Genomic DNA, 54,967 nt, shown 5'->3' with positions numbered 1-54,967 from the left:
AGCTTCGCATCCGTCCATTCGGGAAAAGCGCCGTTCGAGACGGTAACGATGTCCTATGGCGAGCAAACGCTTTGGCCGGACCATTGTGTTCAGGGCAGTACCGGCGCCGACTTTCACCCATCGCTGAAATGGACACGCGCCGAACTGGTGATCCGCAAGGGCTTTCGCACCGGCATCGACAGCTATTCCGCCTTCTTCGAGAATGATCGCCGGACGCCGACCGGGCTGACTGGCTACCTCAGGGATCGCGGTATCGGCAGCGTTACCTTGTGCGGCCTGGCGACCGATTTCTGCGTCGCCTTTTCCGCGCTCGACGCCGTGGCCCAGGGGTTTTCAACCTCCGTCGTGCTTGATGCCTCCAGGGGTATCGATCTCAACGGTTCGCTCTCCGCCATGATCACGCGCATGCGGCAAGCCGGCGTGCGTATGCTTTAGCCATGCAGCAATTCAAAGTGCTACAGCGACCTTTGCGCGTCTCATAAGACGCGCTGCGCTGTAAGAGGAGCAATTCCTAAGATGACCAAGACCGATATCGCCAGGCGCGTCTACAATCATGCCTGGAAGCTCGACCCGATCGTGCGCAGCCTGCTCGACACGGATTTCTACAAGCTTTTGATGCTGCAGATGATCTGGCAGCTCTATCCGGATGTAGACGCGACCTTCTCGCTGATCAACCGGACCAAGACCGTGCGCCTGGCCGACGAGATCGACGAAAATGAACTGCGCGAGCAACTCGATCATGCGCGCGAGTTGCGGTTCTCCAAGAAGGAGATGATCTGGCTTGCCGGTAACTCGTTCTACGGTCGCAAGCAGATTTTCTCGCCGGAGTTCCTCGCCTGGCTCGCAAAATTCCGCCTGCCGGATTACGAGCTGTCGCGACGCGACGGCCAGTTCGAGCTGACCTTCCGTGGGCGCTGGGCCGAGACCACCATGTGGGAGATCCCGGCGCTGGCGATCATCAACGAGCTGCGCTCGCGCTCGGCCATGAAAGGGCTCGGCCCCTTCACGCTCGATGTGCTCTATGCCCGTGCCAAGGCGAAGATGTGGTCGAAGGTCGAGCGCCTCAGGCAGTATCCCAACCTGCGGATTTCGGATTTCGGCACGCGAAGGCGCCACAGCTTCCTGTGGCAGCGCTGGTGCGTCGAGGCATTGAAGGAAGGCATCGGTGCATCCTTCTCCGGCTCCAGCAACGTGCTTCTGGCGATGGATACGGACCTGGAGGCGCTCGGCACCAACGCGCATGAATTGCCGATGGTGGCAGCTGCACTTGCCCGCACCGATGCCGAACTCGCCGCCGCACCCTATAAGGTGCTGCAGGACTGGAATCAGCTCTACGGCGGCAATCTCTTGATCGTGCTTCCCGATGCCTTCGGCACGGCCGCGTTCCTGCGCGATGCGCCGGCATGGGTGGCGGACTGGACCGGCTTTCGTCCGGACAGCGCCCCGCCGATCGAAGGCGGCGAGAAAATTCTCGCCTGGTGGAAGAAGATGGGGCGCGACCCGCGTGAAAAACTGCTCATCTTCTCCGATGGTCTCGATGTCGAAACGATCATCGAAACCTACAGGCATTTCGAGGGACGCGTGCGCATGAGCTTTGGTTGGGGAACGAACCTCACCAATGACTTTGCCGATTGCGCGCCGACGGAGATCAAGGGCCTCAATCCGATATCGATCGTCTGCAAGGTCAGCGACGCTGATGGCCGGCCGGCGGTCAAGCTGTCGGACAACCCCCGCAAGGCGACCGGCGACGCGGCCGAGGTGCAGCGCTATCTGAAGTTCTTCGGGAGCGAGGATTTCGTCGAGCAGGCCGTCAAGGTCTGACGGCGGTCGTTTGGACAAAAAGAAACCGGCGCGAGCCGGTTTCAAAAGGGGATTTAAGCGTTGCGATTGTCCATCATCGCGATGTCAAATCTAGGGACAGAATCTTAAGGTTGCGTTAAGGCGCATCTTTCGATGTCTGCAACTACAAATTAAATCTTCCGCTTGAGCGTTTCGATCGAGCGATCTCCTCAGGTTTCCTGAGCGACCCATCAGAACACGAACATGTAAAGCAGAACGATGACGATCAGGGGTACGCCCATGAGCCAGAGAACGATGCCTTTCATTTCAAGACCTCCACGTCGTTGCCGTTGAATTGGTAACGCAGGCTGGCGGGAAACGTTCCCTGTCTCAAGCAGGTCACGCAAGAGTGCCCAGCGGTTGGCGATAACCGCTGAGAGGCAACTGGACTTTAAATTGCGACGAGCTGATCTTGGAGATCGCGCCCGCATTTTGGGATTGAAGCGTTGCCGCGCGGAATATCAAACAGGGTCGTCTGACGACGCCGTAACATCGAGAAATCGCTTCATAATTCCACCTCGATGCGTCGCCGGTTTGAGGTGGAATTATCCAGTCGCCGGTGACAACAGGGCAATAAAAAAGGCCGGGCGAACCCGACCTTCCCATTCGCTGCACTGCCGCTGCCCGCAAATCTGCGTCCGGCGACGACGCGCGAAAATGACTTGGCCTAATTACTTGGCCTGCAGGTTGTCTGCAGAAGACTTGCCGGTCTTGCGGTCGCGCGTCAGCTCGTAGCTGATCTGCTGACCTTCGTTGAGGCCGGAAAGGCCTGCGCGCTGAACGGCCGAAATGTGAACGAACACGTCCGGGCTGCCGTCGTCAGGCTGGATGAAGCCGAAACCCTTGGTGCTGTTGAACCACTTTACTGTGCCTGTAGCCATGACGATTCCCTTTCAATCGCTCGTAATAGACATTTCCGGAAAAAACCTCCGGATCAGGATAACCGATTTTGAAGAGGGAAGTCCGTCTCTCACGCGCTTAGGGCGCCGACACAAAGTTCGTCAGCAATATCGATTTCCGCCAAATAGGAGCTGAATGTGACGATTGCAAGGCTTTGTTCGCCCATGTCTGGACGGGTTGAGCGGCTATGCACATGTGCGTGTTCATCGCGGTGCAACGGTGGCGAATAGCGCCATGGTTTTGAGGCAAAATAGAAGGAAAACTGGTGCTGCTAGAGAGATTTGAACTCTCGGCCTCTCCCTTACCAAGGGAGTGCTCTACCCCTGAGCTATAGCAGCATCTCGCGGCCGGTTCGTTGACAAGCCGCATCAAGCGAGGCGCCTATTGCCATAGCTGGACGGGGAGCGCAAGCCGCATTTCGAAGTTTTCGCTGTTGTTCCGTGAGAAAATCGGTTTCGGCTTCCGAAGCCCCTGCTTTTGCGCTAAAGCATCGCCCATGCAAACAGACGACAAGAAAAGCGCCAAGGGCGAGGTTTCGCCGCAGGAGCAGCAGGCGACTGCGCCGACGCGCAAGAAGAAAGATACGACCGAGTCGGATCTGAGAAAGGCGCGCCTTGCCAAGACCCTGCGCGACAATCTCCAGCGCCGTAAACAGCAGATGCGCGCGCGCCGTTCCGGCGCCCCCGACGAAGCGATTGGTCTGCCTGCCGCAAAAACGGACGAATCCGAAGATTAGTACGACGAGGGAGGGGCTGCCGTTCGGCATTCCCCCACGCATGCAGGCGTCTGCCTTGCGTTCAAGGCACTTCTAATTTCGCGGCGTCTCCACTAAAGAGGCGCCTTCAGACACACTTCATTTTTTTGGAAAGGCGGGCCAAGCCCGTTCGAGAGGCCTCATGGATCGCATCAGGATTGTAGGCGGGAATGAACTTCACGGGGTCATCCCGATCTCCGGCGCGAAGAATGCGGCCCTGCCGCTGATGATCGCATCGCTTTTGACCGATGACACGCTGACGCTGGAAAACGTTCCGCATCTGGCCGACGTCGAGCAGCTGATCCGCATCCTCGGCAACCATGGCGTCGATATCTCGGTCAACGGCCGGCGCGAGCGCCAGGGCGAAAGCTACGCCCGCACGATCCATTTCACCTGCCGCAACATCGTCGACACCACCGCGCCTTATGAGCTGGTGTCGAAGATGCGCGCAAGCTTCTGGGTCATTGGCCCGCTGCTCGCACGCGAAGGCAAGGCCCGCGTGTCGCTGCCGGGCGGTTGCGCCATCGGCACGCGCCCGGTCGATCTGTTCATCGAGGGTCTTCAGGCGCTGAGCGCCAACATCGAGATCGACAGCGGCTACGTTAACGCGACGGCGCCGGCAGGTGGCCTGATCGGTGCCCGCTACACCTTCCCGAAGGTTTCCGTCGGTGCCACCCACGTGCTGATGATGGCGGCGACGCTCGCCAACGGCACCACCGTGCTCGGCAACGCCGCGCGCGAGCCCGAAGTCGTCGACCTAGCCAATTGCCTGAACGCCATGGGCGCCAAGATCACCGGCCAGGGCACGGCGACGATCACCATCGAGGGCGTGCGCTCGCTGTCCGGCGCGCGTCACCGCGTGCTGCCCGACCGTATCGAGACCGGCACCTACGCCATGGCCGTTGCCATGACCGGCGGCGACGTCATCCTCGAAGACACGGATATGGCGCTGCTTGACACCGCACTCGAGGCGATCCGCCGGGCCGGCGCTGAAATCACGCCGACCAACAGCGGCATCCGCGTCGTGCGCAATGGCGCCGGCATCAAGCCGGTCGATATCGTCACCGATCCGTTCCCCGGATTCCCGACCGACCTGCAGGCGCAGTTCATGGGTCTGATGACCAAGTCGAACGGCGTTTCGCACATCACCGAGACGATCTTCGAAAACCGTTTCATGCACGTGCAGGAACTGGCGCGCCTCGGCGCCAAGATCTCGCTGTCGGGCCAGACGGCCAAGATCGAGGGCGTCAGCCGGCTGAAGGGCGCCCCCGTGATGGCGACCGACCTGCGCGCCTCGGTGTCGCTGGTCATCGCCGGTCTTGCGGCGGAAGGCGAAACCATGGTGTCGCGCGTCTACCATCTCGACCGCGGTTTCGAGCGGCTGGAAGAAAAGCTCACCCGTTGCGGCGCTCACGTCGAGCGTGTCAGCGACTGATTTTAGCCGTCGCGCCTGATGCCGTTGCGGTTTCAGGCGCGACGTCCTATGTCCATTTCAATTGTGGCACGCAAAATGTGCGACGAAAGCGAAAGGAATGGATCGCATGGATGGTCTGAAGCTGCTGGCGCTCGATGAAGAGGACCTGGCCGTCGTCTCCGCCCACGTCCAGGATGCCGTGTTCAAGGTTTCCGGACTGGAATACGACGCACGCCGCAAGCAGTTTTCGCTCATCGTCAACCGGTTCGTCTGGGAGATGGCCGACGGCAAGCGGCGTTCGTTCGAGCGCCGGCGCGCCGTGCTCCTGTTCAAGCGGGTGAGCGCCGTGCGCTCGCTTGGCTTCGACCGCCGCAACGGCGAGGCCGTGCTCGATCTGCTGGCGGTGACGTTCACGGTCGCCGGCGAGGGGCCGGAAGGCGCCGTCGAACTGGTGCTTGCCGGCGAAGCTTCGATCGCCCTTGATGTGGAATGCATCGAGGTGCAGCTTGCGGATACCGGCGGAGCATGGGAAACCGCTTTCAAGCCCCGGCATCCCGAAGGCGTTTGAAACCCGCGACACAGGCATACCACAAGGACATTTTGCGTTGGCAATCAGGCTGAACTATCTCGACGGTAACTTCGAACAGCAGTTCGCGGCATTCCTGACCACCAAGCGCGAAGTTTCCGAGGACGTCAACGCCGCGGTCAAGGCGATCATCGACGATGTTCGCCTGCGCGGCGACGAGGCGGTGGCGGAATATTCCGCCCGCTTCGACGGCATCGACTTTGCAACGACCCCGATGGCCGTCAGCGCCGAGGAAATCGATGCGGCGATCCAGGCCGTTGAGCCGGAAGTGCTGGGCGCGCTCAAGGTTGCCGCCGTCCGCATCGAGGCGCACCACGCCCGCCAGCGGCCGAAGGACGATATCTACGAGGATACGATGGGCGTCGGCCTCGGCTCGCGCTGGACGGCGGTCGACGCCGTCGGGCTTTACGTGCCTGGCGGCACGGCGAGCTACCCAAGCTCGGTGCTGATGAACGCGCTGCCGGCCAAGGTCGCCGGCGTCGAGCGCATCGTCATGGTCGTGCCGGCAAACGGCGGCAAGATCAACCCGGCGGTGCTGGCAGCTGCGCGTCTGGCCGGTGTCGAGGAAATCTACCGTATTGGCGGCGCGCAGGCGATCGCCGCCCTTGCTTATGGCACCGCGACCGTCGCGCCGGTGGCAAAGGTCGTCGGCCCGGGCAATGCCTATGTCGCCGCCGCCAAGCGCCAGGTTTTCGGCACCGTCGGCATCGACATGATTGCTGGCCCGTCCGAGGTGCTCGTCATCGCCGACCGCGAAAACAATCCGGACTGGATCGCCGCCGACCTCCTGGCGCAGGCCGAGCACGATGTCGGCGCCCAGTCGATCCTGATCACGGATGACGCGGCCTTCGGCGAGGCGGTCGAAGCGGCGGTCGAACGTCAGCTGAAAACCCTGCCGCGCGCAGAGACCGCATCGGCGAGCTGGCGCGATTTCGGCGCGATCATCCTGGTGCCGGACCTCGAAAAGGCCATACCGCTTGCAAACCGCATTGCCGCCGAGCATCTGGAGCTGGCGCTTGCCGATCCCGAGCCGATGGTCGCCAAGATCCGCAATGCCGGCGCCATCTTTGTCGGACGCCACACGCCCGAAGTCATCGGTGACTATGTCGGTGGCTCGAACCACGTACTGCCGACGGCGCGCTCGGCGCGGTTCTCCTCCGGTCTCGGCGTTCTCGACTACATGAAGCGCACGTCGATCCTGCGCCTCGACGCGGAGCAGCTTCGCATCCTCGGCCCTGCAGCAATCGCGCTGGCGCGGTCGGAAGGCCTTGAGGCTCATGCGCGCTCCGTCGCCATTCGCCTCAATCTCGGGGATGCGGGATGAAGGCAGACCGCAACCAGCGCCTCTGCGACGTCGTATTGGACGAGACGATCGGCCGTTCGACGCCCGACGTGGAGCATGAGCGCGCGGTTGCGATCTTCGACCTTCTCGAAGAAAACCTGTTCGAACCGGTCGGCCACCCGGGCGGCCCCTACAAGCTCAACCTTTCTCTCATGGACGCCAAGCTGGTCTTTGCGATCTCCACCGAGAAAGGATCTGACGTCGCCACCCATATTCTCTCGCTGACGCCGTTTCGCCGGATCGTGAAGGACTACTTCATGATCTGCGAGAGCTATTACGAAGCGATCCGCTCGGCGACGCCGAGTCAGATCGAAGCGATCGACATGGGTCGCCGCGGCATCCACAACGAGGGCTCGCAGACGCTGATGGACCGCCTGTCGGGCAAGATCCGGCTAGATTTCGACACCGCCCGCCGCCTGTTCACGCTCGTCTGCGTGCTCTACTGGCGCGGATGACGGCGGAGACCGGGATGACGGCAACCGCGACGCCTCAACCGACAAGGCCCCGTTCCGTTCTCTTCATGTGCGGCATGAACGCAATCCGCTCGCCGATGGCCGAGGCACTCGCCAAGGCCGCCCTGCCGGCGGGAACCTATGTCACCTCCGCCGGCGTGCGCCACGGTGAGCGCGATCCCTTCGTCGATGTCGTGCTCGACGAGATCGGCCTGTCGATCGGGCGGCATCAGCCGCGCACCCTGGACGAGCTCGAGGACGACTATTTCGACCTCATCGTCACGCTGGCGCCCGAGGCCCATCACATGGCGCTGGAATTGACTCGCTCCATGGCCGTCGACGTGGTCTATTGGCCGACACCTGACCCGACGGTTGCCACCGGCACGCGCGAACAGATTGTCGATGCCTATCGCGCCGTTCGCGATCACCTTGCCACTCTGATTAATCGCCGTCTGGTAGTAGCGCCCGCGGGCGAAAAAGCTTAATACCAACCTGCGCTGATATTGACCTATTGCGTGCGACCGTATGCGGTCCTCCGGCAAGGAGCATATCTGAGAGCGATGCCTGGGCATCGGTCGAGGATTGCGACGCTGCCGGCGGCCGACAGACGGCCCACCCGAAGGGCCGGGCGCTTTTGGTCTCCGACAGCGTCGACAATCCTCACCGGACTGCTCGGGTCCGGTTGCGGTTTTCTCCTTGCCGGAAACCAAAATCGCTCCGGCGCAATCGATCAATATCAGCGCAGGTTGGTATAAGGCAGTACAAAAGCTGAAAAGCCGGCGCAAAGCGGTTCACAAATCCTCGTCGATTGTGTAGTTTCCGGCGAATTTTTCGGGATGCGTGTCGTATCCCCGAACAAACACAGAAAGAACAGTCCTACATGGCGAAAGAAGAAGTCCTCGAATTCCCGGGCGTGGTCACGGAATTGCTTCCCAATGCGACCTTCCGCGTGAAGCTCGAAAATGAACATGAAATTATTGCCCACACCGCAGGCCGCATGCGCAAGAACCGTATCCGCGTTCTGGCCGGCGACAAGGTGCTCGTCGAAATGACGCCCTATGACCTGACCAAGGGTCGCATCACCTACCGCTTCAAGTAAACCGCCCGACAGGTGGCTTCATCATATTTCTGGGGTGACGGCGCGTTCCGATGACAACGGCTCAAAAACTGATACTGGCGTCCGGCTCGCCGCGTCGCGTCGAGCTTTTGGCCCAGGCAGGTATCGAGCCTGCGCGCCTGATGCCGATGGATCTCGACGAAACGCCGAAGCGCTCCGAGCATCCGCGCTCGCTGGCGCGTCGTCTCTCGGCTGAAAAGGCCAAGGCGGCGCTGGCTGCGATCAAGGGTGAAGCCGGTTGGGATGGCAGCTATATTCTGGCGGCCGACACCGTCGTCTGCGTCGGTCGGCGCATCCTGCCGAAGCCGGAACTCGTCAGCGAAGCCTCGAGCGCCCTGCATCTTTTGTCGGGCCGCAGCCACCGCGTCTATACCGGTGTTTGCCTGATCACACCCGACAAGACGTTGCGCCAGAAGGTGGTCGACACCAAGGTCCGCTTCAAGCGCCTTTCCGGTTTTGACATCGAGAGCTATCTTGCCTCCGGCCAATGGCGCGGCAAGGCAGGCGCCTATGGCATCCAGGGCATTGCCGGCAGCTTTGTGGTCAAGCTCGTCGGCTCCTACAGCAACGTCGTCGGCCTGCCGCTCTACGAGACGGTCGGCCTGCTGGTCGGTGAAGGCTACGACGTTCACAATCGCTGGCTGGAAGGCTGAAGGCAGTGACTGACGAAGACAAGAAAAGCGGCTCGAACGTAGCACCTCTGCGCGCCCCGCGTCCTTGCCCCGAATGCGGCCGCCCATCGCACCGCGAGCACTATCCCTTCTGCTCGGACCGCTGCCGCAATGTCGACCTCAACCGCTGGCTCTCGGGCTCCTACGCCATTCCCGTCGCAGACGACGAGGCGAAAGCGGACGACGACGATCGCTGACCGCGATCTGCCTGAATATCCACGGTTTTTTGGCTTTTTCCACTAACTTTGAAATTCCTGCCAAAAAACTTTCATTTGGTGCTGGACACCGCCGAACAAGATGTTATAACCCCGCTCGCTTCCGGGGCACAGACAACGCCCCGAGGGCTCCGAGAGGAGCCGCTGCCCGCAACGGCAGGATGCCCGGATAGCTCAGTTGGTAGAGCAGCGGATTGAAAATCCGCGTGTCGGTGGTTCAAATCCGCCTCCGGGCACCATTCATAATTGCATGGTTTCCTTTGATTTTTAGCCTCTTGATTTAGTCGGTCGCTTGCCGCGTCTAGGCAGGTCTTTTCAGCGTTCTGGAAGTTTCCGTTCTTCCTTCTGCTCACTTCCTTTTTGAAGTCAGCAATGGTGCGTGTCGCAGATGGTAGCCACGTCGAACCTCGCCGCCTCCTCCAACCGAATGTGGCGGGTCTCTAGGGCACGGTCACACTGGCAGGAGCATATCGGGGCAGGGGTGGCTGCTTCCCCTTGCCGATGCAAAGCCGGAGCCGAAGAAGCCGTAATCTTAGCGCTGACGCCCTTACAAGGGCTAGGGCGCGGTCTGTGACTGCGCTCTGATGCAAGCTGCTTCCGATACCCTGCCGCCACCTTATTCAGCCAAGCGGCGATTTTTTCACCTGGCTCTGTCGCCGCCATCCCGCCATGCGGCTGGTATTCCGCATGGGCCCGAAGGGCGCCGCGCCACCTATCCACCCAACACCGCAGACAATGAGATTAACCAATTGTTAACCATGTCGGCGCAACCTGAAACACTGTTGGCAGATTGTGCACCGATCTGGTGGGATCGTGTCAGTCAGGCGTTTCGAGCTTGGAATATACCGGGCATGCCGCGCCCCAAAAGCAGACGAATTCGTTCATTCCTGAGGGAGTAGAGGCAAGGGTGTACGAAATGGCAGATCACATGATGAAGATGCTGATGAGCATCATGGCAGCGCTGTCGCTTGGCTCGCTGCTGTTTCTGATGGCCGTTCTCTAAAGCGCGTCGCGATTTCCAGGATCCGCTTGTCGCGCTTCAAGCTCTTGTTCTTTCGCATGTCATCGCGAAAGCGCTGCACATTTTTGCGCGACATTTCTGGTGACGGCGAAAAGCTCGGGCGTTTGCGCGCACCCGCGGTCCGGTCTGTCAGGGATAGAGGTAGAACTCGTCCCAGTTCTCGCGCGGCACGAGATCGCCGATCTTATATTCGAAGGACAGGATGCCCAGGTGCTCCGCGTCGGTGCGGCACTTGAATTTTAGCTTGTACCATTCCCCCTTGCTGCGGAAAACCGCGCCCGGCGCCTTCATCTTGTCTTCCTTCATGACCGGTTCGGCGAAGGTGTAGGCGATCACCTTGTCGGGCTTGAAGGTCGTCTTGTCGGCGTTGATGCGCTCCATCGCCTCGGTGTCGCAGCGCTGTTCCAGGCGGGTCTGCGGGTCAAGCTTTTCGAACTGGCGCACCAGGGACTGATCCATCGCCAGCGCCGGGGAAAATGTGGCGGCGAAGATGAGCGGGTACGCGACTATCTTCATGCTCGACGGACTCCTGATTCTGGAAAGGGCCGCGCCCGGCAAATCACTGCCGGAGTGCGCCTGCGGTTTCAGTTAAGCTTTGTGGCCATTCCAAGGCACGGATTACGTTTCCGAAACGTCGATCCATTCGGCGCCGGTCAATTCGACGATACGCTGCGGATTGATGTGAACGGCGGCATTGGTGGCGCCAGCGGCAGGAACGACGATGTCGTAGGCTTTCAGCGACAGGTCGCAATAGATGCTGTGGGGCTTGGCAAGGCCGAACGGGCAGACGCCGCCGACTGGATGACCGGTCTCCGCCTCGACCTCGTCGAAGCCGAGCATGCGGGCCTTGGTGCCGAAGCGGGCTTTGTATTTCTTGTTGTCGAGCCGCGCGTCACCGCGCGTGACGATGAGGATCACGTCGTCGCCGACGCGGAGCGCCAATGTCTTGGCGATCTGTGCCGGTTCGACGCCATGGCCCTCGGCGGCAAGTGCCACTGTTGCCGTGCTCTGCTCGAGTTCGATGACGTCGATGTCGGGGGCGTGCTGCGAGAAGAACTGTTTGACGGATGTAAGGCTCATGGTGGGTCTTCAGGCTCTGGAAATGGCTTCATGAAAAAAAGTCGAGCGGACGAACGCTTGGAGAGGCGTCGAGCGCCAAGGGTGCTGCCGCCGGCAGGAATGCCTCAATCGTCGTTGGAGGCGTCAAGGTCTTCCGGGCGTCTGCCTTCCTGCTGCGGCGGCAGGTAGCCATGGGTCGTGAACCAGTTTTCGAGGATCGCCGCGATCGCCTGCTCGCGTGTGAGCTTGCCGGGATGGTCGGCCATGAACGCCTTCAGCGCCGTTTCGATATTGTCGGAGTTCGGCTCGCTCATGGTGATTTCCTTCCGTTGGACTGGCACGGCCCGCCGGGTCGGCGAGCCATGCGGTATGGTCGCGTGGCGGTGGTTCGTCACGCCTGTTTGACGATGCGGATCAGCACCAGCAGGATCACTGCGCCGATCGTCGCGTGCAGGATCGCCGAAAGCACGCCCGATCCAAGGCTGATACCGATGGCGGGAAAGAGGAAGCCGGCGATGAAGGCGCCGATGATGCCCACGACCATGTTGCCGATCAGGCCGAAGCCGAACCCCTTGACGATCAAGCCGGCAAGCCAGCCGGCGATCGCTCCGACAATCAGGAATACGAGAATGCTTTCGATACCCATGAATGGTTCCCTTTCCGTTGGACCTAGAAGGGAAAGATAGACCAGGATTTCAAATCAGATAGGGGGCAATTTCATCGCGCGATGATTTTTTGCAGGAATGCGAAGCATTTGTGCGGGACAATCCGGCGCCGTCCGTCAAACAGGGCGCACAAAAGGCCGCGGTCACGCTCGCTTTATGATCCGCCTACGAGATCGGAGCCGATCCGCGAGACGATATCAATCGTGCGTGAAAATGCCGGGCAGCAATCGCTGCCCGGCATTTAGATTGTGGGATGGGGGAGTGGATCTCAGACGATGCCGCCGCCACCGCCGGCAACGGCCGGCCGCTCGCCGGCCACCTTGGCGCGATAGCCGCTCGCCCGATAGGTCGCAACCGGCGCAATCGCCCCGCCGCTTTCGAAGCGCGCCATCGCCAGGATCGGCTCGACGTCGGTGCGAAACGCGGTCTTCAGCGTTTCCGCCGCCATCAGTGCATCATTGTCCTGCTGGAAGCTGTCGAGCGCTGTGCGGTCGACGATGAGGGCCTGTGCATAGGCGCGGCAGACCTCCATCGCGCTCGTCATCAGGCTTTCGATCGGATCGGTGACATTGTGGCTCTGGTCGAGCATATGGGCCGGATCGAAGCCTTTGGCACCCCGCGTCTCGGCATCGACGAGTTCATTGAAGACGAGGAACAGGCGATAGGGGTCGATCGAGCCGGTATCGAGGTCGTCGTCGCCATATTTCGAATCGTTGAAGTGGAAACCACCGAGTTTCCTGAACTGGATCAGCCGGGCGACGATCATCTCGATGTTGACGTTCGGCGCGTGGTGGCCAAGGTCGACCAGGCAGAAGGCCTTGGGTCCAAGTTCCTGGGCGATCAGGTAGTTGGTGCCCCAGTCCTGCACCACGGTCGAATAGAAGGCCGGCTCGAACATCTTGTGTTCGGTGAAGACGCGCCAGTCCTCGGGCAGTGCGGCATAGACCGCTTTCATCGCATCGAGATAACGCTCGAACGATCTGGTGAAGTTGCTCTGGCCGGGAAAGTTGGAGCCGTCTCCGACCCAGACCGTCAGTGCCTTCGAGCCGAGCTGTCGGCCGATGTCGATGCATTCGAGATTGTGCTCGACCGCTTGGGCGCGCGTGGCCGCGTCGCTGTGCGACAACGATCCGAACTTGTAGGAATGTGCCTGTCCGGGCGCATCCGAGAAGGTGTTCGAGTTCATCGCGTCGAAGCCGAGGCCGAGGGCGGCACCTTTCTGCTTCAGTTCCTGGAGATCGCTGACCTTGTCCCACGGGATGTGCAGCGAGACGTTGGGCGTTGCCCGTGTCAGCTGCTGGATGACGGCGCAATCCTCCAGCTTGTCGAAGATATTGCGCGGCTCGCCCTTGCCGGGGAAGCGGGCAAAGCGGGTGCCGCCGGTGCCGACCCCCCAGGAGGGGACTGCGACGCCATAGGCCGCAACCTTGCGCTTGATGGCGTCGACGTCGATGCCGCGGCGCGCCAGCCTTTCGCCAAGGCTTTCATAGTCCTGGCGAAGTGCCGCCTCGCGGCGCTCGTTCTCTGCGTCAAGGATGGTCTTGCCGATCATGGTGGTGCTCATCAAAATCTCCGGATCAGCGGGTGAACGACTGGGCATTGCCCGCGTCGACATTGACGATGTTGCCGGTCGATTTCGCCGACATGTCCGAGGCGAGGAAGTAGATCGCCTCGGCGATATCCTCCGGGAAGACGCTGAGCTTCAGCATCGAGCGTTCGCGGTAGTGCGCCTCGAGGTCGTCGACATCCATCTTGTAGGCGGCGGCGCGCTGCTCTTTCCACTCGCCGGTCCAGATTTTCGAGCCGCGCAGCACGGCGTCCGGGTTGACGACGTTGACGCGGATCTGGGCGGACGCGCCCTCGAGCGCCAGGCAACGGGCGAGGTGGATCTCGGCTGCCTTTGCGGTGCAGTAGGCCGATGCGCCGGGCGACGCGGCAAGACCATTTTTGGAAGCAACGAAGACGACGTTGCCGCCGGCCTTCTGGTTGCGGAAGACCCGGAAGGCCTCGCGCGAGACGAGGAAGTAGCCCGTCGCAAGGATGTCCATGTTCTTGTTCCAGAGCGCCAGCGTCGTATCCTCGACCGCGGCGGAGGAGGCAAGGCCGGCATTCGACACCAGGATGTCGAGACCGCCGAAGGCTAAAAGCGTATCGCCGAAGCCACCTTCTACCGCCGCCTCGCTGGTCACGTTCATGCTGAGCGAACGCACGAAATCCTTGCCGTGGCGGGCCGCAAGCTCGCTTTCGGCGCTAGCAAGCGCCGTTTCGTCGATATCGGCGATGACGACGCAGGCACCTTCCTGCATCAGCCGGTGTGCCGTTGCCTTGCCGATGCCGCCGGCGCCGCCAGTCACCAGCGCGATGCGTCCCGCAAGGCTTTTTGGCTTCGGCATGCGCTGAAGCTTGGCTTCCTCGAGCAGCCAGTATTCGATGTCGAAGGCTTCCTGTTCCGGCAGGCCGACATAGGTCGAGACGCCGGATGCGCCGCGCATGACATTGATGGCGTTGACGTAGAATTCGCCGGAGATGCGCGCCGTCGCCTTGTCCTTGGCAAAGGTGATCATGCCGACGCCGGGCACCAAGTAGACGACCGCGTTCGGATCGCGCATGGCGGGGCTGTCTGCATGTTTGCAGCGCTCGTAGTAGGCGGCGTAATCGGCGCGATAGGCAGCGATTGCGTCGGCAAGCCCGGCAAGGGTCTTTTCGATGTCTGCAGCGGCAGGATCGAAATCGACGACAAGCGGGCAGATCTTGGTTCTGAGGAAATGATCCGGGCAGCTGGTGCCGAGCGATGCCAGCGGCTTGAGATCCTTGGCGGTCACGAAGTCGAGCACCGCCTGGCTGTCGTCGAAATGTCCGACCTTGCGCTCGTCGGCGCTGATCAGGCCGCGGATGACCGGCATCAACCGTTTGGCAATCGCCACCCGGTCGCTCGCATCGAGCGTCGGCTTGGCCACGCCGCCGAAGGCCGGCCTGGTGTTTTCCGTCTCGAACCAGGCGATCGCCTTGTTGATGATTTCGACGGTGGTCTCGTAAGCTTCTCTGGCCGTGTCGCCCCAGGTGAAGAGGCCATGGCTTTCAAGCACGACGCCGCGGGCGGACGGATTCTCCAGGCAGAACTTTTCCAGCCAGAGGCCGAGTTCGTAGCCCGGGCGCTTCCAGGGCAGCCAGCCGATGTCGTTGCCGAAGATTTTTGCCGTCAATTCCCTGCTGTTTTTGGAGGCCGCTATCGCGATGATCGCATCGGGATGCATGTGATCGACGTGCTTTTTCGGAACATAGGCGTGCAGCGGCGTGTCGATCGAGGCGGCGCGCGGGTTGAGGTTGAACGTGCAATGCGGAAGATAGCCGACCATCTCGTCTTCGAAGGCGACGCCGCGATAGATGCCTTTCAGGGCATTCAGCTTGTCCATGCAAAGCGTGGCGAAGCCGTCCATCTTGATCGTGCCGACGTCGCCGCCAGAGCCCTTGACCCAGAGGACTTCGACCGTGCCGCCGCCGAGCGGGTCCTTCTCCATCACCTTGGCCGAGGTATTGCCGCCGCCGTAGTTGGTGATGCGCTTGTCGGAGCCGAGCAGGTTCGAACGATAGAGAAGACGTTCGGCCTCGCTCATGCCGGCCGCCTTCGTCTCATCCCATAGATTGGCAAGCCGCGCGCCCTGTTGCTTGTCGAGCATCTCGAAAATCCTCCCGGTCCGTTGCCACGCGGCTTGGCGGCCGCGTGGAGATGTGGTTGGCATCAGATCACATGGCCCGAGAGTCATTGTCAATCAAAAACGATCAAATTCGCGCATGTCGCACTGCACAATGAAAAAATATGATTGATTGTGATTGACAATGTTTGGTCGTGATGGAAGCATGCAAATTATCGGAGGAGCGAATGCACGAGAAAGAAAGACATCGGATCATTCTGTCGGCGGTTCAGGAAAAGCCCGTGGTCACGGTGCCGGAACTGGTCGATCTGACCGACAGTTCCGAGGCGACGATCCGGCGCGATATCGCGGCGCTCCACGTGCAGAAGCGGTTGCGGCGCGTGCGCGGCGGGGCGGAAGCGATCAATCCGCCGCAGTTCGTCGGGCTGGCCGGGCGACCCTTCAAGGTCAATGAAAGCCTGCATGCGCGGGAGAAGCAGGCGATCGCCAAGGAGGCGGTGGCGCTGTGCGAAGATGGCGAGCCGATCATCATCAATGGCGGCACGACGACCTTCCAGATGGTGCACTTTCTCACCAATCGCCGGATGCAGGTCTTCACCAACTCGTTTCCGATCGCCGAGCATCTGCTCAAGCACTCGAAAAACACGGTGATGCTGTCGGGCGGCACGATCTACCGCGAGCAGAACATCATCCTCAGTCCGTTCGACAATGACGTGACGCGCAATTTCTATGCGCGCCGCATGTTCATGGGCGCCCAGGGGCTTGGTCCGCTCGGTCTGATGGAGGCGGATCCGCTGCTGATCCAGGCCGAGCAGAAACTGATCGATCAGGCCGACGAGCTCGTCGTGCTCGTCGACTCGTCGAAATTTCACAAGCGCTCCAGCCTCATCCTGTGCGGATTGAAGCGGATCGCCACTGTGATCACGGATTCGGGCATCGAGGACAGGCATGCTGCGATGCTCGAAAATGCCGGCGTGCGATTGGTGATCGCCAACGCCAGGTCCGGCGCTGACGCGGAGAATGCATCCTCGACCGCTTGAGACGGCCGAGGGGAGGGGAAGGATCGGCACCGGTCGGAAAAGACCGGGCCGGTTGCGAATTCGAGAAGGTTAGTACCGGACGATGCGGTCATCCCGATCGCGTTCCGGTCCATGGGAGGAGTGGAAATGAAGATCCTGAAATCATTGATGGTCACGGCCGCCGTGTCGTTGGCGCTGATGGCCAATGCCGCACATGCGGAAAACAAGAAGATCGCCCTGGTCGTCAAGGCGCTCGGCATCGGCTTCTTCGAGGCTGCCAACAAGGGCGCGCAGGAAGCCGCAAAGGAACTGGGCGACGTCGAGGTGATCTACACCGGTCCAACGACGACGACCGCTGAAGGCCAGATCGAGGTGATCAACTCGCTGATCGCCCAGAAGGTCGATGCCATCGCTGTTTCCGCCAACGACACCGATGCTCTCGTTCCGGCGCTGAAGAAGGCGATGGATCGTGGCATCAAGGTGATCTCCTGGGATTCCGGGGTCGCCAAGGACGGCCGCCAGATGCACCTCAACCCGTCGTCAAATCCATTGATCGGCAACATGATCATCAAGCTCGCCGCCGACAACCTGCCGGATGGCGGCGATGTCGCCGTGCTCTCGGCTTCGGCGACAGCCACGAACCAGAACACCTGGATCGAGGAAATGAAGAAGGTTCAGGGCAACTACAAGGGCATCAATGTCGTCGCGACCGTCTACGGCGATGACCTTGCCGACAAGTCTTACCGCGAAACGCAAGGGCTCATTCAGTCCTATCCCAACCTGAAGGCGATCATCGCGCCGACCTCGGTCGGTATCGTTGCTGCGGCACAGGCCGTCACCGATGCCGGCAAGATCGGCCAGATCAATGTCACGGGCCTCGGCCTTCCCTCGGAGATGGCCGGTCACGTGAAGTCGGGCGCATCCAAGTCCTTCGCGATCTGGAACCCGATCGATCTCGGCTATTCCGCAACGATGATCGCCTATGATCTCGTCAACGGTGCCGAAGCCAAGCCCGGCGCGGAATTGAAGATGGGCCGCATGGGCGCTGTGAAGCTCGACGACAACAACGAAGGCGCCATGGCCGACCCGTTCGTCTACGACGCCTCGAACGTCGAAGAGTTCGCAAAGATCTTCTGATCGACGAGGGGCGGTTACCTCTCACCCGGCCTGCCGGCCACCTTCTCCCCGTTTGACGGGGAGAAGGGAAACATGCGGCGATGCTCCGCTCCTAATGGGCGTCGGCGTAAGCGGCGACACGCCAACGGGTCCCCTCTCCCCGCGAGCGAGGAGAGGGTTAGGGTGAGGGGCAATTTTGCAGACGTGGCGCCTTGGATGTCAGGCCCACAAATCAGGCGGATGGAATGTGTTGCAGGATACGATCAAATCGCGGATGAAGCCCGCCATTGCGCTTGAAGGCATCTCCAAGTCCTTTCCCGGCGTCAAGGCATTGTCCGACGTTTCGCTGTCGCTCTATCCGGGCTCCGTGACGGCACTCGTCGGTGAGAACGGTGCGGGCAAGTCGACCCTCGTCAAGATATTGACGGGCATCTATCAGCCTGATGGAGGCAGCATCCGCGTTGCGGATGCGGAAACCGCCTTCCCGACCGCGCTTTCTGCTGCAAGGGCAGGCGTAACCGCCATCCATCAGGAAACGGTTCTGTTCGACGAACTGTCCGTCGCTGAAAACATCTTCCTCGGCCATGCCCCGCGCAACCGTTTCGGCCTGATCGACTGGAATAAGCTCAATGCGGATGCACGTGCGCTCTTGCATCGCGCCGGCGCTGATTTCGATCCGACGATCCGGCTGCGCGATCTCGGCATTGCCAAGAAACATCTGGTGGCGATCGCCCGGGCTCTGTCGGTCGATGCCCGCGTCGTGATCATGGACGAACCGACGGCGGCGCTGTCGCACAAGGAAATTCACGAACTCTACGCGCTCGTCGAACGGCTGAAGGCCGACGGCAAGGCGATCCTCTTCATTAGCCACAAATTCGATGAGATCTTCCGCATCGCCGATCGCTACACCGTGTTTCGCGACGGAACGATGGTCGGCGAGGGGCTGATCGCCGATGTCAGTCAGGACGATCTCGTGCGCATGATGGTCGGCCGCGCCGTCGGCTCCGTCTATCCGAAGAAGGACGTAGCCATCGGCGACCCCGTTCTGACAGTCTCCGGCTACCGTCACCCGACCGAGTTCGAGGACATTAACTTTGAACTGAGACGTGGCGAAATTCTTGGCTTCTATGGGCTGATCGGCGCGGGCCGCTCCGAATTCATGCAGTCGCTGATCGGCATCACCCGCCCGTCGGCAGGTGCCATCAGGCTGGATGGCGAAATCCTGGTGATCCGCAATCCGTCCGAGGCGATCAGGAGCGGTATCGTCTATGTGCCAGAGGAGCGTGGGCGTCAGGGCGCGATCATCGGCTTGCCGATCTTCCAGAACGTGACGCTGCCGTCGCTGTCGCGCACCTCGCGCTCCGGCTTCCTCAAACTTGCCAACGAGTTCGCGCTTGCGCGGGAATATACGTCTAGGCTCGATCTGCGGGCCGCCTCCCTCGATCAGGACGTCGGCACGCTTTCGGGCGGCAACCAGCAGAAGGTGGTCATCGCCAAATGGCTGGCGACCAAGCCGAAGGTGATCATTCTTGATGAACCGACCAAGGGCATCGACATCGGCTCCAAGGCCGCGGTGCACGCCTTCATGAGTGAGCTTGCCGCACAGGGCCTCAGCGTCATCATGGTCTCATCGGAAATCCCCGAAATCATGGGCATGTCGGATCGCGTCATCGTCATGCGCGAGGGCCGCATTGTCGGCCGCTTCGAGCGGGAAGAATTGACGGCGGAAAAGCTGGTGCGTGCCGCCGCCGGCATTGCGGAGGCCGCATGATGGCCAAGCTCCTGAAAAACCGTGAACTGCTGCTTGTCGGCGCGATCCTGGTGCTGGTCGTCCTGATCGCCTGGCGCTTCCCGCCCTTCATTGCGCCGACCAATCTGGCACGCGTCTACAACGACACCTCGATCCTCATCATCCTGGCGCTCGGCCAGATGGCCGTGATCCTGACGCGCTGCATCGATCTGTCCATGGCGGCAAACCTGGCGCTTTCCGGCATGGTCGCGGCAATGCTGAACGCCGCGTTCCCCGGCCTGCCGATCCCCGTCATCCTCCTGTCGGCCATAGCGCTCGGCGCGGTGCTCGGGATGATCAATGGGGCGCTGGTCTGGAAACTCGACATCCCGCCGATCGTTGTCACTCTCGGCACGCTGACGATCTATCGCGGCCTGATCTTCCTCTTGACCAACGGCAAGTGGATCAATGCCCACCAGATGAGCGATGCCTTCAAGAGCTTTCCGCGCACTGATCTTGCCGGCATTCCCGTGCTGTCCTGGCTCTCGGTCGTCACGGTCGCGGCGATCTTCCTGGTGATAAGCCGCACGCCGCTCGGGCGGGCCTTCTTCGCCGTCGGCGGCAATCCGCATGCGGCTGTCTATACCGGCATCGACGTCGGCCGGACGCGCTTCTTTGCCTATTGCCTCTCGGGGACGCTTGCCGGGCTGTCCGGCTATCTCTGGGTGTCGCGCTATGCCGTTGCCTATGTCGATATTGCCGCCGGCTTCGAACTCGACATCATCGCCGCCTGCGTCATCGGAGGCATCTCGATCGCCGGTGGCATCGGTTCGGTGCCGGGAGCGGTGCTCGGCGCGCTGTTCCTCGGTGTGATCAAGAACGCTCTGCCGGTCATCAACATCTCGCCCTTTGCCCAGATGGCGATTTCCGGCATGGTCATCATAACGGCCGTTGCCGTCAATGCGCGTGCCGAACGGCGCAAGGGACGCGTCATCCTCAAAAAGGCGGAGGCTGTCTGATGGCAGAAACGCATCTCTCCCCCCGCAACATTCCCGATCGCCTCGAAGGGCGCGGCGCGCGCCTGCTGAAGAGTTGGGAAAGCCTGCTGTTCGTCGTCGCCTGCCTCATCTTCATCGGCAATTCGCTGGCCTCACCCTATTTCCTCGACCCGTGGAACCTGTCCGACGCCACCTTCAACTTCACCGAAAAGGCGATGATCGCCTTCGCCATGGCGCTGGTGATCATTTCAGGCGAGATCGATCTCTCGGTCGCCTCGATCATCGCGCTCGCCTCGACGGCGATGGGTTATGCCGTCCAGCTCGGCTTCGACACGCCGGCGCTGGTGGTTGTCGGACTTTCGGTCGGGCTCGCCTGCGGCGTCGTCAACGGCCTGCTGATCACCGGTCTCGGCCTGCCGTCGATTGTCGTCACTATCGGTACGATGAGCCTGTTTCGTGGCCTCTCCTTCATCATCCTTGGCGATCAGGCCTTCACCGGCTATCCCGGAAGCTTCTCCTGGTTCGGGCAGGGCTATGTCTGGTGGGTGTTCTCGTTCGAGTTCACGCTCTTTGTCGTCCTGGCCGTGATCTATGGCGTCGTGCTGCACAAGACCAATTTCGGCCGCGCCGTCTACGCGATCGGCAACAACCAGACGGCCGCGCTGTTCTCCGGTATCCGCGTCGGCCGCGTGAAGTTCACGCTGTTTCTGCTCACCGGCCTGATGGCGGGGCTTGCCTCGATCTGCCTGACCTCGCGCCTCGGCTCCACCCGACCGTCGATCGCGCTTGGTTGGGAGCTGGAAGTCGTGACCATGGTGGTGCTTGGCGGCGTCAGCATTCTCGGTGGCTCCGGTACCATACCGGGGGTCGTGCTTGCGGCCCTGATCATGGGCATGGTCACCTTCGGCTTCGGGCTCCTGAACGTGCCGGGCATCGTCATGTCGATCTTCATCGGTTTGCTGTTGATCTCGGTGATCGCCCTGCCCATCCTGTGGCGACGCGCCCGCCGCCGTCTTGCCCACTGAGGTTTCCATGGAAAAATACGCCTTCCGTATGCGGCTCAATCCGGGAATGGCCGCCGAATATACCGCACGTCACGATGCCATCTGGCCGGAGCTGGTGACCCTGTTGAAGGAGGCCGGTATTTCGGACTACTCCATCCATCTCGACGAGGAGAACGATCTGCTCTTCGGCGTCCTCTGGCGAGCGGACGACCACGGCATGGCCGATCTGCCCTCCCATCCGGTGATGCGGAAGTGGTGGGCTTATATGGCCGACATCATGGAAACCCGCGAGGATAACGATCCGGTCGCCGTACCGCTCAAAACCGTTTTTCACATGAGCTGACCCGATGCGGATCGTGGGCGTCATTGACATCGGCAAGACCAATGCCAAGGTCGCAGCGGTTGATCTCGATCGCTTCGAAGAGGTTGCCGTGCGCAAGACCGCAAACCGTGTCGTCGCGGGCGAGCCCTATCCGCATTTCGATGTCGAGCGTCTCTGGGCCTTCGTGCTCGATAGCCTGACGGCGCTCCAGGCCGAGCATCCCTTGCAAGCGATCTCGATCACCACCCACGGCGCAACCGCGGTTGTCCTCGACGAGGCCGGCGACCTTGCCTTGCCGGTGCTGGACTATGAATTCGGCGGGCCGGATACCCTGTCGGAAGCCTATGAGGCCGTTCGTCCGCCTTTTGCCGAAACCGGCTCCGCGCGCCTGCCTATGGGCCTGAATGTCGGCGCGCAGCTGTTCTGGCAGCAGCAGACCTTTCCCGACGCCTTCGCCAGGATCGCAACGATCCTGACCTATGCGCAATACTGGACCTTCCGGCTGACCGGCGTGCGCGTCAACGAACTGACCTCGCTCGGTTGCCACACCGACCTCTGGAACCCGACGGAAGGCGCCTTCTCGACGCTGGTGGAAGGCCAGGGCTGGCGGCACCTGTTTGCGCCCGTCCGCAAGGCAGACGATATCGTCGGCAAGCTGCTGCCCGAGCTTTGCCTCGCCACCGGCATTCCCGCGGGTACGCCTATCTACTGCGGCATCCACGATTCCAACGCGTCGTTGCTGCCGCATCTGCTGACCCGAACGACGCCGTTTTCCGTGGTGTCGACCGGCACCTGGGTCGTGATGCTGGCGGTTGGCGCCGCCAAAGTGACGCTCGATGAACATCGCGACACACTGATCAACGTCAACGCTCTCGGCGACCCGGTTCCCTCGGCGCGTTTCATGGGCGGTCGTGCCTTCTCGCTGCTGCTCGGCGACGGCACGACGCCCACCGCGTTTGAAGACGAGGAGGCCGTCATTGCGGCAGGGCACATGCTGTTGCCTTCGCTTCCCGAAGGCTCCGGACCTTTCCCATCCGCCAAGGCGCGCTGGACGGTGGACGAGGAGAAGCTGACGCCGGCCGGCAGGGTCGCCGCCGTTTCTTTCCATCTGGCATTGATGACGGCGACATGCCTCGATCTCATCGGGGCGCGAGGGGATATCGTGGTCGAGGGACCGTTCGCTGCAAACGCCGCCTATTTGCGCATGCTTCAGGCGGCAACGGGGCGCCCGGTCCTTGCCGACAGCCACAACGTGACCGGCACCAGCCTCGGGGCTGCAAGTCTTGTCGACGGCCGCCACGTGCGGACCGGCGTGCAGGCCTTCGCCGGCCCCGTGCCTGAGAGCTTTGTGCACTATGCAGAAAACTGGCGGTCGCTAACGAAAAGCCATGTGCAACAGGCCAATGGCAACCAGTAACGGTGAAATATAGGAGAGTAACGGTGCCGCATGAAGTGCGCGGTTGACGACGATGGCGTTCGTTTTTTCGCTTAGAAAACCGAGCTGCGGTTCGTCGAGCGGTTATGCTCGAGATTGAGCACGATGGATACGGCCATCATTGTCAGGATTGCTGTGAGAGCGGCGCCAATTCCAAGAACAATCATTGTTCGTTTCCCGTCAGCGCATCGTCATGATGTCGCTTTGCTTGCTGCAAAGGTTTCTTCCGCGCGATCTGCGCCCACTTCACGTTCGCTTCGATACGCGAGCGCAAGTAGAAGTACAATTCTAAACTCTTGTGAGTGAAAACCTGTTGAAATTCGGGGTCAATAGTGCGGCATTGCTGCGCCGCAAAAACAGCGCCAGGAAACACCCGGCGAATTTTAGTGATTCCGGTTACAGGCCATCGACCGTTAACCTTCAAGCAAGGAATTAACCATAAACATTGTCCCACACGTCGGAATGGGAAAATTCACAGTCTCCTCAAGGCATGATGCCGCCCCGCCGTACCGGTTCCGGTCCGGTATCGATTCTTCACCGAATTTACTTGCGGGATGGACGATAGCAGACGCCCAAGCGGCGGGGGCTGATCTCATTGATGTGGCGTGCACGTCCGGTGGACCGTGGACCGTCCGGATACTCCCCAGGCAAATTCCAAGCATGCAAAGCCGGGGATTTAGCGTTGAGGCAGGAAGCATCGTCAGAACAGGCAAGGAAGGGCCAGGCAGGCAGTCTGCTGGAGCGCTTGCGCTTTGCCGGGCTCGACGACGAGAGTTGTTCCCGCGTCCGCGACACCAGGCAGAAACTTTCCCCTCGCATCGACGCAGCCCTTCGCGATCTCTTCCAGCGCCTGCAGAGCTATCCCGACGCAGCCCGCCATTTCGACAACGACCGGCAGCTCGATCGCCTGCAGGACATCCAGTCTTCGCACTGGAACGTGCTGACCGATGCCCGCTTTGACGGCCTCTATGCCGAGCGCGTCAAGGTGCTTGCCGACACATCGAACCGCATGGGCCTCGATCCGCGCTGGCAGATGGCAAGCCACGCCGTCGTGCTGGAACACTTGTTGGTCGGCCTCATCGAAGAGGCCTGGCCGAAGTCCTTCCTGCCGATGGGCAGGGGACGTCGCAAGGAACTGTGCGATCTGGTTGCGGCACTAGTCCGTACCGTTTTCGTCGACACCGAGATCGGCGTCTCGCTCCGCTTCAACGCCCTTCGCCAGCAGCATCAGCGCCAGCTCGCCGACCAGCACAGTGCCGACGAGCAGGCGGTAACGACCCTATTCGGCGACTTCGCCAAAGGCTTGAACGACGGCGACCTGGGCGTGCGCCTGTCCGAGAGCGCGCCGGATGCCTACCAGCCGATCGTCGCCAGCTTGAACGCGGCACTCGACACGATCCAGCAGAGCCTGCAGTCCGCCGATCAGCGCGGTCAGGCGGCGGAGACTTTCATTGGCCGTCTGCGCGACGGAGCGGCCGGTTTTTCCGACAAGGCGGCGGCTGAAGCCGATGCCCTCTCGGGTCAGCTCGCAGCGCTTGCCGACATGACCGAACGCATGGCGACGGGCTCGAGCCGCATCAGCGCCACCGAGATCAAAGCCACCGAGACAAGGGTTGCTGTCGAGCGCAGCGGCGAGATTGCCGGCCAGGCAATCTCCGCCATGGCCGACATCGAAGCGTCGGCCGAAAAGATCGGCCAGATCATCGGCGTCATCGACGAGATCGCCTTCCAGACCAACCTGTTGGCGCTGAATGCCGGCATCGAGGCTGCAAGGGCAGGCGACAGCGGCCGCGGCTTTGCCGTCGTCGCCCAGGAAGTGCGCGCGCTGGCGCAGCGCTCCGGCGAAGCGGCACGTGAAATCAAGCAGCTGGTGACGGGCACCAAGGCGCAGGTCGAGACCGGCGTCGAGATCGTCGGTCGCACTCAGGATGCGATCAGCAGCATCGTCCAGCAGGTCACATCGATCAATGCCGCCGTCTCCGGTATCGCCCGTGAGGCGGAACAACAGGTCGGCGATCTCAAGGGCGTTGCCTCTGACATCGGTGCGATTTCGCAGGCCGTGCAGGCAAGTGCCGCGATGGCGGGCGAGACGGTCCGGTCTTCCGACGACCTGCACAATGTCATCGTCGAGCTCGGCGAGACGATCCGCAGGTTCCGCGTTGAACGCCGCCACGCGGCCTCACCAACACCGGCCGCCAGCCAGGGACGCGGCCTCGTGGCTCCTGCGGCGATGGCCGACGATGAAATGGCGGCGCCATTGTTCGACGACGGTCCGCAACGTCAGTTCGCCGGTTGGCAACGCTGATCTCAAGGGCACTCAAGAGTTAGCAGTCGAGGAAAACAGGAATGGCCAGCAAAAAGACCGCTCAGAAGACGCTCAGCCTCGCTCCGGTGTTGGACCTGAACGAAGCGACAGCGCTGCATGAGAAGCTTTTGGGCCTGAAGGGCAGCGATCTCACGATCGACGCCTCGGCGGTCGAGCGGGTTGGAACGCTCTGCGTCCAGGTGCTGATGGCCGGCGCCAAGACTTGGGAAGAGGATCATTTGTCTTTCACCTTCAGCAAGGTGTCGGACGCTTTCGAGAAAACGACACAGCTAATCGGGGTCGATATCGATCACCTGATGGCAAAGGAGATTTGAAGAATGAAAAAGCGAGTTCTGACAGTCGACGACTCCCGGACGATCCGAAACATGCTTCTGGTCACGCTGAACAATGCCGGTTTCGAAACGATCCAGGCAGAGGACGGCGTCGAGGGCCTCGAGGTTCTCGAAGAAGCCAATCCGGATGTCATCGTCACCGACATCAACATGCCGCGTCTCGACGGCTTCGGCTTCATTGAAGGCGTGCGCAAGAACGACCGTTACCGCGCTATCCCGATCCTGGTCCTGACCACGGAAAGCGACGCCGAAAAGAAGAACCGCGCCCGTCAGGCCGGAGCTACCGGCTGGATCGTCAAGCCGTTCGACCCGACCAAACTGATTGATGCAATCGAGCGCGTAACGGCCTGAAGTCCGAGGATAGCCTCCAATGGATATGAACGAAATCAAAGAGATCTTCTTCCAGGAATGCGAGGAACAACTCGCCGAACTGGAATCGGGTCTGCTGAAGCTCAATGACGGCGACCGCGATCCGGAAACGGTCAATGCGGTGTTTCGCGCGGTGCACTCGATCAAGGGTGGCGCCGGCGCTTTCGGGCTCGACGACCTCGTCTCCTTCGCCCACGTGTTCGAGACGACACTTGATTGCGTTCGTTCCAACAGGCTCGACCCCGGTCCTGAGGTTCTGAAGGTGATGCTGAAGTCGGCCGACGTGCTCGCCGACCTGACGAACGCTGCCCGCGATGGCGGTAGCGTCGACGAGGCGCGCAGCCGCCAGTTGATCAAGGAACTCGAGGCGCTTGCCAACGGCGAGGTACCGCAGGCGTCGGCCGCTGCCGAGCCGGTCACCAAGGCCGCCCCGGTTGTAACGGCACCCGTCGCCAACGACGAAGGCTTCCAGCCCGTCGCGTTCTCCTTCGACGATTTCGAGGCAGACGAGCCGGCGCTGATGGAGATGCCGACCTACGAGATCGTCTTCAAGCCGAGATCCGATCTCTACGCCAAGGGCAACGAGGCAACGCTGCTTCTGCGCGACCTTTCCCGCCTTGGCGAGATGAGCATCCATTGCGACATGGACGCGCTTCCGGCGCTCGATCGCCTAAATCCGGAATCCGCCTACTTCTCCTGGAAGATCTCGTTGAAGACGGACAAGGGCGAGGACGCGATCCGCACCGTGTTCGAATTCGCCGAGTGGGATTGCGACCTCGAGATTTTGCTGGTCTCCGATGACACAGCCGCTCCGAGCGAAGAGCTGCCGATGCAGCCGGTGCCGTTCGACCTCTCGATCCTCGACGACGAGCCGGCTGTTTCGGTCGGCGTGATCGAGGAAGAAGAGCAGCTGGCAGCCCGGCAGGCGATCCGCGATGCGGCCGTCTCTGCCGCCGGCACGGCCAGCAACGTGCTGCAGATGGCCCAGTCGACCGCCCGTGCGCCTGTTGAAAAGTCGGCCGGTGCCGCCGCCAGTGCCGCGGCGCAATCCGCAGCCGCGCAGCAGGCAGCCGCATCCGCCGCGACACCGACCATCCGCGTCGATCTCGATCGCGTCGACCGCCTGATCAACCTCGTCGGCGAACTGGTGATCAACCAGGCGATGCTGTCGCAGAGCGTGGTCGAAAACGACGCCAACGGCACCTCGTCGATCAACATGGGCCTCGAGGAGCTGCAGCAGCTCACCCGCGAGATCCAGGACTCGGTGATGGCGATCCGCGCGCAGCCGGTAAAGCCGGTGTTCCAGCGCATGTCGCGCATCGTTCGCGAAATCGCCGACATGACCGGCAAGTCTGTCCGTCTCATCACCGAAGGCGAAAACACCGAAGTCGACAAGACGGTCATCGACAAGCTGGCCGAACCGCTGACGCACATGATCCGCAACGCCGTCGATCACGGCCTCGAAACGCCGGAGAAGCGTCTCGCCGCCGGCAAGAGCGCCGAAGGCACCGTGCGCCTGACGGCCAAGCACCGGTCGGGCCGCATCGTCATCGAGCTTGCCGACGACGGCGCCGGCATCAACCGCGAGAAGGTGCGCCAGAAGGCGATCGACAACGATCTGATCGCCGCCGATGCCAATCTCTCCGACGAGGAGATCGACAACCTGATCTTCCACGCCGGCTTCTCCACCGCCGACAAGATCTCCGACATCTCCGGCCGCGGCGTCGGCATGGACGTGGTCAAGCGCTCGATCCAGGCGCTCGGCGGCCGCATCAACATCTCCTCGAAGCCCGGCCACGGCTCGGTCTTCACCATGAGCCTGCCGCTGACGCTCGCCGTGCTTGACGGCATGGTGGTCACGGTCGCCAACCAGACGCTGGTGGTGCCGCTGACGGCGATCGTCGAGACCTTGCAGCCGGAAGCCGCCGCAATCCATTCGTTCGGCTCCAACCAGCGGCTGATATCGATCCGCAACTCCTTCTGCCCGCTGGTCGACGTCGGTCGCATCCTCAACTTCCGCGCCAGCCAGGCAAACCCGGTCGAAGGCGTCGCACTTCTGGTGGAATCCGAAGGTGGCGGCCAGCGCGCACTGATGGTCGACGCCATCCAGGGCCAGCGCCAGGTCGTCATCAAGAGCCTTGAGGCCAACTACACCCACGTGCCGGGCATCGCTGCGGCGACCATTCTTGGCGACGGTCGGGTGGCGCTCATCCTCGATGTCGACACGATCGTGGCCGCCTCGCGTGGCCATTCGCTGAAGGCTGAAATGTCTCTCGCTGCTGCTGGATGAATGCGATGACCTATGCCGCAAGGAATCTGACCACGGACGGACGAGAGCTGATTGCTTTCCGCGTCGGCGATCAGGAGTTCTGCGTGAACGTGATGTCCGTGCGCGAAATCCGCGGATGGACACCGGCGACTGCAATGCCGCATGCGCCGGCCTATATGCTCGGCATCATCAATCTGCGCGGCGCGGTGCTGCCGATCATCGATCTGTCGGCACGCCTCGGCATGAAGCCGGCCGAGCCGACCGTCCGCCATGTCATCATCGTCGCCCAGGTGAAGAACCAGGTCGTCGGCCTGCTGGTCGATGCCGTCTCCGACATACTGACGATTACCGATGACAAGATCCAGCCGACACCTGATGTCATCTCGTCCGAATTCGAAAGGAGCTTCGCCCGCGGCGTGCTCGCGATCGAAGGCCGGCTGATCTGCCTGATAGAACTCGAATCTGTCTTCCCGCAGGAAGAAAGGGAAGCAGCATGAGAAACCAGGCCATTCTGGAGCAGAAGCAGTCGCCCGATGAATGTTTGGCAAGCGGTGAGTATCCGCTGACGCGCCGCGATCTCAGTGAAATCGCAGCGATGATCTATGCCGATGCCGGCATCTATCTCAACGAGACCAAGGCATCGCTGGTCTATTCCCGCCTGTCGAAGCACATCCGCAACCTCGGTCTCAAGGGCTTCCGCGAGTACTGCCAGCTGGTCTCCTCGCCGGCAGGCGCTGCCGCCCGCCGCGACATGCTCTCGCATCTGACGACGAACTTCACCCGCTTCTTTCGCGAGAATCATCACTTCGAGCATCTGAAGACGGAGGTTCTGCCGGAGCTGATTGCCCGCGCCAAGGCCGGCGGTCGCGTGCGTATCTGGTCTGCGGCGTGCTCGGACGGGCAGGAGCCCTATTCGATCGCGCTGACGGTGCTGTCGCTGCTGCCGAACGCGGCCGATTACGACTTCCGCATTCTCGCGACCGATATCGACCCGAAGATCCTGACGCTGGCACGGGCCGGCGCCTATGATGCCACCGCGCTCGAAACGGTCAATCCGGCCATGCGCAAGCAATGGTTCGACGAGGTCAATGCCGGCGGCCGCTTCAAGTGGCAGATCGACGATCGCGTCAAGCGGCTCATCACCTTCAACGAGCTCAACCTGATGGCCCAATGGCCGTTCAAGGGGCCGTTCGATGTCATCTTCTGCCGCAACGTGGTGATCTATTTCGACGAGCCGACGCAGATGAAGATCTGGTCGCGTTTTGCCGGAATGCTCGGCACCAATGGACATCTCTACATCGGTCATTCCGAGCGCGTGTCGGGCGACGCCAAGTCGCAGTTCGACAATATCGGCATCACCACCTACCGCCATACCGGCAAGTTTCATGGAGGACGGGCATGACCGCACCCGCTCGCGTTCTCGTCGTCGACGACTCCGCCACCATGCGTGGCCTGATCACCGCAGTTCTCAATTCCGATCCCGGCGTGACCGTCGTCGGCCAGGCGGCCGATGCGATGGAAGCGCGCCAGGCGATCAAGCAGCTCGATCCCGATGTCGTCACGCTCGACATCGAGATGCCGAACATGAACGGCCTGGAATTCCTCGACAAGATCATGCGCCTGCGCCCGATGCCGGTCATCATGGTCTCGACGCTGACACACAAGGGTGCCGAGGCGACGATTGCAGCACTTGAAATCGGTGCGTTCGATTGCGTCGGAAAACCCCTTCCGGGCGATCCGAACCCCTTCGGCGATCTGATCGACAAGGTGAAGGCCGCAGCCCGCTCGCAGCGAAAGTTCATCATCACCGGCAACAAGGCGGCAGCGCCGACGGCGGCCAATGTCAACGGTGCCTCGGAATATCGGGCAGGGCGCAAGATCATCGCCATCGGCGCTTCCACCGGCGGCGTCGAGGCCCTGATCACCGTGTTGCAGAAGTTCCCGCCGAACTGCCCGCCGACTGTGATCACACAGCATATGCCGCACACCTTCACCAAGAGCTTTGCCGAGCGGCTCAATCGCCTGTGCGCACCGACGGTGCAGGAAGCAACCGATGGCGCACGCCTCGAAATCGGCAAGGTCTATCTGGCCCCGGGCGGCGAGCGCCACCTGCAGGTCTCCAATCCGACGGCGCCTTGCTGCCGTCTGGTCGATCGGGATCCGGTCAACGGCCACCGTCCTTCGGTCGACGTGCTGTTCGATTCGGTCGCCGAACTTGCCGGTCGCAATGCGATCGGCGTCATTCTGACTGGCATGGGCCGTGACGGCGCATCCGGTCTCCTGAAAATGCGGCATGCCGGGGCAAAGACCTTCGGACAAAACGAAAAGACGTGTGTCGTCTACGGTATGCCGAGAGTTGCCTATGAATTGGGCGCCGTCGAAACGCAGCTCCCCCTCGGTTCCATCGGGGAGGAGATACTGAAGACCGCGGCGTTCCGGAAGGAAGGAAGCGAATAATGTCCATCGCCGAAAAAATAAAAGTTCTGATCGTCGACGATCAGGTCACGAGCCGCCTGCTTTTGGGCGACGCCCTGCAGCAGCTGGGCTTCAAGCAGATCACCGCCGCCGGTGATGGGGAACAGGGCATGAAGATCATGGCCCAGAACCCGCATCACCTTGTCATCTCCGACTTCAACATGCCGAAGATGGATGGCCTTGGCCTGCTTCAGGCAGTGCGGTCGAACCCGGCTACCAAGAAGGCGGCCTTCATCATTCTGACGGCGCAGGGCGACCGCGCGCTGGTCCAGAAGGCGGCAGCGCTCGGAGCCAACAACGTGCTGGCCAAGCCGTTCACGATCGAAAAGATGAAGGCCGCGATCGAAGCCGTATTTGGGGCATTGAAATGAACATGGAAGCCGTCGGCAAGCGCGTGCATGTCATTCAGGGCGAGTACAAGGTCTTCAACGATCCCAATGTGGTGTTGTCGACCATTCTCGGTTCCTGCGTGGCCGCGTGCATGCGCGATCCCGTGGTCGGAGTCGGCGGCATGAATCATTTCCTGCTGCCGGGATCGGCGTCGTCGCCCGCTTCCGGCGGCGATGCGACCCGCTATGGGGTCCATCTCATGGAACTGCTGATCAACGGTCTGTTGAAGCAGGGCGCCCGGCGTGATCGGCTCGAGGCCAAGATCTTCGGCGGCGCCAAGACCATCGCCCGGTTTTCGAATGTCGGTGAGCAGAATGCCGCCTTTGCCCGGCAGTTCCTGCTTGACGAAGGCATCCGCATCGTCGGCGAGAGCACCGGCGGTGAACACGGCCGCAAGCTCGAATACTGGCCGTCGTCGGGACGCGCCCGTCAGTACGCACTGACAGGGGTGGAAACCCAGCGCACGGTCCAGCTGGAAGAGCGCCCGGTGATCGCGCCACGTCCGGTCGAAAGCTCCATCGAATTCTTCTGATCCTGCGGGGCATGCTCCGCAGGCGAACCACACGCCTGCACTATCGTCAGAAAAACCACGTGAGAACCGACAATGCAGACTGACTACCAGGGCCACATGCCGCACGTGGAAGAATCGCTGCCCGAAGTGTTGATGCGCGTCGTCACCGAACTTCACGACGTCGCCTATCTCATCGAACGGATCGAGCCTCAGCTGCTCGGCGGTCGGGGCGCCTCGGCACTCGACAATCGCGACGAGATGATGGTGCTGCAGGGCATCGATCTGGCCGTGCAGAAGACCCGCGGCCTGGCCGAGTTCATCGACACGATCACCGCCGTGATCCCCGATACCTGCCTCGTCGACGTGACCACGGCTGTTAGCCTGGTCAAGCTCGCCGACATGAAGAAGGCGCTGGGCAACGGCATGTTGCGTCACGGCCATTCGCAGCCGCTGACCAAGGCGGCGGGCGACTTTGAGGCGTTCTAAAGCCTTCCCAGGAAAAGTGCGGAGCGGTTTTCCGTCAGGGAACGCGTAAAAACAAAGAGAGCGTTTCCGCGCCCCGTTTAAGATGGACGCGCTCTTTTAAGATGGAAGCGCTCTGGCCTTTGGGCTGCATCGTCCGTCGGTGCAGCCAGATTTCTCTACAGCTATATCCCCCGATTTCCCCGAGACTGGCGGCGAAAGCCAAGTTCGCGCAAGTTTCGTTTCCTACGGTCCCGATCGGGGCTGATGGATTCGTGTGTGTTGGAAGTCGTTGCGGGGCACGCGACACCCACCAAACCCAAAATGTTGGAACTGCGCAGGGCGCTCGTCGGATGACCGGCTCGAATGTCCTGCGATACTGGGTGCGGAAACAGAATGAGTCTGTTGAATCAATTTTCGATGTTCACGAAGAACCTCGCCAGTCTGGGGCAAGGCAAGCTGATAGCGCTGGCGGCCGCCGGCATTGTCGCTGTCGGCATGGTCCTGGGGGCCGGTATCTACGTCAACAGGCCATCGTTCGAGACGCTCTATGTCGGGCTTGAGCGAAGCGACGTCACTCAAATCAGCATTGCGCTTGCAGAAGCCAACATCGACTTCAACGTCGGTGCGGATGGCGGCAGCATCCAGGTTCCCGTCGGCATGACCGGCAAGTCCCGTCTGCTCCTGGCCGAGCGCGGCCTGCCGAGCAGCGCCAATGCCGGCTACGAACTCTTCGACAATGTCGGCTCGCTCGGTCTGACCTCCTTCATGCAGGAAGTCACCCGGGTTCGCGCGCTTGAAGGCGAAATCGGCCGCACCATCCAGCAGATCTCCGGTATCGCCGCCGCCCGCGTCCACATCGTGATGCCTGAGCGTGGCAGCTTCCGTAAGGCAGACCAGAACCCGACCGCCTCGGTGATGATCCGCGCCAGCGCCACGGTCGGCCGCAATGCCGCAGCCTCCATCCGCCATCTCGTCGCCTCGTCCGTACCGGGGCTCGACTTCGATGACGTGACCATCCTCGATTCGACCGGCCAGCTTCTCGCCTCTGGCGACGATCCGGCCAACAGCGCCCTCAACCAGTCGCTGGGCGTGGTGCAGAATGTCCAGACCGAGCTTGAGAAGAAGATCGACAACGCGCTCGCCCCATTCCTCGGCATGGACAACTTCCGCACCAGCGTTACGGCTCGTCTGAACACCGACACGCAGCAGATCCAGGAAACGATGTTCGATCCGGAATCGCGCGTCGAACGCTCCACCCGTGTCACCAAGGAAGAGCAGAAGTCCAGCCAGCAGCAGCCGGACAATGCCGCAACCGTACAGCAGAACATCCCGCAGGCCGCTCCGCGCGGCGGTGCCGGCCCGCAGTCGAACGACCAGGCCGAGAAGAAGGAAGAACAGACCAACTACGAGATCAACAGCAAGACGATCGCCACCGTGAAGAACAGCTACACGGTCGAGCGCCTGTCGATTGCGGTGGTCGTCAATCGCGGCCGCCTTGCCGCCATGGTCGGTGAGCCGGTCGATCAGGCAAAGATCGATGCCTATCTTCAGGAGATGCAGAAGATCGTATCGTCAGCCGCCGGCATTGATGCGAACCGTGGCGACGTGGTGACGTTGAACGCCATGGACTTCGTCGAGACGCAGTTGCTTGACCAGGCCATCTCGGGTCCGGGTCTCATGGAGACGCTGACGCGCAATCTTGGCGGCATCATCAACGCGCTCGCCTTCGTCGTCGTCGCCTTCCTGGTGGTCTGGATGGGCATGCGGCCGCTGGCTCGGCAGCTCGGCCTTGGCGGAAGCTCCGGCCAGCTCGCCAACGAATCCGCCGGTCTCGAACTGCCCGATTTCTCCCCTGCGACAGCAGGTGCCGGTGGCGCCCTCATGGACGGCTTCGGCTCCGACTTCGGCTTCGACAGCACCGACGATCTGCTCAGCATGGGCGAAGACGCAGGCGCCTTCAACCGTCGCGTCAAGGAAGGACCGGAAAGGCGCCTTGCACGCATGGTCGAGATCAGCGAAGAGCGCGCCGCAAAGATCCTGCGCAAATGGGCTCTCGAGAAAGCCGCCTGATCACACACAGAAATCGTCTGATAGTGACAAATCCCGCCGCATCGGCGGGATTTTTCGTTTCGCAGGCGTTGCGGGTGCAGCGCTCTTGCCGTCGTGTCCCGTGCAAATATTGTGCGAGTCTCGGCGGTTGCCGGTATCGGCCGCTGAATCCACGGTAAGAATCGTTGTGCCGTCGCCCGAGTCATGGGTGCGGCCCGCGATTGTAATACTTTAACGAGATCTTAATTTTTAGATTCCGCCGTTGCTGCCCGGGTGCGGAAGGTGGGCCGGTTTACTGCGTCTGCCATCGTCAATACACAGATAAATTGGAATATAAATTGGGTTATTCGATAATAATTCTCGACGTATTCGAGTTTTATATATTGATAGACTGCGGTTGTTCGAGTGAATAATTGATGCATTTTCGCAACAGGCGTCAGTCGAAAGTAAAATTCGCCCCTGTTCGAAGCTTCTTCTGACTCTGGTGAATGACGAGATTTGGGCTGAATTTGTGCTCAGCGAGCCGCCCAGCGCTGCGCGAAATCGGTGCGTCAGCGGAGCAGGGGCAATTCGAACGGCAAAACTCTTTTAAATATCAACGCTATGTCAAAACATGTGCTGCGTGGTGCCCGGGATCGGACAATGCTGAAGCAGCATCTCGGCGAATCGTTTCATGAAAGGGTGGTGAAGTAAATAGCGAGAAGATGACGATGGTTTTTTTTGAGGACGGATGTACATTTTTAACATTGATTCGCGTCCTGAATTGCGACTGGTGGTGATATTCGGCTTGGGCCGGCTGTTGGCGGCGACAGTGCAAGCGCAGGTTCCAGGGCGGTGAATCCGGCACGGGGGCTGACATCATGGACATTTCGCAAGCAGACATAACTGTCTGGCCTTTGCCGACAGCGTCGACACGCCTACGCGGTGGTGGGCTTACGCGTGATCAGTTGTTTCGGCGGCTGGGCGACATGGCGGGGCGCGCCAACCTGGGAAGCGGGCTTGCGGCGCTGACCGAATATGTTGGCGCGAGCCATTATCTCCTGGCGCGATACGATCTCTCGCAGGATAACGGGCTCGACTTCGTCGTCTGCTCGGATTGGCCGTTCGACATCGTCAGACGGCTTTCGGGCATCATCATCGGACTTCATGCCAAGACGACCGAGCTTGAAAAATGCCTCTCGGTGCTGCAGCCAGTGTTCTATTCGCTGCCCGACGACATCGACCTGCCACGGGGCATCAGCCGCGAATATTGCGCGGTCACCTTCAATGTCGGACGGCTGCGCTTCTCGTTGATGCTGCTCGTTCCCGAGGATGTGATCCTGTCGCAGGAGAGCCTGCGCGATGTGACCCTGCTTGCTGGATACCTCGCAAGCTTCACCACACGCGCCGAAGTGCGGCACGATCGCGACTTCGACTTGACCGACCGTGAACTGGAGTGCCTGTCCTGGATCGCCGAGGGCAAGACGAGCGAAGAGATCGCCGTCATTCTCGGGATCTCCCGCAACACAATCAACAACTACATCACCAGCGTCATGCGAAAGACAGCCACGCGAACCCGCTCCGAGGCGATCGCCTATGCCGTCCGCAACAACCTGGTCTGAGGGGCGAGACTGATGACCCATTTCCTCGCCAGTGGACGCAACGACGACGACCAGCGGCACAGCCGTAGCGGCAGGGCGGCGCGCGCGGCCACTCTGATCACACGATTGCAGGCGATGCAGCGTCAGATCAACGCCAAGCATTTCGCCGTCCTGCGGCTCAACGGCAAGGGTATGGGCGCGGTGCGCAAGCTGACCTGCGTGCTCGACAACTGGGGAGTTTCCTCGGAAGCGAACGCGCATGATCTCATAACTCTTTACGGCGACGAGTTGACGGCCCATCTCGACACATCGCTGCTGCCGGTGCTTTGGAATGGCTCGGGCGAACATCAGGCGGCGGAGATGTTCGAGTTCGGGCACTTCGGCCACCGTCTGAAAGCGCGCAAGCTACCCTATTCCGGCATTGCCTTTCCCGTGCGGCTCGGTGCGCAGGGCAATGGATATGTGGTCTTCGCCGGCAGCTATGTCGAAGCGACGACCGAGCAGGTGGTTGATCTGCATGGCCGTAGCTGCACGATCATGACAGACCTTCTGGCGGCTGACGAGAAGCGCATGGTGCGGCCGGAGACGCTGAGTGATCGTGAGATCGCCTGCCTGCAGATGGCCGGCGACGGCCATATCAGCGAAGAGATCGCCGAACGGATGGGGCTCTCCGTCCACACGGTGAACGCCTATCTCGGCGCCGCCACGACCAAGCTCGATTCGGTCAACCGTATTCAGGCGATCGCCAAGGCTATTCGCCTCGGCTACATCAGCTGAAGATCGGGCGACCCGGAGCATTTCCAGGAAAAGTGCGTAGCGGTTTTCCGTCAGGAAATGCGTAAAAACAATAATATAGATCGTTTCTACGGCTCCGTTTAAACCGGAAGCGCTCTAACACGCCAGAGGCAGTTCATAGGATTTGATGAACTTCGCTTCGGTCAGGCTCTTTGCAAGGAAGGCCGTGTTCTCGTCTGGATCCGCCGACGGGTTCTGGAAGGTGATGTGGCTGATCTCGATGCCGGCGGTGTCGTTGCCCAGCGAGAGGCGTACGTAGATGGTGACGCCGCGCGGCTTGAGCTCGAGATCGAGCACGATTTCTGGCTCGCTGTCCCAATCCAGATTGTAATTTCCGCCGAGACCGAAATTGACCGTTCCGGGCAGGAAATAGAGCTCGGCGGCCGATTCAACGAGGTCAGCGAGGCTGGCATAGGATTCGAACCGCAGGAGAGCGATGAAATCCGCGGCGTCGATGAGACGCAACTCGGTCGCCACTGGGCGGATCGCTTCGGCTACTATCTGTTCCCGTCTCTCGGAGAATTCGCACTTTTTCATCGGCGTTACGTCATCCGTTTTGGTTGCGATTGCGCATGCACCCTGTGAATGAGTTCGGCAACTGCCTTGTAAAACACGGGTGGAATCACACTATCGACCGAGACTTGTGCAAACATGGAGCGTGCAAGCGGTGGATCCTCGAAGACGGGAATGCCGTTCTTCTCTGCGATCTCGCGGATTTTGAGGGCAACGAGGTCCTGACCAAGGGCAACGACCACCGGTGCGTCGCTTTCTTCGCGGACATAACGCAGGGCAACGGCATAGTGGGTAGGGTTGGCGATCACCAGGGTTGCCCGTGGCACCGATGAAATCATGCGCTTGCGCGCCCGATCGCGCTGCATTGAGCGCAGGCGCGACTTGACGATCGGGTCGCCCTGCGCCTGCTTCATCTCCTCTTTTACTTCCTGCTTGGTCATCATCAGTTCGGTGTACCAATGGTGACGGGACCAGAAGAGATCGGCGATCGCCAAAACGGCGGTGGCCAGCATGATGACGATCATCACCTGGTTGAGATCGGACGTCATCGTCGAGAAGATCATAACCGGATCGGAGAACATCAGATCGAGCGTCGCGAAGTAGTCGTTCCAGAGAACCAGCACGACGAAGATCGACACGACGATGATCTTGAACAGCGACTTTCCGAACTCCACCAACCCTTGAACGCCGAAGATGCGCTTCAGGCCCGCCATCGGCGAAATCCGGTTCATCTTCGGCTGGATGCGATCGAGCACCGGACGCGGCAGGTTCTGAAAGATCGACGAGCCGACGCCGAAGACGATGAGCAGCACGAAGACGGGAACGAGCAGTGCTGTCGACTTCCACGCGAGGTGCGTCATCAACGCGACGACATCCGTGGCGTTGTTCAGTCGCCAGGCTTCCGGCTGCTCGAAAATGTCCTTGAGCGCCGCGGCAACCGTGCTGGCGCCGTCGGTCAGGAAGAACACGAAGAAGATGTAGATCGCCACCGTCGAGGCAAAGGTGGTCGCTTCGCGGGAGAAGGGCACGTTGCCCTTGTCGGCGGCGTCGGAGATCTTCTTCTCCGACGGGGATTCTGTTTTGCTGTCCTTATCCTGATCGTCCGACATGCGACAGGAAATCTCCCGACCGGTTTCCACAAGACAGCGCTGATCTTGCGCTGTTTGTAGTGAACCCGGAAACTAGGGCAGACAAGGGCTTCGCGGGGGCAATCATGCCGGGTCAACAGGAAATGCGGGGGCCGTCGATCTCTCCAAAACAGGAACGCGGGCCAAGGGCCCGCGTTGTGGTTCTACGATCAGGCTTAGCGCCGGTCCTTGAAAGGATACCCGGCGACCGGATGGATCAGGCGGCCTGCGCTTCCTTTTCCTTCAGCTCCAGCTGGCCGCTTGCGGCAAGGCGGATCGCCTCCTGGGTGATCGAGCGGCGGGCGATGGCGATGTCGCGCGGGTTGATGCCGGCATCGCCCATGGCAAGATCGGATTCGATCATGCGGCGCTGGCGTGCGCCGATGGAGGCGAGCACCGATTCGCGCAGGTCCGAGGTCGAACCGCGCAGCGCCATGGTGATGATGTCGGTCGAGACATCGTTGAACAGCTGAACGCGGCTGCGCTGCGGCATGTAAAGAACGTCGTCGAAGAGGAAGATCTTCGGGCGAACCTTCTTGGCCGATTCGGTGCTGAGAGATTCGAGCGAAGCGAGCAGCGTGTCGACCTGCGGCTTGTCGAGCTCGTTCATCACCTCGGCGATCTTGGTCGGACCGGCGGAATTGCGCTCGGCTTCCATCTCGCCGATCATTTCCATGACGCGGTTCTCGATGATCGACGCAGCCTTCGGGCTGACGTCCTTCATGTTGACGGCGCGCTTCAGGATATCCGGCCTCTGCTCTTCGGAGAGCTGCAGCAGGACCTTCGCGCCGAAGCTCGACGGCATCATCGACAAGACATAGGCAATGGTCTGCGGATGTTCCTTGGCCAGCTGCAGCGCAACCGCGATCGGGTCGCATTCCTGCAGTCGGTCCCAGATGTTGGCTTCGTAGGACTGGAAGGTGGCGCGGCGCCCGAGCAGGCCGTCGACTTCGTCCGGGGTCAGGCCTTCCTCGAGAATGCTCTCGATCGCCTTGGCATTGTCCATGAGGCCGGCGCCCTCGGTGAACAGGTCTTCGAATTCGTTGACCAGCGCTTCCAGTTCGTGGGGAGGGATGGCCCGCAGCGACTGCGCCGAAGCGATGATCGCCTGCAGCTCGCTCTGGGTGAAGAACTTCAGCAGCTTTCCGGCGACGGTCTTGCCCATCGCGAGCAGAACGGCTGCTGCCTTGTCGGTCTGGTTGAGAGGTCTGGAGAGTGCCTGAGCCTCAAAACTTTCGAAATCCATCATGGATTCATCCCTCGCCCAATGATTGGGTTCTATGACTTCTTGCTGCCCTTGATCTCGATGAGCTTGACGCCGAACCGGGTGTCGTCGCCTTCGAGAACGGTAATTTCACCACGGCCGATGATCCGGCCGTTGACCATGATTTCGACCGGTTCGCCGATCCGCCGGTCGAGCGAGATCGTCGCGCCTTCGGTCAGGTTCATGAGACCCGATACCTGCATTCGGCTGGTGCCGAGAACGATCTGAACATCGATCGGAATATCCATGATCAGGTCGAGATTGGCGGTCATGCCGCTGCCGGGCGGCGTGTCGGTGACGGTTTCACCGGCATCGAAGTCCGATGCGCCGAAATCGCTGGCGCCGAAGCTGCCGCCGCCGAAATCCGTGGTGGCCGGGGTCTCCGACAGATCGTTGCCAAAGGTGTCCGAACCGAAGTCGCCGCCAAAGGCGCCAAGACCATCGGCCGGAGCGGCGAAGTCGCCGCCGAATTCGCCTGCGCCACTGAGCGTGTCTACGCTGCCGAACTCGGCGCCGAAGCCAGCCGGCGCGTCCGTGTCTTTCTTGAGAACACCGCGCAGATCGTCGATCGCCTGGTCGAGTTCCATGTCTCCGACAGCGAGTGCGGCCTGTTCGTTGATTGGTGCTTTCTTGGGTGCCATGTGCGAACTATTCCAGTTGAAGCTTGCCTCAGGCCTACTGCCTGGCGACGGCGAGCCGAATTAACTCATGATGTGGCGAAGGATGTCCTGTTCGGAGCCGTGGGTATCCTTGACCCGCACGGTGTATTTCGCACCCGATCGGCCGAACTCGCAGACGTAGAGATCGCGGCCGTTGGCGTTCACGTCGACGCGAACGTCCTGGGCATCGTGGAAGGGAATGACGTCGCCGGCCCGGAGGCGGCTGATCGTCTCGAGTGTCAGGCTTTCAAGCCGGATGCGTGCCTCGATGGTGACGGCGGAGCGGCGAACCTGCTCCTCCATCTGTTCGGTCCATTCGGACTTCTGCTTGCGGTTCTGGCCGGCACCCTTCGGAAAGACGATCTGCGTCTTCAACAGCACGCTTTGCGGCACGATGATCGAGAAGGTCGACAAAACAGGGCCGAAACCGATCGTCATGTCGATCGCTGCCGCATGAACGTCCTCGACCGCAGGGTCGGGCTTGCCGCGGGAAGCACTGTTGTGGGCGCGGGCAACGATCGGCTCGAAGCCGCCCGACGCGTTGACGGCGGTGCGAAGCACGTCGGCGATCTTCTCGAAGATCGGTTGGGCGACGTCGATTTCGATCGGGGAAAGTGTGCGCGGTTGCGGCTCTTCGATATCGGTCGGCTCCGCGCCCAACAGCGCCTCGACCATGGTGATGATGATCGGGCTGTCGCAGCTGATCAGAAAGTCGGGGCACCAGTTGCGCAAGCAGATGTCGCTGATCAGCACGCCGTTGCCGAGCTCGGCGATCAGGCTGTTGCGCAGGCCGGTGCGGAAGCCCGCATAGCCGATGGCGATGTCGAGGCCGGTTTCCGCCTTGCAGATGTCGGGAAGGAATTCGCCGAACACCTGGCCGAGATCGAGCGCCACCCGGCCGATCGCGCGGTCGTCGCCGAGCGCGCCGGTCATGCGCGCCAGCAGTTTCCTGTCGAAGGGATGAACGTTTGTCGGTGTTCCTGATGTCATGGGATCAAGCCGCCTTGCTTTCGCTGCCGCCGCCGGGGTTCATCATCTCCTGCTCGACGGCGTCGATCGAAGGACGCTCATAGGCCGAAATCGTCTTGCGGCCGTATTCAAGCGCGACCTGCGGAACCGAGCCGTTCATGTAGGCAAGCAGCGTCTGCTTGACGATGATGTAGAGCCGGTTCTGTTTTTCGCGGACGGATTTGATGTTCGCGACCAGCGGAGCGACGATCGAGTAGGAGAGGAACACGCCGAGCAGGGTGCCGACGAGTGCGGCGGCGATCTTGGCGCCGAGAACCTCAGGCGCTTCGCTGATCGCGCCCATCGCCTTGATGACGCCGAGAACCGCCGCGACGATGCCGATCGCCGGGAAGGCGTCGCCCATGATCGTCAGCGCGTGGTAGGACTTCATCTTGTCGTGGGTGATCGTCTGGATTTCTTCATCCATCAGCGCCTCGATCTCATGCGAGCGGGCGTTGCCGATGATGATCAGGCGGACGTAGTCGCAGATGAAGGCCGTCAGTTCCTTGTTTTTCAGCACGGTCGGCGCCGACAGGAAGATCGAGGATTCTTCGGGGTTGTCGATGTGGCTTTCGATCTCGTTGCGCGACTTGGTTCTCAGATCGCGCATCAGCGAGTAGAGAACGCCGAGCGTGTCGAGATACTCCCGCTCCTTGGGAACCTTATGGCGAAACGCTTCGCCGAGAGCCTTTCCGGTATCCTTCACCACCTTCATGGAGTTGGCCATGATGAAGCCGCCGATACCGGCGCCGCCGATGATCAGCAGTTCGAAAGGCTGGTTGAGGACTTCCATGTGGCCGCCCATGGCCACGTAGCCGCCGAGAATACAGCCGAAAGTCACAAGAAGCCCGATGATGATGTTCATTTTCGATACCTGACACGATCCCATTTTCGTCTAACGGGATAAGGTTTCTTCCTTGCGTGAGGCTGGCCGTCGAAGCGGCGGAAATCATTGCGGTGGAACAGGTTCGCGCAAGCCAATCCGGTCAGGATTTGCTATGGCCGGCTCTCCAGTCGCGCCCGTCTCACTCCGCTAAGGGCGACCGATCGTGACCACGACCTATACGAGCTACAAGCTGATTACGGCCGACTTGGGCAAGTCGCTGGAGCGCGTCGCCGAGGAACCGGACGTCGCCCGCGAGACCGAATATTATCTTTCGAAGATCGGCGACATAAAAACGATCGACCAGTTTTTCGCTGACACGCGCCTCTACAACTATGCGATCAAGGCGCACGGTCTCGAAGACATGGGCTACGCCAAGGCCTTCATGCGCAAGGTCTTGACCGAGGGCTTCGACAACGAGGATGCCTTCGCCAACAAGTTGACCGACAGCCGCTACAAGCAGCTGGCCGAATCGCTGAATTTCGCCCTTCACGGCGAGGCGGCCACCTCCTTCGATCGCGCCCAGAAGGGCGTCGTCGACAAATACGCCCGCCAGACGCTCGAGCAGAGTGCCGGCGAGGAGAACGCCGGCGTGCGGCTCGCGCTCTATTTCGCCCGCATGGCGCCGTCGATATCAAGCGGTTACGCCATCATTGCCGACGAGGCGCTGGCGCAGGTGGTGCGCACCACGCTGCAGCTGCCCGACGAATTCGCCGGCACCGAGGTCGACCGTCAGGCGGCCGCCTATGAGGACGCAATCGACCTCAAGGACTTCCAGGATCCGGCCAAGCTGACGGACTTTCTCGATCGCTTTACGGCGCTTTGGGAAATCAACAATTCAACGGACGGTTACGACCCGCTTGCGGTTTTCGGCGCGTCGAGCGGCTACGGCATCTCTTCCGACCTGCTCCTGTCCATCAACAGCCTGAAACTCGGGGGACGCTGAACGTGCAGACCGGTCTTTACGTTGCGATTTCGTCGCAGATGGCGCTTGAAAAGCGTCTCAATACACTTGCCGACAATATCGCAAACTCGGGCACCGTCGGTTTCCGCGGCACGGAAGTGAAGTTCAACCAGATGCTCGGCGATACCAAGCCGACCAAGGTTTCCTACGTCAGCAAGGGCGAAGAGTTCCTCAATAGCAGCAACGGTTCGCTGACGCGCACCGGAGGCATGTTCGATTTTGCCGTCAAAGGCGATGCCTGGTTTCAGATCGACACGCCCTCGGGTCCGGCGCTGACGCGCGACGGTCGCTTCACGCTGACCGAAACCGGCGAACTGGTCACCATTCGCGGCTATCCGGTTCTCGACGCCGGCGGCGCGCCGATCCAGATCAATGGCTCGGGCGGCGACGTGACCGTCGGCGCCGACGGTGCCCTGCACCAGAACGGTGTCGCGGTGGCCTCGCTCGGCCTCTACCAGGCCGACTTCAGCAAGGGCTTCATGCGCCTCGACAACAGTGCGGTGCTTCCGGCGGTACAGCCGGAACCGGTCGTCGATCGCTTCGATGTCGGCGTCATGCAGGGGTTCCTCGAAGAATCCAACGTCAACGCCATCGCGGAAATGTCGCAGCTGATCATGGTCACCCGCGCGTTCGACAACATCACCGCGCTGATGCGTGACAGCGAAGGGTCGCTCGACGAAGCGATCAAGACGCTCGGTGGCAGCCGCTAAGGCGTGACGGGAAACGGTATGGAACGCGAAGGCCTGAAGACGAGCGCCGCATCGACATCGCTGGCTGCCCTTGCCGGCCTGGTCGAACGCTACGCCAAACCTGAACATTCGATTGCGCCGGGCGGCCACGTCCAGACGATCTCTCCGGGCCACTATACGGTGACCGGCCTGTCGCGACATGTCCGGCTCGGCGATTTCGTCGCGCACAAGAGTTCGACTGGAACGCATCTCGGCGAAGTGGTGCGCGTCGAGCCTGAACGCGTGGTCGTCTGCCCGATCGAGCCGGGCGATTCGATCGGCATCCACGATACAGTCATCCGCAAGGGCGCCTTCCGCATCGCGCCGACCGACCAATGGTGCGGCCGGGCGATCAACGCGCTTGCGGAGCCGATCGACGGCCTCGGTCCGCTGCTGCAGGGCGACGTCCGCCGCTCGATTTCCAACACGGCACCGCCGTCGATGACCCGCAAGCGTGTGGAGCAGGGGTTCCGCACCGGTGTGCGGGCGATCGATATCTTTTCGCCGCTCTGCCTCGGACAGCGCCTCGGCATTTTTGCCGGTTCCGGTGTCGGCAAATCGACGCTGCTGTCGATGCTTGCGCGCGCCGATGCCTTCGACAAGGTGGTCATCGCGCTGGTCGGCGAACGCGGCCGCGAAGTGCGCGAATTCATCGAGGACACGCTCGGCGACAATCTTTCCAAATCGGTTGCCGTTGTCGCGACCAGCGACGAAAGCCCGATGCTGCGCAAGATGGCGCCGCTGACCGCCGTCACCATTGCCGAGCACTATCGTGACAACGGCGACAACGTGCTGTTGATCGTCGACAGTGTCACCCGTTTCGCCCATGCGATCCGCGAAGTGGCGACCGCATCAGGCGAGCCGCCGATCGCCCGCGGCTATCCGGCCTCGGTTTTTACCGAATTGCCGCGCCTGCTTGAGCGTGCTGGTCCCGGCGCTGAGGGCGCCGGCACCATCACTGCGATCATCTCGATCCTGGTGGACGGCGACAACCACAACGATCCCATCGCCGACTCGACGCGCGGCATTCTCGATGGGCACATCGTGCTCGAACGCAGCCTGGCGGAAGAAGGCCGCTATCCGCCGATCAATCCGCTGGCGTCGATCTCCCGTCTGGCACGCAAGGCTTGGACGCCGGACCAGGAAAAGCTGGTGTCGCGGCTGAAGGCGCTGATCCACCGCTTCGAGGAAACGCGCGACCTGCGCCTGATCGGCGGCTATCGCCCGGGTGGCGATCCCGATCTCGACATGGCGATCAAGCAGGTGCCGGTGATCTACGACGTGCTGACACAGACGGCGAGCGAGCCGCCGACGCAGGATGCTTTTTCCGATCTTGCCGGTGCGCTGAAGGCCGCGGCAATGGGCAATCAGCCGGGTGCTGCAGGGATGAGGCCGAGGTGATGGGTGTGACCGACTACGACGCCGACGAAACGATCCGCCAGCGCAAGCGCGAATCCGGCATGCCGATGATCGACAAGGCGCTGGCCGCAACCGGCATCATGCTGGCGGCCCTTGCGACCTTCTTTCCCTGGTACGCCTTTTTCAATCAGGACAAGTTCACGATGCCGCCGTTGTGGCAGGGCTCGACGCGTGATCTGCCGGAGAAGCCAGCGCGTAGCGTCCTGTCAGTATCGCCGTTGGCAATGTCCGATATGGACGGAGAAACCGTCGCGGCAATCGACCAACTGACGACGGCGACCGTTCCAAGCCTTGGCGGCGGCCCGGCCGTCGAGGGGACCGCTCCGAAGGAGGGGCTCGAGCAGCCATTCCCAGGCAAATCCGGCTTCAAGCTGATGCATGTCGCCAACGGTCGGGCTCTGATCGAGGATACGACCGGCATGTATATCGTGCGCATCGGTTCGATCCTGCCGGACAACAGCCGGCTGGCGACGCTTGAAGAGCGCGATGGCCGCTGGGTGATGATCACGTCGGGCGGCGAGGTCTACCAGGCCGACTGACCGGCCCCCATTTTCCGATCGTTCTTCTCCGTTGCGGGTTCGTCACTGTCCGCAATGGATAATGTCCTGCGTGTTTTGGATGCGTTCCGGCATCAGCACCAAGCTCGTTTCCGACGACAAGTCCCACGCAAGATTACCGACCTAGGTTCGCATCACCAAGCATGGAGCTTTTGATGCAACCGATTCAGCTTTTCGAACTCGCGTCCCGGCAGGCCCAGTGGCTGACCGTCCGCCAGAACGTGGTGGCCGGCAACATCGCCAACGCGAATACGCCGCACTACAAGGCCAAGGACGTCAAGCCGTTCGAAAGCGTGTTGGAAAGCACCGGCATCCAGATGGCCGCGACCCACAAGGCGCACTTCACCGAGAGCCTCGAAGCCTCGCAGGTGGCTGAGGTCGGCATGCTTGACGGCGTTCAGATCCAGCAATCCGGCAACAGCGTCGCGATCGAGCAGGAAATGATGAAGACCGGTGAGATCAAGCGCGACTACGAGCTCAGTGCCGGGCTCGTCAAAGCGTTTCACCGTATGATGCTCATGACGGTACGGAAGTAACAACCATGGATCCTTTGACTTCGGCCATGAAGGTCTCGGCCTCCGGTCTGCAAGCAGAATCGACCCGCCTGCGCATCGTTTCCGAAAACATCGCCAATGCACGCTCCTCCGGCGACGCACCCGGCGCCGACCCGTACCGGCGCAAGACCATCAGCTTTGCAGCCGAGGTCGACAGGGCCAGCGGCGCATCGCTCGTCGAGATCGAGCGGCTCGGCACCGATGATTCTGACTTCACCATCGAGTTCGACCCGGGCAATCCGGCCGCCGACGAGAAGGGCATGGTCAAGATGCCGAACGTCAACATCCTGGTTGAAATGGCCGACATGCGCGAAGCCAACCGCGCCTATGAGGCCAACCTGCAGACGATCAAGCAGTCGCGCGACCTGGTTTCCCAAACAATCGACCTGTTGAGAGCATCACAATAATGATCGACGCAATTAATTCTGTCGGCGCATTTTCGGTCATGAAAGAGGCCGAAGGTACCCGCCTTACGTCCTCTTCGTCGTCGGTCTTCGGTGCGGCCAGCGCCACCCCGGCGGCCCCGCAATCCCAGAGCTTTGCCTCGGTTCTCGGCGACATGGCGACCGACGCTATCGGCGCGATGAAGAAAGCCGAAGGCGCATCGCTCGACGGCATCCGCGGCCAGGCCAACACCCGTGAAGTCGTCGATGCGGTGATGAACGCCGAACAGTCACTCCAGACCGCAATCGCGATCCGCGACAAGGTGGTGACCGCCTACCTCGAAATCGCGCGCATGCAGATCTGAAGGAACGAGACATGAAGGCCCTTTCCATTGCCGCAACCGGCATGAACGCCCAGCAGCTGAACCTCGAAGTGATCGCGAACAACATCGCGAACATCAACACCACCGGCTACAAGCGTGCCCGCGCAGAGTTTTCCGACCTGCTTTATCAAACCGAGCGCGCCCAGGGCGTGCCGAACCGCTCCAACCAGGCGATCGTTCCGGAAGGTGCGATCATCGGTCTCGGCGTCCAGACGGCCGCCGTGCGCAACCTGCATATCCAGGGCAGCCTGGTCAGCACCGGCAACGACTACGACCTCGCGCTGGTCGGCCGTGGCTGGTTCCAGGTCGAAACGCCCGATGGCGAGACGGTCTATACCCGTGCGGGCGCCTTCAACAAGAATGCCCAGGGCCAGCTGGTGACGATCGACGGCTACACCGTCGTGCCGGGCGTCACCGTTCCGCAGGACGCCACCGAAATAGCCTTCACCAGCTCCGGCCAGGTAATGGTGCGCATCGGTAACGATCCGGCGATGCAGGAAATCGGCCAGCTGACGGTTGCCAACTTCGTCAATGAAGCGGGTCTCGAGCCGCAGGGCGAAAACCTGTTCAAGCAGACGCCGGCCTCCGGCGAGCCGATCGTCGGCACGCCGGCTGATCCGGGTTTTGCGCTGATCAAGCAGAAGTATCTCGAAGCGTCGAACGTCGATCCGGTCAAGGAAATCACCGACCTGATCTCGGCCCAGCGCGCCTATGAGATGAACTCCAAGATTATCCAGGCCGCCGACGAGATGGCGGCTACGGTGAGCAAGAACCTCAGATAACGGAAGAGGGGGCAAACATGACGTTTCGCCGAGCCGCAGGAATGACAGCTCAGAAGGACGGTTCCGCGCCAAGGGCGCGGCACGTGGTGGCGGGCATTTTGCTCGCCGCCGCTTTCCTGTCGCCTTCGGCAGGCTTTGCGGAACGGCTGACGGCAGTCATCCCCAAGCAGACGATTTACCCAGGCGAAGCGATCGACGCGAGCCGGGTCGAGATCGTTGATGTGACCAATCCCGATCTGACGGATGGTTATGTCAGGACGTTGAGCGAGATCGACGGCAAGGTAAGCAAGCGCACGCTGCTCCCCGGCCGCGTCATCCTGGCCTCCGCGCTGCGCGAGCAATATGCGGTCGAGCGCGGCTCCACCGTCCGTCTGATCTTCAGCAATGGTGGTCTCACCATCAGCGCGGCCGGTTCGCCCCTTCAGGACGCCGCGGTCGGCGATCTGATCCGGGCTCGCAACATTGATACTGGCGTTATCGTTTCCGGAACGGTGATGGCCGACGGCACGATACATGTGGTGGCGAAATGAAAATGCTTGCCTGCAAATGGTTCCTGACGCTGGCCGTCGCGCTGTCCACAGCGATGACGCCCGCCTTTGGCGCGTCGCGAATCAAGGACGTTGCCTCGCTGCAGGCCGGCCGCGACAACCAGCTCATCGGCTACGGCCTCGTCGTCGGCCTTCAGGGAACGGGTGACAGCCTGCGCGCGTCGCCGTTTACCGATCAATCGATGCGCGCCATGCTGCAGAACCTCGGCATTTCGACCCAGGGCGGAGAATCGCGCACGCGCAATGTCGCCGCCGTTCTCGTCACGGCGAACCTGCCGCCCTTTGCCAGCCCCGGCAGCCGCGTCGACGTGACCGTCGGATCGCTTGGCGATTCCACCTCCCTGCGCGGTGGTACCCTGGTGATGACCTCGCTCTCGGGCGCCGACGGCCAGATTTATGCGGTCGCGCAAGGGTCGGTCGTCGTCACCGGTTTCAATGCGCAAGGCGACGCGGCAACGCTCAACCAGGGCGTCACGACGTCAGGGCGCGTGCCGAACGGCGCCATCATCGAGCGCGAGCTACCGTCGAAATTCAAGGACGGCTTCAACCTCGTGCTGCAGCTGCGCAACCCCGACTTCTCCACCGCGGTCGGCATGGCCGCGGCGATCAACAAATATGCCGCGGCGCGATATGGCGGCCGCATCGCCGAAGCCCGGGATTCGCAGGCCGTTCTCGTCGAAAAGCCGAAGATGGCCGACCTTGCGCGGCTGATGGCGGAGATCGAGAACATCGTCATCGAAACGGACGTCCCTGCAAGGGTCGTCATCAACGAACGCACGGGCACGATTGTCATCGGTCAGGACGTGCGCGTCAACGAGGTGGCCGTCAGCTATGGCACCTTGACAGTGGAGGTCAGCGAGACGCCGACGGTGGTTCAGCCGCTGCCGTTCGCGCGCGGCCAGACGGCGATGGAGCCGAACACCACCATCGATGCTCAATCCGACGGCGGCACGGTCGCCATTCTCAATGGGTCCAGTTTGCGGTCGCTCGTTGCCGGTCTCAATAACATCGGCGTCAAGCCGGACGGCATCATCGCCATCCTGCAGAGCATCAAGACGGCCGGGGCCCTTCAGGCGGAGCTTGTCCTGCAATGATGAACATCGACCGCCTTCTCGGAAGATCCCGCAACATCCTGCTCGCATCGGTTGCCGTCGCGTCGATGCTGGCGATGCCCGGCGCCTTCGCCCAGGACGTCACCGCGCCGCCCGCCAGCAACGCCACAGCCAACGAAATCCAGCAGTTCTGCACCAACATCGCCGATGCTGCCCGCGACCAGCGCTACGTGCTGCAGCGCAAGGAACTCGAGGCTCTTCAGGCGAATGTCGACGACCGGATCGCGACGCTCGAAAAGCGGCGCGAGGAGTATGAAGACTGGCTGAAGCGCCGCAACGACTTCCTCAAGCAGGCCGAGATTGGCCTCGTCGGCATCTACAAGACGATGAAGCCGGATGCTGCCGCGGGCAAACTTGAATTGGTCCGTCCGGAGATTGCCGCCGCGATCGTCATGCAGCTGCCGGCGCGGCAGTCGTCGCTGATCCTCAGCGAGATGAGCGACGAGAAGGCCGCCATCCTGACCAACATCATCTCGAGTGCCAGCGATCCGAACACCTCGAAGGAACCATCATGAAAATGCGTCTAACGGCCATATTGGCCGCGGGCCTCCTCGCAGGATGTCAGAACCAGGCCATCAACGAGATCGGCCGTGCCCCCGCCATGAGCCCGATCGGCAGCGGTCTGCAATATACCCAGACACCGCAGCTGGCGATGTATCCCAAGGAGCCGCGCCATGTCGCCAACGGTTTCTCGCTCTGGAACGACCAGCAGTCGGCGCTCTTCAAGGATGCACGCGCGCTTAACGTCGGCGACATCCTGACGGTCGAGATCGCCATCAACGACAAGGCGTCGTTCGACAACAAGACCGATCGCAGCCGCAAGAACACCAGCGGCTTCAACATCGGCGCGAGCGGGCAGTCGGAAGCCAGCAGCTTTGGCTGGTCGGGTGACCTGAAATACGGCTCGAACACCAAGACCGAAGGCGACGGCTCGACCGAGCGGGCCGAAAAGCTCCAGCTGCTTGTCGCGGCAGTCGTCACCGGCGTGCTCGAAAACGGCAACCTTCTGATCAGCGGTTCGCAGGAAGTTCGCGTCAACCAAGAGCTTCGCATCCTCAATGTCGCTGGTATCGTGCGCACGCAGGACGTCGACTCCGAGAACGTGATCTCCTACGACCGGATTGCCGAGGCACGCATTTCCTATGGTGGTCGCGGCCGCCTGACCGAAGTGCAGCAGCCGCCTTACGGCCAGCAGATCATGGACCTGATTTCGCCGATCTGATCGGCAGGGAATGGCAAGATGGAAGAATTCGATACCGCCGCGCCCGTGAAATCACCGTCGAAGGTGATGACGATCGCCATCGTTGCCGTCCTGACGCTCGTCGCCGGCGGCGGCGGCTGGCTGGTCGGCGCCATGCTGGCGCCGCCGCCGCCCAAGGAGCAGGTGGAGGCGACCAAGGACACAGCTCCGAACGCAACCGGCGAGGAGGGCGTTCCGAAGATCGCGACGGAAGCCAACGGCGTCGTCCAGCTTGACCCGATCACCACGAACCTTGCCTACCCCTCGGAAAACTGGATCCGGCTCGAGGTGGCGTTGCAGTTCGACGGTGTCCCGGACCCGGCGATGGCCGAGCAGATACACCAGGATATCGCCGCCTATCTGAAAACCGTGTCGCTGCAGCAGATCCAGGGGCCGCGCGGCTTTCAATATCTCCGGGATGACATTCAGGAGCGGGTTGACCTGCGCTCGGATGGGCGCGTAACCAATGTTATGTTCAGAACCTTCGTCATTCAATGATTCGCTAAATGATCCGGCTCATCGCCTTCATAGTCGCCATGATGGCGATGTCCGGAATTGCCGGCGCCCAGAGTTTTCCCTCTGACATCCTGAACACGCCCATCGACGGATCGGCCGCCTCCTGGATCATCCGGACGTTCGGCCTTCTGACCGTTCTTTCGGTGGCGCCCGGCATCCTGATCATGGTCACCAGCTTTCCGCGCTTCGTGATCGCCTTTGCCATCCTGCGCACCGGCATGGGCCTGGCGACGACACCGTCGAACATGATCATGGTTTCGCTGGCGCTGTTCATGACCTTCTACGTCATGGCTCCGACCTTCGACCGCGCTTGGCGCGACGGCATCGACCCGCTGATGAAGAATCAGATTACGGAAACGGAAGCGCTGCCGCGCATCGCCGAGCCGTTCCGCGAATTCATGCTCGCCAATACCCGCGACAAGGATCTGCAGCTCTTCATCGATATAGCCAAGGAAAAGGGCCAGACCGTCGTCGTCAACGACAAGGTCGACCTGCGCGCCGTCGTTCCCGCCTTCATGATCTCGGAAATCCGCCGCGGCTTCGAGATCGGCTTCCTCATCATGCTGCCATTCCTGGTGATCGACTTGATCGTTGCCACCATCACCATGGCGATGGGCATGATGATGCTGCCACCAACGGCGATCTCCCTGCCGTTCAAGATCCTCTTCTTCGTGCTGATCGACGGCTGGAACCTGCTCGTCGGCAGCCTGGTACGCTCGTTCAGCTGACCAGCGAACCCGCTCCTCTTCGTTCTTTCAGCCTTGGCTTGTCGCCACGCGCCGTCTCCTGTGCGTGGCCGCGGCTGCTGCAGAAATATCCTCAAGTGTCATCGACCCAGGCACCAGCCGGTGAGTTTGAAACGTTGTCTTGCCCTTGTCGCGCTGTGTTTGATGCGCTGAGCTAAGCTGTAAGCAACGCGCCGGTTCTTGCGTAAAGCCGAACGAAAAACCCCGCCGGATGGGCGGGGTTCAGGAGGGTTATGATGTGCCGGCGGTTGAGCCCGCCTTCTGACTTTACTGTGCGAACGATCCTGTACGTACCGGCAGTGCCGGCACGTCGATGAGAGCAGGCTCCAATCCCTTCTTCGCGCGGTCGGCCATCGCCTCATAGGCCTGCTCGAGGTGGCGGCAGAAGCGTTCCGCATCAAAGAGCGGCATCTGCAGCCGGTTGTCGGCGAGCTTCTGCTTGTATTCGGCTACCTTGCCGCGGGTCTCGTAAAGGGCGATCGCCTGCCCGACATAGTCGTCGACATCGGCGGCAACGAGTTCCGGCACGCCGATTGCGCGCAGCAGGCTTTCGCTGACGCGCGAGGCGAAGTGCGTGCCCTTTGGCGTCAGCACCGGCAAGCCCATCCACAACTGCTCCGACGTCGTGGTGTGTCCGTTACAGGGGAAAGTGTCGAGGCCGAGGTCGGCGACTGGGATACGCGCCAAGTGTTGTTCGTACTCGACCTTCGCGCAGAAGATAATGCGTTTTGTGGCGATGCCGTAGCTCTGGAAACGCCGAAGAATATGAGCCTGGGCTTCCGGCTTGGGGCACATCAGCCAGAGAACGCTGTCAGGCGTCCTGCGCAGGATCCCAGCCCATGCCTTCATGGTTTCGACGGTGATCTTGCGGTTGGCGTTGAACGATGCGTAGACGAAAGCATCTTCCGGCAGGCCCGCTTGCGTGCGTGTCATCGCTGCCGGCCGTGGCCGGCCGGCAGGGTCGTTCGGCTGGTAGGTCTCGGGCAACCGGCAGAACCGCTCGTAGTAGTGGTCCTCGCTGCCATCGGGAAGGACGTGACGGTCGCCGATGATGTAGTCGAGATCGACGTTGACGGTGGTGCCGGGGAAACCGAGCCATGTCGCCTGCACAGGTGCGGTCTTGTGGTTGAGTATGGCAACGCGACTGTTCATCGTATGGCCCTTGAGATCGACGAGGATATCGATCTGCTCGTCGCGGATCGTCTGGGCGGCCTGCTCGTCGGAAAGGTTTTCGATGCGGACGATTTTGCCCCAGGTCTGACGCCCTTCGCCAGCAACGGCGAGGTGTTTCTCCGGCGTGTAGCAGAAGAGCGTCACGTCGAATTTCTCGCGATCATGCAAGGTCAGCACGGCTTGCAGGAGCTTCATCGTCGCGTGCGGTCCCCAGAAGTCGTTCGAAAGGTAACCCAGCCGTATCTTCTTGCCCCACACGTGCTGCATCTTGCGGCGTTCCTCGGGCAATGTTGGTGGGAACGGCTGATCAAGCGCAGCGGCCAGGCGGTTCAACTTTTCATCGCGGCACCAGTGCACATTGTAGAAAGGCGTTTCCGCGCGCAGAAATTTGCGGTTGGTCGCCTGGATCGCACGCTCCAGCGCCTGCGCATAGTTTTCGATTTCGTTGAAGTTGTTCACTTCCTGCATGAAAACGAGATAAGCCGACAGCAGGACCGGGTTCGATGGCGTCCGCCGGAACAGGTTGGTGACGATCTCGCGATCATCGTTGTTTCCGACATCCGACGTCAGCAGCTTTGCCGCCAGCACCTGGTGTTCCTGCCGCGCGCTCGCCGAGAGTGTCGATTTGAAAGGGCTGAGAATGTCGGCCTGGTCGCGCTTCAGGAACAAGGTCACGATGATGTAGGCAAGTTCGGGATCGGTCTTTGCCTGCTCGAGCAAGGGCCGGCCGAGGCTTAAGGCCTGATCATCATTGCCGCAGGCGAAATGCAGCTTCATGGCCTCGGCCAGGAAATGCTCCGAACGCAATCCGCCTTCTTCGCCGGCCAGCTGATAGGCTTGTGCAGCATCGCTCCGGAAGCCGAGCTTCAGCAGTACCTTTGCCAGAAGCGCATAGGTCTTGGCATCACGGGTAAGATCGAGCAGCTGATTGAGGGTATCGAGCGCCTCGGTGTACTGGCCTTTTTGATACTGCCGCGAAGCGGAAGAGAAGATGGTGTGGGCGTTCAAGGGAAGCTCCATGGGATAAGCGCAACCGTTGTCACCGCGCGAGCCTGTGCAACGTCAATGTTCCAGGGTGTTGTTTTGAAGCAGAAACCTTGCCCCAAGCGGGATTGTTGAGCGATTTGCGTATTGTTTGCCAATAAACGCGATGTCGATGAAGTCATTCGCGGGCGACGGGGTGGCGGCAAAGTAACGTGCCGTTAACCATAGGATTTTGCTTAGAAAATATCCTTCCGCCTTAATGAAATCGCAAGCTTTGGGAGGGATATTCACCTTCACATGACGGGTTTGGTTTCCTTCACTTGAGTGAGCGGAGCCGAGTGGCATGAAGCCGGTCCGTCATTGCCGGTAGACGTATTCAGTCCGGCATGTCCCCAACCGTGTAACCTTGTAAATTTGAGGGACAGTCTCATGACTTCTATTATGACCAACAACTCGGCAATGGCCGCACTCTCCACGCTGCGTTCGATCAATTCCTCGATGGAAACGACGCAGGACCGTATTTCGTCCGGCTACCGCGTTGGTAACGCTTCC

General features: G+C 61.3%; 61 protein-coding genes, 2 tRNA genes and 1 pseudogene (1 of these 64 cut by a window edge). 47 read left to right on the top strand and 17 right to left on the bottom strand.

Translation table 11 applies throughout. The annotated features are described in order from the left end of the window. A protein-coding gene (pncA, locus tag ASD00_RS00315) for a bifunctional nicotinamidase/pyrazinamidase (protein ID WP_025425869.1) crosses the window boundary here: on the top strand, positions 1-435 show its 3' portion. Its footprint begins 165 nt before the window's first position; 435 of the gene's 600 nt are visible here — the last part of the coding sequence; the start codon falls outside the window, past its left edge; it ends in the stop codon at positions 433-435. Positions 436-516: 81 nt separating this feature from the next. Further along, positions 517-1,821, top strand: coding sequence for a nicotinate phosphoribosyltransferase (gene pncB, locus ASD00_RS00310; protein WP_025425870.1), 1,305 nt, complete (start codon positions 517-519; stop codon positions 1,819-1,821). Positions 1,822-2,510: 689 nt separating this feature from the next. Here pncB and ASD00_RS00305 read toward each other — a convergent pair. Then, positions 2,511-2,720, bottom strand: coding sequence for a cold-shock protein (locus ASD00_RS00305; RefSeq protein WP_025425871.1), 210 nt, complete (start codon positions 2,718-2,720; stop codon positions 2,511-2,513). Between the two features lie 282 nt (positions 2,721-3,002). Then, positions 3,003-3,077 (bottom strand) — tRNA-Thr (locus ASD00_RS00300). A gap of 17 nt (positions 3,078-3,094) precedes the next feature. On the opposite strand from ASD00_RS00300, the gene ASD00_RS00295 reads away from it, so the two are divergent. The 10 genes from ASD00_RS00295 (at position 3,095) to ASD00_RS00250 (ending at position 9,529) form a co-directional block, all read left to right on the top strand. Further along, on the top strand, positions 3,095-3,475 hold the full coding sequence (locus tag ASD00_RS00295; protein WP_207207512.1) for a hypothetical protein: 381 nt from the start codon (positions 3,095-3,097) through the stop codon (positions 3,473-3,475). Positions 3,476-3,635: 160 nt separating this feature from the next. Beyond that, positions 3,636-4,928, top strand: a complete 1,293-nt coding sequence (gene murA, locus ASD00_RS00290; protein WP_025425873.1) for a UDP-N-acetylglucosamine 1-carboxyvinyltransferase — start codon at positions 3,636-3,638, stop codon at positions 4,926-4,928. 106 nt (positions 4,929-5,034) lie between these two features. Continuing rightward, entirely contained in the window at positions 5,035-5,475 is a 441-nt protein-coding gene (locus ASD00_RS00285; RefSeq protein ID WP_025425874.1) for a DUF2948 family protein, read from the top strand. Positions 5,476-5,512: 37 nt separating this feature from the next. Then, on the top strand, positions 5,513-6,817 hold the full coding sequence (gene hisD, locus ASD00_RS00280) for a histidinol dehydrogenase (protein ID WP_025425875.1): 1,305 nt from the start codon (positions 5,513-5,515) through the stop codon (positions 6,815-6,817). Next, entirely contained in the window at positions 6,814-7,290 is a 477-nt protein-coding gene (locus ASD00_RS00275; RefSeq protein ID WP_025425876.1) for a UPF0262 family protein, read from the top strand. Before hisD ends, ASD00_RS00275 begins: the two co-directional genes overlap by 4 nt. A 14-nt stretch (positions 7,291-7,304) precedes the next feature. Continuing rightward, the gene (locus ASD00_RS00270) at positions 7,305-7,772 is read left to right on the top strand and encodes a low molecular weight phosphatase family protein (RefSeq protein ID WP_025425877.1); all 468 of its coding nucleotides are present in this window, start codon (positions 7,305-7,307) and stop codon (positions 7,770-7,772) included. A gap of 395 nt (positions 7,773-8,167) precedes the next feature. After that, positions 8,168-8,386, top strand: a complete 219-nt coding sequence (infA, locus tag ASD00_RS00265; protein ID WP_004435948.1) for a translation initiation factor IF-1 — start codon at positions 8,168-8,170, stop codon at positions 8,384-8,386. 50 nt (positions 8,387-8,436) lie between these two features. Beyond that, a complete protein-coding gene (locus ASD00_RS00260; RefSeq protein ID WP_025425878.1) occupies positions 8,437-9,057 on the top strand; it encodes a Maf-like protein in 621 nt (206 codons plus the stop codon). 5 nt (positions 9,058-9,062) lie between these two features. After that, positions 9,063-9,272 (top strand): DNA gyrase inhibitor YacG, encoded by a 210-nt coding sequence (gene yacG / locus ASD00_RS00255; protein ID WP_025425879.1) that lies wholly within the window; start codon positions 9,063-9,065, stop codon positions 9,270-9,272. Positions 9,273-9,453: 181 nt separating this feature from the next. Beyond that, positions 9,454-9,529 (top strand) — tRNA-Phe (locus tag ASD00_RS00250). 911 nt (positions 9,530-10,440) lie between these two features. Here ASD00_RS00250 and ASD00_RS00245 read toward each other — a convergent pair. The 6 genes from ASD00_RS00245 to ASD00_RS00220 form a co-directional block, all read right to left on the bottom strand. Then, on the bottom strand, positions 10,441-10,827 hold the full coding sequence (locus tag ASD00_RS00245) for a DUF930 domain-containing protein (protein WP_025425881.1): 387 nt from the start codon (positions 10,825-10,827) through the stop codon (positions 10,441-10,443). A gap of 102 nt (positions 10,828-10,929) precedes the next feature. After that, positions 10,930-11,391 carry a YbaK/EbsC family protein gene (locus tag ASD00_RS00240; protein ID WP_025425882.1) on the bottom strand — a complete coding sequence of 154 codons (462 nt, stop codon included), beginning with the start codon at positions 11,389-11,391 and terminating at the stop codon, positions 10,930-10,932. 104 nt (positions 11,392-11,495) lie between these two features. Continuing rightward, positions 11,496-11,684 carry a hypothetical protein gene (locus tag ASD00_RS00235; protein WP_025425883.1) on the bottom strand — a complete coding sequence of 63 codons (189 nt, stop codon included), beginning with the start codon at positions 11,682-11,684 and terminating at the stop codon, positions 11,496-11,498. A gap of 77 nt (positions 11,685-11,761) precedes the next feature. Then, a complete protein-coding gene (locus tag ASD00_RS00230; RefSeq protein WP_025425884.1) occupies positions 11,762-12,016 on the bottom strand; it encodes a GlsB/YeaQ/YmgE family stress response membrane protein in 255 nt (84 codons plus the stop codon). Positions 12,017-12,303: 287 nt separating this feature from the next. Further along, a complete protein-coding gene (gene rhaI / locus ASD00_RS00225) occupies positions 12,304-13,599 on the bottom strand; it encodes an L-rhamnose catabolism isomerase (protein ID WP_025425885.1) in 1,296 nt (431 codons plus the stop codon). Positions 13,600-13,612: 13 nt separating this feature from the next. Beyond that, on the bottom strand, positions 13,613-15,712 hold the full coding sequence (locus tag ASD00_RS00220) for a bifunctional rhamnulose-1-phosphate aldolase/short-chain dehydrogenase (protein WP_057204236.1): 2,100 nt from the start codon (positions 15,710-15,712) through the stop codon (positions 13,613-13,615). 203 nt (positions 15,713-15,915) lie between these two features. Between ASD00_RS00220 and ASD00_RS00215 the strand changes: the two genes are divergently transcribed. The 7 genes from ASD00_RS00215 (at position 15,916) to ASD00_RS00185 (ending at position 23,293) form a co-directional block, all read left to right on the top strand. After that, positions 15,916-16,728, top strand: a complete 813-nt coding sequence (locus ASD00_RS00215) for a DeoR/GlpR family DNA-binding transcription regulator (RefSeq protein ID WP_025425887.1) — start codon at positions 15,916-15,918, stop codon at positions 16,726-16,728. Positions 16,729-16,854: 126 nt separating this feature from the next. After that, positions 16,855-17,844 carry a rhamnose ABC transporter substrate-binding protein gene (gene rhaS, locus ASD00_RS00210; RefSeq protein WP_025425888.1) on the top strand — a complete coding sequence of 330 codons (990 nt, stop codon included), beginning with the start codon at positions 16,855-16,857 and terminating at the stop codon, positions 17,842-17,844. A 253-nt stretch (positions 17,845-18,097) separates the two neighbouring features. After that, positions 18,098-19,594, top strand: a complete 1,497-nt coding sequence (locus ASD00_RS00205; protein ID WP_025425889.1) for a sugar ABC transporter ATP-binding protein — start codon at positions 18,098-18,100, stop codon at positions 19,592-19,594. Further along, positions 19,591-20,571, top strand: a complete 981-nt coding sequence (locus ASD00_RS00200) for an ABC transporter permease (RefSeq protein ID WP_025425890.1) — start codon at positions 19,591-19,593, stop codon at positions 20,569-20,571. The genes ASD00_RS00205 and ASD00_RS00200 overlap by 4 nt, the downstream gene beginning before the upstream one ends. Then, the gene (locus ASD00_RS00195) at positions 20,571-21,575 is read left to right on the top strand and encodes an ABC transporter permease (protein WP_025425891.1); all 1,005 of its coding nucleotides are present in this window, start codon (positions 20,571-20,573) and stop codon (positions 21,573-21,575) included. The genes ASD00_RS00200 and ASD00_RS00195 overlap by 1 nt, the downstream gene beginning before the upstream one ends. 7 nt (positions 21,576-21,582) lie before the next feature. Then, positions 21,583-21,897 (top strand): L-rhamnose mutarotase, encoded by a 315-nt coding sequence (rhaM, locus tag ASD00_RS00190; RefSeq protein ID WP_057204235.1) that lies wholly within the window; start codon positions 21,583-21,585, stop codon positions 21,895-21,897. A 4-nt stretch (positions 21,898-21,901) separates the two neighbouring features. Further along, positions 21,902-23,293 (top strand): FGGY-family carbohydrate kinase, encoded by a 1,392-nt coding sequence (locus tag ASD00_RS00185; protein WP_057204233.1) that lies wholly within the window; start codon positions 21,902-21,904, stop codon positions 23,291-23,293. 181 nt (positions 23,294-23,474) lie between these two features. Here the strand turns inward: ASD00_RS00185 and ASD00_RS41270 are convergent, their stop codons facing one another. Beyond that, a complete protein-coding gene (locus ASD00_RS41270; protein ID WP_146160866.1) occupies positions 23,475-23,735 on the bottom strand; it encodes a hypothetical protein in 261 nt (86 codons plus the stop codon). A gap of 258 nt (positions 23,736-23,993) precedes the next feature. Between ASD00_RS41270 and ASD00_RS00175 the strand changes: the two genes are divergently transcribed. The 13 genes from ASD00_RS00175 (at position 23,994) to ASD00_RS00115 (ending at position 36,854) form a co-directional block, all read left to right on the top strand. Further along, complete coding sequence (locus ASD00_RS00175) at positions 23,994-25,616, top strand: globin-coupled sensor protein (protein WP_025425895.1); 1,623 nt, start codon at positions 23,994-23,996, stop codon at positions 25,614-25,616. A 41-nt stretch (positions 25,617-25,657) separates the two neighbouring features. Beyond that, entirely contained in the window at positions 25,658-25,951 is a 294-nt protein-coding gene (locus ASD00_RS00170; RefSeq protein WP_025425896.1) for an STAS domain-containing protein, read from the top strand. A gap of 3 nt (positions 25,952-25,954) precedes the next feature. Continuing rightward, the gene (locus ASD00_RS00165; RefSeq protein ID WP_025425897.1) at positions 25,955-26,320 is read left to right on the top strand and encodes a response regulator; all 366 of its coding nucleotides are present in this window, start codon (positions 25,955-25,957) and stop codon (positions 26,318-26,320) included. 19 nt (positions 26,321-26,339) lie between these two features. Further along, positions 26,340-28,628: a chemotaxis protein CheA gene (locus ASD00_RS00160; RefSeq protein WP_025425898.1), complete on the top strand. Its 2,289-nt coding sequence runs from the start codon at positions 26,340-26,342 to the stop codon at positions 28,626-28,628. Between the two features lie 5 nt (positions 28,629-28,633). Beyond that, positions 28,634-29,104 (top strand): chemotaxis protein CheW, encoded by a 471-nt coding sequence (locus ASD00_RS00155; protein ID WP_025425899.1) that lies wholly within the window; start codon positions 28,634-28,636, stop codon positions 29,102-29,104. Beyond that, entirely contained in the window at positions 29,101-30,009 is a 909-nt protein-coding gene (gene cheR / locus ASD00_RS00150; RefSeq protein ID WP_025425900.1) for a protein-glutamate O-methyltransferase CheR, read from the top strand. The genes ASD00_RS00155 and cheR overlap by 4 nt, the downstream gene beginning before the upstream one ends. Then, positions 30,006-31,064, top strand: a complete 1,059-nt coding sequence (locus tag ASD00_RS00145) for a chemotaxis response regulator protein-glutamate methylesterase (RefSeq protein WP_025425901.1) — start codon at positions 30,006-30,008, stop codon at positions 31,062-31,064. The genes cheR and ASD00_RS00145 overlap by 4 nt, the downstream gene beginning before the upstream one ends. After that, a complete protein-coding gene (locus ASD00_RS00140; protein WP_025425902.1) occupies positions 31,064-31,453 on the top strand; it encodes a response regulator in 390 nt (129 codons plus the stop codon). Before ASD00_RS00145 ends, ASD00_RS00140 begins: the two co-directional genes overlap by 1 nt. Next, on the top strand, positions 31,450-32,004 hold the full coding sequence (gene cheD, locus ASD00_RS00135) for a chemoreceptor glutamine deamidase CheD (RefSeq protein ID WP_025425903.1): 555 nt from the start codon (positions 31,450-31,452) through the stop codon (positions 32,002-32,004). The genes ASD00_RS00140 and cheD overlap by 4 nt, the downstream gene beginning before the upstream one ends. Positions 32,005-32,076: 72 nt before the next feature. Beyond that, a complete protein-coding gene (locus tag ASD00_RS00130) occupies positions 32,077-32,469 on the top strand; it encodes a hypothetical protein (RefSeq protein ID WP_025425904.1) in 393 nt (130 codons plus the stop codon). A gap of 372 nt (positions 32,470-32,841) precedes the next feature. Then, positions 32,842-34,518 carry a flagellar basal-body MS-ring/collar protein FliF gene (gene fliF, locus ASD00_RS00125; protein WP_057204230.1) on the top strand — a complete coding sequence of 559 codons (1,677 nt, stop codon included), beginning with the start codon at positions 32,842-32,844 and terminating at the stop codon, positions 34,516-34,518. A gap of 839 nt (positions 34,519-35,357) precedes the next feature. Continuing rightward, the gene (locus ASD00_RS00120; protein WP_025425906.1) at positions 35,358-36,098 is read left to right on the top strand and encodes a helix-turn-helix transcriptional regulator; all 741 of its coding nucleotides are present in this window, start codon (positions 35,358-35,360) and stop codon (positions 36,096-36,098) included. A gap of 12 nt (positions 36,099-36,110) precedes the next feature. Then, entirely contained in the window at positions 36,111-36,854 is a 744-nt protein-coding gene (locus tag ASD00_RS00115; RefSeq protein ID WP_025425907.1) for a helix-turn-helix transcriptional regulator, read from the top strand. A gap of 114 nt (positions 36,855-36,968) precedes the next feature. Here the strand turns inward: ASD00_RS00115 and ASD00_RS00110 are convergent, their stop codons facing one another. The 6 genes from ASD00_RS00110 to motA form a co-directional block, all read right to left on the bottom strand. Beyond that, complete coding sequence (locus ASD00_RS00110) at positions 36,969-37,409, bottom strand: hypothetical protein (protein ID WP_025425908.1); 441 nt, start codon at positions 37,407-37,409, stop codon at positions 36,969-36,971. 5 nt (positions 37,410-37,414) lie between these two features. Continuing rightward, positions 37,415-38,494 (bottom strand): flagellar biosynthesis protein FlhB, encoded by a 1,080-nt coding sequence (flhB, locus tag ASD00_RS00105; protein WP_025425909.1) that lies wholly within the window; start codon positions 38,492-38,494, stop codon positions 37,415-37,417. Positions 38,495-38,729: 235 nt separating this feature from the next. Then, positions 38,730-39,761 (bottom strand): flagellar motor switch protein FliG, encoded by a 1,032-nt coding sequence (gene fliG / locus ASD00_RS00100; RefSeq protein ID WP_057204228.1) that lies wholly within the window; start codon positions 39,759-39,761, stop codon positions 38,730-38,732. A gap of 29 nt (positions 39,762-39,790) precedes the next feature. Then, positions 39,791-40,417, bottom strand: a complete 627-nt coding sequence (gene fliN, locus ASD00_RS00095; RefSeq protein ID WP_057204227.1) for a flagellar motor switch protein FliN — start codon at positions 40,415-40,417, stop codon at positions 39,791-39,793. Positions 40,418-40,477: 60 nt separating this feature from the next. Beyond that, positions 40,478-41,425 (bottom strand): FliM/FliN family flagellar motor switch protein, encoded by a 948-nt coding sequence (locus tag ASD00_RS00090; RefSeq protein WP_025425912.1) that lies wholly within the window; start codon positions 41,423-41,425, stop codon positions 40,478-40,480. A 4-nt stretch (positions 41,426-41,429) separates the two neighbouring features. Continuing rightward, positions 41,430-42,308, bottom strand: a complete 879-nt coding sequence (gene motA / locus ASD00_RS00085; protein ID WP_025425913.1) for a flagellar motor stator protein MotA — start codon at positions 42,306-42,308, stop codon at positions 41,430-41,432. Positions 42,309-42,492: 184 nt separating this feature from the next. Between motA and ASD00_RS00080 the strand changes: the two genes are divergently transcribed. The 14 genes from ASD00_RS00080 (at position 42,493) to fliP (ending at position 52,240) form a co-directional block, all read left to right on the top strand. Beyond that, positions 42,493-43,272: a DUF1217 domain-containing protein gene (locus ASD00_RS00080; RefSeq protein WP_057204221.1), complete on the top strand. Its 780-nt coding sequence runs from the start codon at positions 42,493-42,495 to the stop codon at positions 43,270-43,272. Between the two features lie 2 nt (positions 43,273-43,274). Beyond that, positions 43,275-44,000: a flagellar basal-body rod protein FlgF gene (flgF, locus tag ASD00_RS00075; RefSeq protein ID WP_025425915.1), complete on the top strand. Its 726-nt coding sequence runs from the start codon at positions 43,275-43,277 to the stop codon at positions 43,998-44,000. Between the two features lie 18 nt (positions 44,001-44,018). Further along, positions 44,019-45,419, top strand: coding sequence for a flagellar protein export ATPase FliI (gene fliI / locus ASD00_RS00070; RefSeq protein WP_057204219.1), 1,401 nt, complete (start codon positions 44,019-44,021; stop codon positions 45,417-45,419). Further along, entirely contained in the window at positions 45,419-45,976 is a 558-nt protein-coding gene (locus ASD00_RS00065) for a hypothetical protein (RefSeq protein ID WP_025425917.1), read from the top strand. The genes fliI and ASD00_RS00065 overlap by 1 nt, the downstream gene beginning before the upstream one ends. A gap of 173 nt (positions 45,977-46,149) precedes the next feature. After that, positions 46,150-46,530: a flagellar basal body rod protein FlgB gene (flgB, locus tag ASD00_RS00060; protein ID WP_025425918.1), complete on the top strand. Its 381-nt coding sequence runs from the start codon at positions 46,150-46,152 to the stop codon at positions 46,528-46,530. A gap of 5 nt (positions 46,531-46,535) precedes the next feature. Beyond that, positions 46,536-46,955 (top strand): flagellar basal body rod protein FlgC, encoded by a 420-nt coding sequence (gene flgC, locus ASD00_RS00055; protein ID WP_025425919.1) that lies wholly within the window; start codon positions 46,536-46,538, stop codon positions 46,953-46,955. After that, on the top strand, positions 46,955-47,296 hold the full coding sequence (locus ASD00_RS00050; RefSeq protein ID WP_025425920.1) for a flagellar hook-basal body complex protein FliE: 342 nt from the start codon (positions 46,955-46,957) through the stop codon (positions 47,294-47,296). Before flgC ends, ASD00_RS00050 begins: the two co-directional genes overlap by 1 nt. A gap of 11 nt (positions 47,297-47,307) precedes the next feature. Next, the gene (flgG, locus tag ASD00_RS00045) at positions 47,308-48,096 is read left to right on the top strand and encodes a flagellar basal-body rod protein FlgG (RefSeq protein ID WP_025425921.1); all 789 of its coding nucleotides are present in this window, start codon (positions 47,308-47,310) and stop codon (positions 48,094-48,096) included. A 17-nt stretch (positions 48,097-48,113) separates the two neighbouring features. After that, complete coding sequence (flgA, locus tag ASD00_RS00040) at positions 48,114-48,626, top strand: flagellar basal body P-ring formation chaperone FlgA (protein ID WP_025425922.1); 513 nt, start codon at positions 48,114-48,116, stop codon at positions 48,624-48,626. Beyond that, positions 48,623-49,738, top strand: a complete 1,116-nt coding sequence (locus ASD00_RS00035) for a flagellar basal body P-ring protein FlgI (RefSeq protein ID WP_025425923.1) — start codon at positions 48,623-48,625, stop codon at positions 49,736-49,738. Before flgA ends, ASD00_RS00035 begins: the two co-directional genes overlap by 4 nt. Beyond that, on the top strand, positions 49,735-50,271 hold the full coding sequence (locus ASD00_RS00030; protein WP_025425924.1) for a MotE family protein: 537 nt from the start codon (positions 49,735-49,737) through the stop codon (positions 50,269-50,271). Before ASD00_RS00035 ends, ASD00_RS00030 begins: the two co-directional genes overlap by 4 nt. Further along, entirely contained in the window at positions 50,268-50,978 is a 711-nt protein-coding gene (gene flgH / locus ASD00_RS00025; protein ID WP_025425925.1) for a flagellar basal body L-ring protein FlgH, read from the top strand. The genes ASD00_RS00030 and flgH overlap by 4 nt, the downstream gene beginning before the upstream one ends. Before the next feature lie 18 nt (positions 50,979-50,996). Beyond that, entirely contained in the window at positions 50,997-51,494 is a 498-nt protein-coding gene (locus ASD00_RS00020; RefSeq protein WP_025425926.1) for a flagellar basal body-associated FliL family protein, read from the top strand. Positions 51,495-51,502: 8 nt separating this feature from the next. Continuing rightward, entirely contained in the window at positions 51,503-52,240 is a 738-nt protein-coding gene (fliP, locus tag ASD00_RS00015) for a flagellar type III secretion system pore protein FliP (RefSeq protein ID WP_025425927.1), read from the top strand. A gap of 285 nt (positions 52,241-52,525) precedes the next feature. Here fliP and ASD00_RS00010 read toward each other — a convergent pair whose 3' ends face one another. Together ASD00_RS00010 and ASD00_RS00005 are read right to left on the bottom strand one after the other, a co-directional pair. Beyond that, positions 52,526-54,439, bottom strand: a complete 1,914-nt coding sequence (locus tag ASD00_RS00010) for a glycosyl transferase (protein ID WP_025425928.1) — start codon at positions 54,437-54,439, stop codon at positions 52,526-52,528. 54 nt (positions 54,440-54,493) lie between these two features. Next, on the bottom strand, positions 54,494-54,760 hold the full coding sequence (locus tag ASD00_RS00005) for a hypothetical protein (protein WP_156585422.1): 267 nt from the start codon (positions 54,758-54,760) through the stop codon (positions 54,494-54,496). A gap of 84 nt (positions 54,761-54,844) precedes the next feature. Here ASD00_RS00005 and ASD00_RS39640 point away from each other — a divergent pair. Further along, positions 54,845-54,967: pseudogene (locus ASD00_RS39640) on the top strand (flagellin); the annotation flags it as partial.

Source organism: Ensifer sp. Root31, from assembly GCF_001424825.1.
Taxonomy (GTDB): Bacteria; Pseudomonadota; Alphaproteobacteria; order Rhizobiales; family Rhizobiaceae; genus Ensifer; species Ensifer canadensis.
This window is presented reverse-complemented; position numbering and strand designations above follow the sequence as displayed.

Excerpts from the sequence above, each read along its gene's own strand:
- ASD00_RS00115 (WP_025425907.1), top strand. The coding sequence starts at position 36,111 with ATGACCCATTTCCTCGCCAGTGGACGCAACGACGACGACCAGCGGCAC.
- ASD00_RS00215 (WP_025425887.1), top strand. The coding sequence starts at position 15,916 with ATGCACGAGAAAGAAAGACATCGGATCATTCTGTCGGCGGTTCAGGAA.
- ASD00_RS00090 (WP_025425912.1), bottom strand. The coding sequence starts at position 41,425 with ATGACATCAGGAACACCGACAAACGTTCATCCCTTCGACAGGAAACTG.
- motA (WP_025425913.1), bottom strand. The coding sequence starts at position 42,308 with ATGAACATCATCATCGGGCTTCTTGTGACTTTCGGCTGTATTCTCGGC.
- fliF (WP_057204230.1), top strand. The coding sequence starts at position 32,842 with ATGAGTCTGTTGAATCAATTTTCGATGTTCACGAAGAACCTCGCCAGT.
- murA (WP_025425873.1), top strand. The coding sequence starts at position 3,636 with ATGGATCGCATCAGGATTGTAGGCGGGAATGAACTTCACGGGGTCATC.
- ASD00_RS00165 (WP_025425897.1), top strand. The coding sequence starts at position 25,955 with ATGAAAAAGCGAGTTCTGACAGTCGACGACTCCCGGACGATCCGAAAC.
- fliP (WP_025425927.1), top strand. The coding sequence starts at position 51,503 with ATGATCCGGCTCATCGCCTTCATAGTCGCCATGATGGCGATGTCCGGA.
- ASD00_RS00160 (WP_025425898.1), top strand. The coding sequence starts at position 26,340 with ATGGATATGAACGAAATCAAAGAGATCTTCTTCCAGGAATGCGAGGAA.
- ASD00_RS00305 (WP_025425871.1), bottom strand. The coding sequence starts at position 2,720 with ATGGCTACAGGCACAGTAAAGTGGTTCAACAGCACCAAGGGTTTCGGC.
- infA (WP_004435948.1), top strand. The coding sequence starts at position 8,168 with ATGGCGAAAGAAGAAGTCCTCGAATTCCCGGGCGTGGTCACGGAATTG.
- ASD00_RS00130 (WP_025425904.1), top strand. The coding sequence starts at position 32,077 with ATGCAGACTGACTACCAGGGCCACATGCCGCACGTGGAAGAATCGCTG.
- ASD00_RS00030 (WP_025425924.1), top strand. The coding sequence starts at position 49,735 with ATGATGAACATCGACCGCCTTCTCGGAAGATCCCGCAACATCCTGCTC.
- ASD00_RS00035 (WP_025425923.1), top strand. The coding sequence starts at position 48,623 with ATGAAAATGCTTGCCTGCAAATGGTTCCTGACGCTGGCCGTCGCGCTG.
- flgC (WP_025425919.1), top strand. The coding sequence starts at position 46,536 with ATGGATCCTTTGACTTCGGCCATGAAGGTCTCGGCCTCCGGTCTGCAA.
- ASD00_RS00270 (WP_025425877.1), top strand. The coding sequence starts at position 7,305 with ATGACGGCAACCGCGACGCCTCAACCGACAAGGCCCCGTTCCGTTCTC.
- flhB (WP_025425909.1), bottom strand. The coding sequence starts at position 38,494 with ATGTCGGACGATCAGGATAAGGACAGCAAAACAGAATCCCCGTCGGAG.
- ASD00_RS00205 (WP_025425889.1), top strand. The coding sequence starts at position 18,098 with ATGAAGCCCGCCATTGCGCTTGAAGGCATCTCCAAGTCCTTTCCCGGC.
- ASD00_RS00140 (WP_025425902.1), top strand. The coding sequence starts at position 31,064 with ATGTCCATCGCCGAAAAAATAAAAGTTCTGATCGTCGACGATCAGGTC.
- rhaI (WP_025425885.1), bottom strand. The coding sequence starts at position 13,599 with ATGAGCACCACCATGATCGGCAAGACCATCCTTGACGCAGAGAACGAG.
- flgA (WP_025425922.1), top strand. The coding sequence starts at position 48,114 with ATGACGTTTCGCCGAGCCGCAGGAATGACAGCTCAGAAGGACGGTTCC.
- flgG (WP_025425921.1), top strand. The coding sequence starts at position 47,308 with ATGAAGGCCCTTTCCATTGCCGCAACCGGCATGAACGCCCAGCAGCTG.
- cheD (WP_025425903.1), top strand. The coding sequence starts at position 31,450 with ATGAACATGGAAGCCGTCGGCAAGCGCGTGCATGTCATTCAGGGCGAG.
- ASD00_RS00200 (WP_025425890.1), top strand. The coding sequence starts at position 19,591 with ATGATGGCCAAGCTCCTGAAAAACCGTGAACTGCTGCTTGTCGGCGCG.
- ASD00_RS00185 (WP_057204233.1), top strand. The coding sequence starts at position 21,902 with ATGCGGATCGTGGGCGTCATTGACATCGGCAAGACCAATGCCAAGGTC.
- fliI (WP_057204219.1), top strand. The coding sequence starts at position 44,019 with ATGGAACGCGAAGGCCTGAAGACGAGCGCCGCATCGACATCGCTGGCT.
- ASD00_RS00020 (WP_025425926.1), top strand. The coding sequence starts at position 50,997 with ATGGAAGAATTCGATACCGCCGCGCCCGTGAAATCACCGTCGAAGGTG.
- ASD00_RS00170 (WP_025425896.1), top strand. The coding sequence starts at position 25,658 with ATGGCCAGCAAAAAGACCGCTCAGAAGACGCTCAGCCTCGCTCCGGTG.
- flgH (WP_025425925.1), top strand. The coding sequence starts at position 50,268 with ATGAAAATGCGTCTAACGGCCATATTGGCCGCGGGCCTCCTCGCAGGA.
- ASD00_RS00220 (WP_057204236.1), bottom strand. The coding sequence starts at position 15,712 with ATGCTCGACAAGCAACAGGGCGCGCGGCTTGCCAATCTATGGGATGAG.
- ASD00_RS00005 (WP_156585422.1), bottom strand. The coding sequence starts at position 54,760 with ATGCCACTCGGCTCCGCTCACTCAAGTGAAGGAAACCAAACCCGTCAT.
- ASD00_RS00120 (WP_025425906.1), top strand. The coding sequence starts at position 35,358 with ATGGACATTTCGCAAGCAGACATAACTGTCTGGCCTTTGCCGACAGCG.
- rhaM (WP_057204235.1), top strand. The coding sequence starts at position 21,583 with ATGGAAAAATACGCCTTCCGTATGCGGCTCAATCCGGGAATGGCCGCC.
- ASD00_RS00240 (WP_025425882.1), bottom strand. The coding sequence starts at position 11,391 with ATGAGCCTTACATCCGTCAAACAGTTCTTCTCGCAGCACGCCCCCGAC.
- fliG (WP_057204228.1), bottom strand. The coding sequence starts at position 39,761 with ATGATGGATTTCGAAAGTTTTGAGGCTCAGGCACTCTCCAGACCTCTC.
- fliN (WP_057204227.1), bottom strand. The coding sequence starts at position 40,417 with ATGGCACCCAAGAAAGCACCAATCAACGAACAGGCCGCACTCGCTGTC.
- ASD00_RS00260 (WP_025425878.1), top strand. The coding sequence starts at position 8,437 with ATGACAACGGCTCAAAAACTGATACTGGCGTCCGGCTCGCCGCGTCGC.
- ASD00_RS00050 (WP_025425920.1), top strand. The coding sequence starts at position 46,955 with ATGATCGACGCAATTAATTCTGTCGGCGCATTTTCGGTCATGAAAGAG.
- ASD00_RS00145 (WP_025425901.1), top strand. The coding sequence starts at position 30,006 with ATGACCGCACCCGCTCGCGTTCTCGTCGTCGACGACTCCGCCACCATG.
- pncB (WP_025425870.1), top strand. The coding sequence starts at position 517 with ATGACCAAGACCGATATCGCCAGGCGCGTCTACAATCATGCCTGGAAG.
- ASD00_RS00235 (WP_025425883.1), bottom strand. The coding sequence starts at position 11,684 with ATGAGCGAGCCGAACTCCGACAATATCGAAACGGCGCTGAAGGCGTTC.
- ASD00_RS00275 (WP_025425876.1), top strand. The coding sequence starts at position 6,814 with ATGAAGGCAGACCGCAACCAGCGCCTCTGCGACGTCGTATTGGACGAG.
- ASD00_RS00195 (WP_025425891.1), top strand. The coding sequence starts at position 20,571 with ATGGCAGAAACGCATCTCTCCCCCCGCAACATTCCCGATCGCCTCGAA.
- cheR (WP_025425900.1), top strand. The coding sequence starts at position 29,101 with ATGAGAAACCAGGCCATTCTGGAGCAGAAGCAGTCGCCCGATGAATGT.
- flgB (WP_025425918.1), top strand. The coding sequence starts at position 46,150 with ATGCAACCGATTCAGCTTTTCGAACTCGCGTCCCGGCAGGCCCAGTGG.
- ASD00_RS00245 (WP_025425881.1), bottom strand. The coding sequence starts at position 10,827 with ATGAAGATAGTCGCGTACCCGCTCATCTTCGCCGCCACATTTTCCCCG.
- ASD00_RS00285 (WP_025425874.1), top strand. The coding sequence starts at position 5,035 with ATGGATGGTCTGAAGCTGCTGGCGCTCGATGAAGAGGACCTGGCCGTC.
- rhaS (WP_025425888.1), top strand. The coding sequence starts at position 16,855 with ATGAAGATCCTGAAATCATTGATGGTCACGGCCGCCGTGTCGTTGGCG.
- ASD00_RS00230 (WP_025425884.1), bottom strand. The coding sequence starts at position 12,016 with ATGGGTATCGAAAGCATTCTCGTATTCCTGATTGTCGGAGCGATCGCC.
- ASD00_RS00065 (WP_025425917.1), top strand. The coding sequence starts at position 45,419 with ATGGGTGTGACCGACTACGACGCCGACGAAACGATCCGCCAGCGCAAG.
- ASD00_RS00155 (WP_025425899.1), top strand. The coding sequence starts at position 28,634 with ATGACCTATGCCGCAAGGAATCTGACCACGGACGGACGAGAGCTGATT.
- ASD00_RS00110 (WP_025425908.1), bottom strand. The coding sequence starts at position 37,409 with ATGAAAAAGTGCGAATTCTCCGAGAGACGGGAACAGATAGTAGCCGAA.